The following is a 46,268-nucleotide window of genomic DNA, read 5'->3' as shown; positions in this document are numbered from 1 at the left end:
CTCAGCACGCGCCGGTCATCGACCCTCGGCTTACCATGGCTCTTGGGGAAGAACGGCTTCAGCCGCTCCATCTGTTCGTCCGTCAGCCAGAAAAGATTACTCATGATGCCCCCACCTGTTTGGGAGCGTGAATCACGCCGACAGGACGGCATCAAGAAAATTAATGGGTCCTGACCCTAGGCAGGACGTGTTCGATTACATCGAGATGTTCTACAAACCGAAACGCAAACATGCGAGGAATGGGATGTTGTCGCCCGCCGAGCTCGAGCGGCAGCAGAAGATCAGACGTGAAGGCGTCTAAGAAACTCGGGGCTATTCAGATAGCGGCACGGGGACACACCGCTTTTTCGGGCGTTTTTGCCGCATTGCGGTGCTTGCGGGGCCGAATTGCATCCCTATATACACCCCCGAAGCCGTCCGGAGGTTCCGGGCGAATTTTCGAGCATGGGATCGGGCTGCGGGGGCCATAACGGACCCGGAGCCCCCGAAATCGCCGCAAGAAAGGTTAGACGAAACATGTCCAAAGTCATCGGCATCGACCTCGGCACCACCAACAGCTGCGTTGCGATCATGGATGGCAGCCAGCCCAAGGTCATCGAGAACAGCGAAGGCGCACGCACCACGCCCTCGATCGTGGGCTTCGCGGAAGGCGAGCGCCTTGTCGGCCAGCCCGCCAAACGCCAGGCGGTCACCAACCCCACCAACACCGTCTTCGCGGTCAAGCGCTTGATCGGCCGTCGCATCGGCGACGAAGCCGTCGAGAAGGACAAGAAGCTGGTTCCCTATTCCATCGTCGACGGTGGCAATGGCGACGCATGGGTTTCGGTCCGCGACGAGAAGTACTCGCCCGCGCAGGTCAGCGCCATGATCCTTCAGAAGATGAAGGAGACCGCCGAATCCTATCTGGGCGAGGAAGTGACGCAGGCCGTCATCACCGTTCCCGCCTATTTCAACGACGCTCAGCGTCAGGCGACCAAGGATGCGGGCAAGATCGCGGGCCTCGAAGTCCTGCGCATCATCAACGAGCCGACCGCGGCAGCCCTGGCCTACGGCCTGGACAAGAAGGACACCAAGACGATCGCGGTCTATGACCTCGGCGGCGGTACCTTCGACATCACGATCCTGGAAATCGACGACGGCCTGTTCGAAGTGAAATCGACCAACGGGGACACGTTCCTCGGCGGCGAGGACTTCGACATGCGCATCGTCAACTATCTCGCCGAAGAGTTCAAAAAGGAACACGGCGTCGACCTGACCGGTGACAAGATGGCGCTCCAGCGCCTGAAGGAAGCCGCCGAGAAGGCCAAGATCGAGCTGTCCAGCAGCAGCCAGACCGAGATCAACCAGCCCTTCATCAGCATGGGCTCGAACGGTCAGCCGCTGCACATGGTCATGAAGCTGACCCGCGCCAAGCTGGAAAGCATCGTGGCCGACCTGATCAAGCGCACCATGAAGCCCGTCCAGGACGCGCTGAAGGATGCAGGCTGCTCCAAGGGCGACATCGACGAGGTCGTCCTGGTCGGCGGCATGACCCGCATGCCCAAGGTCGTGTCCGAGGTGACCGAGTTCTTCGGCAAGGAGCCGCACAAGGGCGTGAACCCCGACGAGGTCGTCGCACTGGGCGCCGCGATCCAGGCGGGCGTGCTTCAGGGCGACGTCAAGGACGTGGTCCTTCTGGACGTGACGCCGCTGTCGCTCGGCATCGAGACCCTGGGCGGCGTCTTCACCCGCCTGATCGACCGCAACACGACGATCCCGACCAAGAAGTCGCAGATCTTCTCGACCGCGGAAGACAACCAGAACGCCGTCACCATCCGGGTCTTCCAGGGTGAGCGCGAGATGGCCGCGGACAACAAGATGCTGGGCCAGTTCAACCTGGAGAACATCCCGCCCGCACCGCGCGGCATGCCCCAGATCGAGGTGACCTTCGACATCGACGCCAACGGTATCGTGTCGGTTTCCGCCAAGGACAAGGGCACCGGCAAGGAGCAGAAGATCACGATCCAGGCGTCGGGCGGTCTGACCGACGAGGAGATCGATCGCATGGTCAAGGACGCCGAGGCGAATGCCGAGGCCGACAAGGGCCGCCGCGACCTGGTCGAGGCCACCAACCAGGCCGAGAGCCTTGTCCACAGCACCCGCAAGTCGCTGGAAGAGCATGGCGACAAGGTCGACAGCTCGACCATCGAGGCGATCGAGCTGGCCGTCGGCGCGCTGGAGGAATCGCTCAAGTCCGAGGATGCGGGCAAGATCCGCTCGGGCATCCAGAACGTCATGGACGCGTCCATGAAGCTGGGCGAGGCGATCTACAAGTCGCAGCAGTCCGAAGGTGGCGACGCCGCCGGTGACGATGTCGACGAGGGTCAGCGTTCGGCCGATGACGATATCGTCGATGCCGATTTCGAGGATCTCGGCGAAGACGACAAGAAGCGCGGCTGATAGCGGCCGCCACCCGAAACGGGCCGGTCCGCGCAGCCAGCCGGGCCGGCCCACTTCTTTGGGTCAACCAGTACAGGACGACACATGGGCAAGCGTTGCTATTACGAGGTGCTCGGGGTCAGCCGCGGGGCCTCGGCCGACGAAATCAAGAAGGCCTATCGTGGCAAGGCCAAGGAACTGCACCCGGATCGCAACAAGGACGATGCGACGGCCGAGGCGAAGTTCAAGGAAGCCAACGAGGCCTATGAATGCCTCAAGGACGAACAGAAGAAGGCGGCCTATGACCGCTTCGGCCATGCCGCGTTCGAAAACGGCGGCGGCGGCTTCGGCGGCGGTCGCGCGGGCGGTCATCCGGGCGATTTCGGCGCGGCCTTCTCGGATGTGTTCGAGGATCTGTTCGGCGACATGATGGGCCGCCGCGGTGGCGGTGGCGGTCGGTCGCGCGCACAGCGCGGGCAGGATCTGCGTTATAACCTGCGCGTTTCCCTGGAAGAAGCGTTCGAGGGGCTGCAGAAGACCATCACGGTCCGCTCCTCGGTGGCCTGCGACGAATGCGACGGCACCGGTGCCGAAGGCTCGACCGAGCCTGCAAGCTGCCCGACCTGCGCAGGCATGGGCAAGGTCCGCGCCCAGCAGGGCTTCTTCACCATCGAGCGCACCTGCCCCACCTGCGGCGGCCAGGGCCAGATCGTCAAGAACCCCTGCAAGGCCTGCCACGGCGCGGGCCGGGTCGAACGCGACCGCACCCTGTCGGTGAACATCCCCGCCGGCGTCGAGACCGGCACCCGGATCCGCCTTGCGGGCGAGGGCGAGGCCGGGCTGCGCGGCGGTCCGGGCGGCGATCTGTACATCTTCATCGAGGTGGCCGAGCACGAGATCTTCATCCGCGACGGCCGGATGCTGGCCTGCCAGGTTCCCGTCAGCATGGCGACCGCCGCCCTTGGCGGAGAGGTCGAGGTGCCGACCATCGACGGCGGGCGTGCCCGCGTGAAGGTTCCGGCAGGCAGCCAGACCGGTCGCCAGATGCGCCTGCGCGGCAAGGGCATGCCGCCCCTGCGCCACGGCCCCGGCGCCTCGGGCGATTTCGGCGACATGCTGATCGAGCTGTCGGTCGAGACCCCGGTCAACCTGACCCCGCGCCAGCGCGAGCTGCTGCGCGAGTTCGAGGCTGAGAAGGCGGATAACAGCCCGCAATCCGACAGCTTCTTCGACAAGGTGAAGACCTTCTGGGAGGGGATGACCCGCTGAGCGGGTTAACCCTTCCTTAAGCACGACGGGTCCATGTTCGACGCATGGACCCGAATCGTGCCTTTGGCGAAATGCCCATGCCGCTGTTCAGCCCCGCCGCCGACGACGTGGCGGTGGCGGCGCCCACCGCGAAGCCCGCGAAGGGCACACCCAGCTACCTTGCCGATCACCGCGCGCGGCTGCGCGACCGCTTCATGCAGGGCGGCGCGCAAGCCATGCCCGATTACGAGCTGCTGGAGCTGGTCCTGTTCCGGGCGATTCCCCGACAGGACGTGAAGCCCCTCGCCCGCCGCCTGATCGAGACCTTCGGCGATTTCAACCGCGTTCTCTCGGCGCCGCCCGCGCGGCTGGTGGCGATCGACGGCGTGGGCCCCGCGGTCGTGACCGAGCTGAAGATCGTCGAGGCCGCGGCGCAGCGTCTTGCGCGGGCCAAGGTCATCAACCGGCCCGTGCTGTCCAGTTGGGAGACGCTGCTGGATTACTGCCACACCGCCATGGCCCACCGAGAGATCGAGCAGTTCCGCGTCCTCTATCTCGACCGCAAGAACGTCCTGATCGCCGACGAGGAACAGGCCCGCGGCACCGTCGATCACGTCCCCGTCTATCCACGAGAGATCATCCGCCGCGCGCTGGAGCTGAACGCCTCGGCGCTGATCCTGGTGCACAACCACCCCTCGGGGGACCCCACGCCCTCGGACCAGGACATCACGATGACCGCGCGGATCGCGCAGGCGGCGGACAGCATGGGCATCACCATCCACGACCACCTGATCATCGGGAAATCGCGCGAACTCAGCTTCCGGTCCGAGGGGCTTCTCTGACGATATGGCACGGCTGCCGCATCTGCTGCGGCAACACGGGCTTATCATCTGGACTGACAAGGATTTGATCGGTAGAAAAGCCTGCGCGAAGGCTGCGCGATCCGCGGCCCGGAACGTCGTATGGCCGGCATTCCGGCCCGAATTGGAGAATAACCCGTGTCCCACGCAGATGATCACGTAGGCACCCGGAGGGACTTCCTCTATTACGCCACTGCCGGTGCAGGCACCGTGGCGGCCGGTGCCGCCGCCTGGACCCTCGTGAACCAGATGAACCCTTCGGCCGACGTGCAGGCGCTGGCCTCGATCCAGGTGGATGTCAGCGGCGTGTCCGCAGGCTCGCAGATCACTGTGCTGTTCCTCGGCAAGCCGGTCTTCATCCGCCGCCGCACCCCCGAGGAAATCGAGGCGGGCCGCGCGGTCGAGCTGAACCAGCTTGTCGACCAGAACTCGCAGAACCCCAACATCCCGTCGGGCGAGGCCGCGACCGACCAGAACCGCACGCTGGACGAAGCCGGCGAATGGCTGGTCCAGATCGGCGTCTGCACCCACCTGGGCTGCGTGCCCATCGGCGACGGCGCGGGCGATTTCGGCGGCTGGTTCTGCCCCTGCCACGGCAGCCACTATGACACGGCGGGCCGCATCCGCCGGGGTCCCGCACCCCAGAACATGCATATTCCCGTGGCGTCGTTCATCAACGACACCACCATCCAGCTGGGCTGAGGAGGGTTCTCATGGCCGGAATTCCGCACGACCATTACGAGCCCAAATCGGGCTTCGAGCGCTGGCTGCACCGCCGTCTTCCGGTGGCGGGCATCCTGTACGACACCCTGATGATCCCCACGCCCAAGAACCTGAACTGGATGTGGATCTGGGGCATCGTCCTGACCTTCTGCCTGGCGCTGCAGATCATCACCGGCATCGTCCTGGTGATGCACTACACCCCACATGTCGACCTGGCCTTCGCCAGCGTCGAACACATCATGCGCAACGTGAACGGCGGCTACATGCTGCGGTACCTGCACGCGAACGGCGCATCGCTGTTCTTCGTCGCGGTCTATCTGCACATCTTCCGCAACCTCTACTACGGCAGCTACAAGGCCCCGCGAGAGGTCACCTGGATCATCGGCATGCTGATCTACCTGCTGATGATGGCCACGGCCTTCATGGGCTACGTGCTGCCCTGGGGCCAGATGTCCTTCTGGGGCGCCACGGTGATCACCGGCCTCTTCGGCGCGATCCCCGGCGTGGGCGAGACGATCCAGACCTGGCTTCTGGGCGGACCGGCCGTCGGCAACGCGACGCTGAACCGCTTCTTCTCGCTGCACTACCTGCTGCCCTTCATCATCGCGGGCCTGGTGATCGTCCATATCTGGGCCTTCCACCACACCGGCAACAACAACCCGACCGGGATCGAGGTGCGCCGCGGCAGCAAGGCCGAGGCCGAAAAGGACACCCTGCCCTTCTGGCCCTATTTCGTGATCAAGGACCTGTTCGCGCTGGCCGTCGTGCTGCTGATCTTCTTCGCGGTCGTGGGCTTCATGCCGAACTACCTGGGCCACCCGGACAACTATATCGAGGCGAACGCCCTGCAGACGCCTGCGCATATCGTCCCGGAATGGTACTTCCTGCCCTTCTACGCGATCCTGCGCGCCTTCGACGGCGACGTGTGGCTGGTGCAGCTGGTCAGCTTCCTGTCCTTCGGCATCGTCGACGCCAAGTTCTTCGGCGTGCTGGCGATGTTCGGCGCGATCCTCGTGATGGCGCTGGCGCCGTGGCTCGATACCTCGCGCGTGCGCTCGGGCCGCTACCGCCCGCAGTTCAAGTGGTGGTTCTGGATGCTGGCCGCCGATTTCATGATCCTGATGTGGGCGGGCGCCATGCCGGCCGAGGGGATCTATCCCTATATCGCGCTGGCGGGTGCCGCCTACTGGTTCGCCTATTTCCTCGTGATCCTGCCGCTTCTGGGCGTGATCGAGAAGCCGGTCCCCATGCCGGACACGATCGAGGAAGACTTCAACGCACATTACGGCGCCAAGGCGACACCGGCCGAGTGAGGAGAGCCAGAATGACCATGAGAACCAAGACCCTCACGGCCGCTCTGGCCCTGATGATCCATGCCGGTGGCATGGCATGGGCACAGGACGCCGAGGCCACGACCGACGCGCCCGCGAACGAGGCCGTCGAGGCGACCGGGGCAAGCACCTCGGACGCCGCCCCGGCCCCGGCCGAGGAGGCCCCCACGGCCCCCGAGGCCGGAGAGGTCGCCGAGGACGAGGCCCCCGCCGAGGAAGCCGCGCCCGCCGCGGAACCCGAAGCTGAGGCCGAGGCAGGCGCATCCGCGAACGAGGAAGCCGCCGCCGAGGCACCGGAAGGTGCCGAAGCCCCGGCAGCCGAGGGAGAGCCCGCAGCCGAAGCCGCCAGCGACGAGGTCGCAGCAGACCCCGCCGAGACCGAGGCGACCGAGGACACCGCCGAAGCCGCGTCCCATGACGAGGTCGAGGGCGACGAGGCCGCCCATGCGGACGATCATGCCGAGGACCACGGCGGTGACCACGGTGACGATCACGCCGAAGGGCATGGCGACGACCACGCTGACGACCATGGCGACAGCCATGGCGCGGCCCATATCGAGGATATCTCGTACAGCTTCGAAGGCCCGTTCGGCAGCTTCGACCAGTTCCAGCTGCAGCGCGGTCTCCAGATCTATACCGAGGTCTGCTCGGCCTGCCACGGCCTGAAGTTCGTCCCGATCCGCACCCTGTCCGACGATGGCGGCCCCGGCCTGCCCGAGGACCAGGTCCGCGCCTATGCGCAGAACCTGCTGCCGATCTTCGACGAGGACACGCAGGAGGAACGCGACCGCCTGCCGACCGACCACTTCCCCGCCGTGACCGGCATGGGCATGGGGCCGGACCTGTCGCTGATGGCCAAGGCGCGCTCGGGCTTCCACGGTCCCTATGGCACCGGCCTGAACCAGCTGTTCCGCGGCATCGGTGGACCGGAATACATCCACGCGCTGCTGACCGGCTATAACGGCGAACAGCAGGAACAGGCGGGCACGCTGCTTTACGGCAACGACGCCTTCGCGGGTGGCTGGATCAGCATGGCCCCGCCGCTGTCCGACGACCGCGTGACCTACGAGGACGGCACCCCGGCGACGGTCGACCAGATGGCGACCGACGTTGCGGCCTTCCTGATGTGGACGGCAGAGCCGAAGATGATGGACCGCAAGATGGTGGGCCTTGTCGGCGTGCTGTTCCTGATCGTGCTGGCGGGTCTGCTGTACATGACCAACAAGCGCATCTGGGCACCGCACAAGGACAAGCTGAAGGGCTGATTCCGCCCCTTGCCTGAACGACATGACGCGCCCCGGCCTCCGGGGCGCGTTTTTTCATGGCTGGACAGGCCCGCCCGTCATCCGCCAAACCGATACCGACAAGCGGAGGATCACATGGCCATCTGGAATCTGGGGTCGATCAACATCGACCATGTCTACAGGCTGGACAGCCTGCCCAACCCCGGCGAGACGCTGGCCTCGCGCAGCTATTCCGAGGGGTTGGGCGGCAAGGGCGCGAACCAGTCGGTCGCCGCCGCGCGGGCGGGGTCCGCGACGCATCACCTGGGCGCGATGGGCACGGGCGGCGAATGGGCGCTGGACCGGCTGCGCGATGCCGGGGTCGATGTCGCGGGCGTCGCGCATCTGCCGGACCAGGCCACGGGCCACGCGATCATCCTGCTGGATGCAATGGCCGAGAACGCCATCGTCATCCATCCCGGCGCGAACTGGGCCATCCCCGAAGATGGGGTCGCATCCGCGCTGGACGCGATGGGCCACAGCGACACGCTTCTGCTGCAGAACGAGACGAACGCGCAGGTGGCGGCCGCCTGCAAGGCCCGCGAGAACGGCGCGCGCGTGATCTATTCCGCGGCCCCCTTCGATATCGACGCGGTGCGCGCGATCCTGCCCCATGCCGACATTCTTGCGATGAACGAACACGAGGCCGCGCAGCTGTTCGCGGCCGAACCCGGCGATCTGCCGGTCGCGGGGCTGCTGATCACCAAGGGCGCGGCGGGTGCGGAATATCGCGACCTGAGGTCCGGGCAGACCCATGCGCAGCCTTCTTTCCCCGTCACGCCGGTGGACACGACGGGGGCGGGCGACACCTTCGCGGGCTTCTTCGCGGCGGCGCTGGATCAGGGCGACGACATTCCGGCGGCCCTGCGGCTGGCCGCAGCCGCAGCCGCGCTGCAGGTCACGCGGCAGGGCGCGGGCGATGCGATCCCCACCCGCGCCGAGGTCGATGCCTTCCTGAACCGCTAGCCGATGGTGCCGCGCCGACCGCCCGTCTGCGCGCGGTCCAGCAGCAGGTGGTCGAGGATGACGCAGGCCGCCATCGCCTCGGCCACCGGCACGGCACGGATGCCCACGCAGGGGTCGTGACGGCCCTTGGTGATCAGGTCGATCTCTTCGCCGCGCGAGTTGATCGAGCGGCGCGGCGTCGTGATCGAGCTGGTCGGCTTGATCGAGAACCGCACTACGATATCCTGCCCGGTCGAGATCCCCCCAAGGATGCCCCCCGCGTGGTTCGACAGGAATTCGGGGCCGTCATCGGTCATGCGGATCTCGTCGGCATTGTCGGTGCCGCGCAGGGCGGCGGCGGCCATCCCCTCGCCGATCTCGACGCCCTTCACGGCGTTGATCGACATCATCGCGGCGGCCAGATCGGTGTCCAGCTTGGCATAGACGGGCGCGCCCAGCCCCGGCGGGCAGCCCTGCACCATCACCTCGATCGCGGCGCCGACGCTGTCCTGCGCCTTGCGGATCCCGTCCAGGTAATCCGACCAGGCCAGTGCGCCTTCCGCATCAGGCAGGAAGAACGGGTTGCCGCCGATCGCATCCGCGTCGAAACGCGCGGGATCGAGGCGCATCTCGCCCATCTGGACCATGTAGCCGACGATCTTCAGGTCCGGCAGCAGGTGACGCAGGACGGCCTGCGCGACCGCGCCCGCCGCGACCCGCGCCGCCGTTTCCCGCGCGCTGGAGCGACCCCCGCCGCGATAATCGCGATGCCCGTATTTCAGGTGATAGGTGATGTCCGCGTGACCGGGCCGGAAGCTGGTCGCGATATCGCCGTAATCCTTGGACCGCTGGTCGGTATTCTCGATCATCAGCTGGATGGGCGTGCCGGTGGTCAGCCCCTCGAAGACGCCCGACAGGATGCGGACCTGGTCGGCCTCGCGGCGCTGCGTGGTGTGCTTGCTGGTGCCGGGGCGGCGGCGGTCCAGGAAGGTCTGGATGAAGCCCTCGTCCAAGGGGACGCCCGGCGGCACGCCGTCCACGGTCGCGCCCAGTGCGGGCCCGTGGCTTTCGCCCCAGGTGGTGAAGCGGAATTCACGGCCGAAGGTATTGATGCTCACGGGGCGGTCTCCTCGGTCAGGGCCTTGAGTTCGTAGATCAGGTCCAGCGCCTCGCGCGGGGACAGGCTGTCGGGATGCACCTTCTTCAGGCGTCCGTCCAGTGCCGAGACGCGCGGCGCGGGGGGTGGCGGGGGCGCGGCGCGGAACAGCGGCAGCTCGTCGATCAGGGCGGCGGGACGCGCGCCGCCTTCGCGGGCGCCGGTCTCGAGCGTGTCCAGAACGTGGCGCGCGCGTTCGACGACGCTGGCGGGCAGCCCGGCCAGCCGCGCGACCTGCACGCCATAGCTGCGATCGGCGGCCCCCTTGCGGACCTCGTGCAGGAAGATCACCTCTCCCTCCCATTCGCGGACGGTGACGGTGGCGTTCTCGACCCCGTCCAGCTTGGCGCTGAGGGCCGTCATCTCGTGGTAATGGGTCGCGAACAGCGCGCGGCAGCGGTTGGCGGCGTGCAGATGCTCCATCACGGCCCAGGCGATGGACAGCCCGTCCCAGGTCGCGGTGCCGCGACCGATCTCGTCCAGGATCACCAGCGCGCGGTCGTCGGCCTGGTTCAGGATGGCCGCCGTTTCGACCATCTCGACCATGAAGGTGGACCGGCCCCGCGCCAGGTCGTCGGCGGCGCCCACGCGGCTGAACAGCTGGCTGACCATGCCGATATGGGCGGACCGCGCGGGCACGAAGGCACCCGCCTGCGCAAGGACCGCGATCAGGGCGTTCTGGCGCAGGAAGGTCGATTTGCCCGCCATGTTAGGGCCGGTCAGCAGCCAGATCGCGGGCGTCCCGCCTGTGGTCAGGTCGCAATCGTTGGCGACGAAGCTTTCGGACTTGCGCTTGAGCGCGCGTTCCACGACCGGGTGGCGGCCCCCTTCGATGACGAAGGCGCGGCTTTCGTCCACGCGCGGGCGGACCCAGCCCTCGCCCGTGGCGATGTCGGCAAAGGCTGCGGCCAGGTCGATCTCGGCCAGGGCGCGGGCGGCCTGCCCGATCCGGGGGGCGGCATCCAGCACGGCCCCGCGCAGCATGTCGAAGATGCCGCGCTCGATCTCCAGCGCGCGGTCGCGGGCGTTCAGGATGCGGGTCTCCAGTTCCGACAGCTCGACCGTGGTGAAGCGGATCTGGTTCGCGGTCGTCTGGCGGTGGATGAAGGTTTCCGACAGGGGCGGCGTGCGCATCCGGTCGGCATGGGTGGTCGTGGTCTCGATGAAATATCCCAGCACGTTGTTGTGCTTGATCTTCAGGCTGCCGATGCCCGCCAGCGCGGCGTAATCGGCCTGCATTCCCGCGATGACGCCGCGCCCCTCGTCGCGCAGGCGGCGGGTCTCGTCCAGGTCGGCATCGTGGCCGGTGGCGACAAAGCCCCCGTCGCGCGCCAGAAGCGGCGGCTCGGCCACCAGCGCCTGGTCCAGCAGGTCGATCAGGTCGTCATGGCCGCGCAGGTCGGTGGCGGCCTCCAGCAGCAGCGGCGGCGCATCGTCCGGCAGACGGTCCGCGATGGCCGCGGCCTGCGTCAGGCCCGCGCGGATCGCGGCCAGGTCGCGCGGCCCGCCGCGTTCCAGCGACAGCCGCGACAGGGCGCGGTCCATGTCGGGCGCACGCGACAAGGCGCTGCGCAGATCCGCCGTCAGCCGCGCGTCGTTCGCCAGCGATTCGACCGCATCGTGGCGCGCATGGATCACCGCCAGATCGCGCGAGGGGGCGCTGACGCGGCGTTCCAGCAGGCGCGCGCCGCCCGCCGTCACGGTGCGGTCGATGGCCGCCAGCAGCGACCCCTCGCGCCCGCCGGACAGGGCCTGCGTCAGCTCCAGGTTGCGCCGCGTCGATGCGTCGATCTGCACCGCGCCGCCTGCGCGTTCGCGCATGGGCGGGCGCATCAGCGGCAGGCGGCCCTTCTGCGTCAGCTCCAGGTATTCGACGATGGCGCCCATCGCTGCCAGCTCGGACCGCGAGAAGCTGCCGAACCCGTCCAGCGTCTCGACCCCATAGAGCGCGGCCAGCCGGCGCGACCCCGCGGCGCTGTCGAAGCAGGATGCGGGCAGGTCGGTCAGCGCCGCGCCCGCATCCTCGATCAACTCGTCCAGCCCCGCGCCTTCGGCGGCCAGCACCTCGCGCGGGGACAGGCGTGCCAGTTCGGGCGCAAGGCGGGGCAGCGGGCATTCCATGACCTGGAACGACCCGGTCGAGATATCGACCCAGGCCAGCGCCCCTTCGTCGCGGACCTGGGCAAAGGCTGCAAGGAAGTTGTGGCGCCGGGCCTCCAGCAGCGTCTCCTCGGTCAGGGTGCCGGGCGTGACCAGCCGGACGACATCGCGGGCGACCACGGACTTGCTGCCGCGCTTCTTGGCCTCGGCGGGGTCCTCCATCTGTTCGGCGATGGCCACGCGGAACCCCTTGCGGATCAGCGTCAGCAGATAGCTTTCGGCCGCATGGACCGGCACGCCGCACATCGGGATCGGTTCGCCCAGATGCGTGCCGCGTTTCGTCAGCGCGATGTCCAGCGCGGCGGCGGCGGCGACGGCGTCCTCGAAGAACATCTCGTAGAAATCGCCCATGCGATAGAACAGCAGCGCACCCGGATTCGCCTCGCGGATTGCCAGGTACTGGGCCATCATCGGGGTGGGCTGATCGCTCATGTCGGGTCCTTGCGCCGTGTCGCGCCCGTTTCTAGCCGCTTGCGCAGCCCTGCGAAACCACTACATTCGGTCCGACCTCGGGGTGCCCTTCGGATGGGCTGAGACGCGCGACGCGGACCCGCAGAACCTGATCCGGTTCAGACCGGCGGAGGGAAGGTGCCGCACCTCTTTCCTTTCGTGACATTGCCAAGGAGGAGAGCGATGAGAACCCCCCTGATCCTGAGTGCGCTGCTGGCCGCGGGACCCGCCATGGCGCAGGACAAGCCCGTCCTGACCGTCTATGCCGGCGACTATATCGCCAGCGAATGGGGCCCCGGCCCCAAGATCGAGGAAGGCTTCGAGGCCTTCTGCGACTGTGACCTGCAATTCGTCACCGGCGACATCCTGCCCCGCATCATGCTGGAGGGCGAGGGAACCGAGGCCGACATCGTCTTCGGCCTGAACACCGACGTGACCGCGCGCGCGCGCGCATCGGGCCTGTTCGCGCCGCATGGCCAGGACACGTCCGACCTGTCGCTGCCCGTCGAATGGACCGACGAGGTGTTCCTGCCCTACAACTGGGGCGAAACCGCCTTCGTCTATGACGAGACGCGGCTGGAAAACCCGCCCGCCAGCTTCGAGGAACTTCTGGACGCGCCGGACGATCTGAAGATCGCGATCCAGGATCCGCGCAGCTCGATCTCGGGGCTGGCGCTGCTGTTGTGGGTGAAATCCGTCTATGGCGAGAACGCCCCCGAGGCGTGGGAGAAGCTGGCCCCCAAGGTGCTGACCGTCACGCGCGGCTGGTCCGAGAGCTATGGTCTGTTTACCGAGGGAGAGGTGGACATGGTCCTGTCCTACACCACCTCGCCCGCCTATCACATCGAGGCCGAGGACGACCCGGCCAAGAAGGCCGCGATCTTTCCCGAAGGCCATTACCTGATGGCCGAACTGGCGGCGCAGGTCGCATCGACCGATCAGCCGGAACTGGCGCAGGACTTCATGGACTGGATCCTGACCCCCGACTTCCAGGCGACGATCCCGCTGGCCAACTGGTCCCTGCCCGCCAAGCTGCCGCAGGACGACTGGCCGCAGGTCATGCGCGACCTGCCGCGCCCCGACAAGACCTTCTTCCAGCCCGAGGACAAGGCCGAGGAGATGCGCGAACCCGCGCTGGACGAATGGCTGCGCGCCTTTTCCGGCTAGGCGCGGGCCCCGCCATCGCGGCGGGGCTGGCCCTGCTGATCCTGGGCACCCTGGCCGCCGTCGCATGGCAGGCCGAGGGGCTGTCGGGCCTGTCGTCCTGGGACTGGCGGGCGGTACGCTTCACCATCTGGCAGGCGGCGCTGTCGGCCACGATTTCCGCCCTGCTGGCGGTGCCGGTGGCGCGCGCGCTGGCGCGGCGGCGGTTCTGGGGGCGCGGGCTGCTGGTCACGCTGCTGGGCGCGCCCTTCATCCTGCCGGTGATCGTGGCGATCATGGGCCTTGTCGCGGTCTTCGGGCGTCAGGGCGCGATCAACGACGCCCTGCGCGCGCTGTCCCTGCCCGAGATCAGCGTCTATGGCTGGCAGGGCGTGATCCTTGCGCATGTGTTCTTCAACCTGCCCCTGTCCGTGCGGCTGGTCCTGCAGGGCTGGCAGGCCATCCCGTCCGAGCGTTTCCGCCTGGCAGACAGCCTGGGCTTCGCGCCGCGCGACATCTCGCGCCACCTGGAGCGCCCCATGCTGCAGGCGGTGCTGCCCGGCGCGTGGCTGGCGGTGTTCCTTGTGTGCCTGACCAGCTTCACGGTCGCGCTGGCCCTTGGCGGTGGACCGCGCGCCACCACGGTCGAGCTGGCGATCTACCAGGCGTTCCGCTTCGATTTCGACCTGTCCAAGGCCGCGCTGCTGGGGCTGGTGCAGATCGCGATCTGCGTGGCCGCGCTGCTGGCCACGCGCTGGATTGCCGTGCCCGCCAGCTTCGGCGCGGGGCGCGACGACCGCGTCACCTGGCGCGGCCCGGCGGGCTGGCGGCAGGGCACCGACGCGCTGGCCATCGCGCTGGCCGCGGCCTTTCTGCTGTGGCCCATCGGGGCGGTCACCCTGCGCGGCCTGCCCTCCATCCCCGACCTGCCCCCCGAGGTCTGGACCGCCGCGATCCGGTCGGTGGTGATGGCCGTCATCTCGGCCCTGCTGACGCTGGCGGTCGCGCTGGTCATGGCGCTGCACCTTGCGCGCCGCCCCTCGGGGTGGGTCGAGGGGGCGGGCATGCTGCCGCTGGTCGCCTCGCCGCTGGTGCTGGGCACGGGGCTGTTCATCCTGCTGCGCGACGTGGCGGGCGCGCAGGCGCTGGCCCTGCCGGTCACGGTGGGGGTGAACGCGATGATGGCCCTGCCCTTCGCGCTGCGGGCGCTGATCCCCGCCGCGCGGACCATGCAGCAGGATTACGGGCGGCTGGCCGCATCGCTGGACATGACCGGCATCGCGCGGCTGCGCCTGCTGGTGCTGCCGCGACTGGCGCGGCCCGTCGGCTTCGCGGGCGGCCTTGCGGCGGCCTTGGCGATGGGCGACCTGGGGGTGATCGCGCTGTTTTCCACCGATCAGCCGACGCTGCCGCTGAAGCTCTATCAGCTGATGACCAGCTACCGGATGGCGGATGCCAGCGCCGCCGCCGTGCTGCTGATGGCAATCAGCTTCGCGCTGTTCTGGATCTTCGACCGAGGAGGCCGCCTTGCTTGAATGCCGCGACATCGTCCTGCACCGCGAGGGGTGGGAATTCGCAGCCGACCTGGACCTGCGACCCGGCGGGCGCATCGCCGTGATCGGACCATCGGGGGCGGGCAAGACGACGCTTCTGTCGCTGATCGCGGGGTTCCTGACGCCGGACCGGGGCCGCATCGCATGGGAGGGGCGGGACCTGACCGCCATCCCGCCGGGCAAGCGCCCGCTGTCGGTGCTGTTCCAGGACCAGAACCTGTTCCCGCATCTGGATGTCGCAAGCAATGTCGGGCTGGGCCTGCGCCCCGATCTGCGCCTGTCGCGCGATCAGCGCGACCGCGTGGCCCGCGCCATCGCGGATGTCGGGCTGGAGGGGTTCGACAAGCGCCTGCCCGCCAGCCTGTCGGGCGGCCAGCAGAGCCGCGTCGCGCTGGCCCGCGTGCTGCTGCGGGCGCGACCCATCCTGCTGCTGGACGAGCCCTTCGCCGCCCTCGGGCCCGCCCTGAAATCCGAGATGCTGGACCTGCTGGACCGCATCGGGTCCGAGACCGGCGCGCTGATGCTGATGGTCACGCACGATCCGCAGGACGCGCTGGACTTCGCGCATGATACCATCGTCGTGCAGGACGGGCGCTGTCACGCGCCGCAGCCGACGCGGGACCTGCTGCGCGATCCGCCGCCCGCGCTGCGGGACTATCTGGGGCGGGCCTTCGGCTGAGCGGCCCGCGGCTCAGACCAGGAAGATGTCGTCCGCGACATCCGCGACGGTCAGGTCCGCACCCTCCAGCACCAGCAGGTCGCCGCCGCCGAAATCGATGCGGACCCCGCTGCCGGTATCGGTGATGCGATCCGCGACGAAGCCCGCCACGTCATCGCCGATCAGGTCGGCATCGACGAACAGCCGGTCGGCCCCGTTGCCGAAATCGGTGATGCGGTCGCGCCCGTCGCCCTGCTTGATGACGAAAACGTCGGCGCCCGCGCCGCCCGACATCACATCCGCCTCGGAGCCGCCGGCCAGCGTGTCCTGACCCGCCCCGCCAAAGAGCCGGTCGAAGCCCTGCCCGCCGTTCAGAACGTCGTTGCCGTTGCCGCCATGCAGCGTGTCGGCATTCAGCCCGCCATCCAGCCGGTCGTGCCAGTTGCCGCCGAACAGCTTGTCGTGGCCCGCATTGCCGCGCAGGTGATCCGCCCCGCGATTGCCCGCAAGCCAGTCGGCACCGTCACCGCCCGCCAGCCGGTCGTGGCCGTCGCCCCCCATCAGCGAATCGAAGCCCGCACCGCCCGCAAGGCGGTCGTTGCCCGCCCCGCCCGACAGGGTGTCATGGCCCGCGAATCCCGCGATCCAGTCGTTGCCGCCCATCCCGGCGACCTGGTTGTCGCCGCCGTTCAGGCGCAGGTCGTCGGCACCCTGGGACACGCCGCCCGTCGCATCGGGGTTCTGATCCTCCCAGGAACCGCGATCGACGCCCGCGACGAACATGCCGGGCGCGTCGGCCTCGGCGATGGTGACGCCCTGCCCAAGGTCCAGCACGACCTCTCCATCGGTGCGGGCGAAGTTCTGCGTGGCCATCAGCACGCGATGACCGTCATATTCGCCCACCTGCAGCCCGATGCCGACCAGGGTCAGGTCGGGGTCCAGAATGTTGGCGCGATGGCCGTCGCTGTTCATCAGGTTGCGGTGCAGGGTCGCGATCTCGTCCGCCAGCGAACCGTCGCCGTCGATGCTGACGAAGGCCAGGTTCTCGGCCGTCATCCACGCGCCCGACAGATCGAACCCCGCGTCGCGCATCCGGTCGGTCGCCGAACTGCCCCCCGCCCCCGTATGCGAGAAGACGTCCTGCGCCAGCATCCAGTCGCTATGGGCGTCCGCCGATGCGTTCAGATGCGTCTCGAGCGTCAGCGCGTCCAGCCCCGCATCGGCCCGCGCCCCGTTCACAAGGTCCAGCATCAGTCGTTCGGCATCGGTCGCGACGGTCATGGCATTCCTTTCAGGGTTGTGTCTTGGGATGTGGTTCAACTGCTCCATGATTTCCAGAGTCGAGGGCCTTCGGGCTTTCCGTTGGGCGAAATATCGCTACCCTGCGCGCAGTATCATTGGGAGGATACCGACATGATCAAACGCATCGCAGCGACCCTTCCGGCCGCGGCCCTGTCGCTGATGGCCAGCGCGCCGCTGGCGCAATCGCAGGAATTCATCAACGTGCTGACCGGCGGCACCTCGGGGGTCTACTATCCGATGGGCGTTGCCCTGTCCGAGATCTATGCGGACACGATCGAGGGCGCGCGCACGCAGGTGCAATCGACCAAGGCCTCGGTCGAGAACCTGAACCTGCTGGCGCAGGGCCGGGGCGAGCTGGGCTTTGCCCTGGGCGATTCCGTGCAGATGGCATGGGAGGGCAACGAGGAAGCGGGCTTCCCGCGCCCCCTGAAGGAACTGCGCGCGCTTGCCGCCATCTATCCGAACTATATCCAGATCGTCGCGGACGCCTCGACCGGCGCCGAGACGCTCGAGGATCTGAAGGGCAAGACCCTGTCCGTCGGCGCACCCGCATCGGGGACCGAGCTGAACGCGCGCGCGATCTTCGCGGCGGGCGGCATGTCCTATGACGACCTGGGCAAGGTGGAATACCTGCCCTTCGCGGAATCGGCCGAGCTGATCAAGAACCGCCAGCTGGAGGCCACGCTGCAATCCTCGGGGCTGGGCGTCGCCTTCATCAAGGACCTGTCGGCCACCCACGACATCAACCTGGTCGCCATCCCCGAAGAGGTCGTGACCAGCATCGGCGCGCCCTATGCGCCCGCGGTGATCCCGGCCGGCACCTATAACGGGCAGGATGCCGACGTGCCGACCGCTGCCGTGGGCAACATGCTGATCACCCACGAGGGCGTCAGCGAGGAAACCGCCTACCAGATGACCAAGCAGCTGTTCGAGAACCTGGACCGCATGCGTTCGGCCCATGCCGCCGCCGAGGGGATCACCCCCGAGGGCGCCGTCGAGGGCGTCTCGATCCCGCTGCATCCGGGCGCCGAGCGCTACTATCGCGAAATCGGCATCATCGAGTGATGCCCCAGGGCCCCGCGCCGCGACGCGCGGGGCCATCTTTCCTGGAGACCCCCATGTCCGCACCCCTGACCGACGAGGCGACTCGTCTGGATCCCCATGCCGAGGCCGAAGTCTCGGAAGGTCTGCCGCCGGGCTTCGGCGAGGGCCTGATGGGCCGCGTGGCCTTCTGGCTGGCCGTGGCCTTTTCCCTCTTTCAACTCTGGGCGGCGGGTTACGGCACCCTGCCCAGCCAGGTCGTCCGCGCCATGCATGTGGGCTTCCTGCTGCTTCTGGGCTTCGGCCTGATCGGCAACCTTCTGGCCAGGACCCGCACGACGCAGGCGCTGTTCTGGGCCCTGGGGCTGCTGGGCTTCTCGACCGGGGTCTACAACTGGGTCGAATACAACGACCTGATCCGCCGCACCGGGTTCCTGACGCAGATGGACCTGGTGATGGGCACGATCCTGGTCGTGCTGGTCTTCGAGGGCGCGCGCCGCCTGATGGGCTGGCCGCTGGCGGTGATCGCGGCGATCTTCCTGGCCTATTGCTTCTTCGGCCAGCACCTGCCGCCGCCCTTCATCCATCGCGGCTACGGCTATGACCAGATCGTGGAGCATTTCGCCTTCGGGACCGAGGGCATCTATGGCAGCCCGATCTATGTCAGCAGCGCCTACATCTTCATCTTCGTGGTCTTCGCGGCCTTCCTCGAACGGGCGGGGATGCTGAACCTGTTCAACGATTTCGCGCTTGGCCTGGTGGGCGGCGTGCGGGGCGGACCCGCGCAGGTCGCCACGCTGTCCTCGGCGCTGATGGGCACCATCTCGGGGTCGGGGGTCGCCAACGTGGTCGCCTCGGGGCAGTTCACCATCCCGATGATGAAGAAATCGGGCTTCAAGGCCGCCTTCGCGGGCGGGGTCGAGGCGACGGCATCCATGGGCGGGCAGATCATGCCGCCGGTCATGGGCGCCGTGGCCTTCATCATGGCCGAGACGCTGAACGTCCCCTATGCCTCGGTCGTCAAGGCGGCCATCGTCCCGGCTGTGCTGTATTTCGGCGTCGTCTTCTGGATGGTCTGGCTGCAGGCCGGGCGCGACAACCTGCGCGGCCTGCCTAAGGACAGCCTGCCGAACCCCTGGCACGCCGTCCGGTCGCAATGGCCGCTGGTGCTGCCGCTGGCGGCGCTGGTCTACCTGCTGTTCGCGGGCTACACGCCGATCTTCGCGGGCACGATGGGGCTGGCGCTGGTGACCGTGCTGATCCTGGGCACGCCCCTGGCCGCCATGATCGGGCCGCAGGCCTTCCGCATGGTCTTCTGGGTCGCACTGGGCCTTGCCTGCGCGGCCTTCCTCAAGTTCGGGATCAACCTGCTGGTCATCGTCATCGCGACGCTGATCCTGGCCTGTGCGCTGTTCCAGGGCACGCGCCCGACCATCGGCATCGTGCGCGACGCGCTGGCGCAGGGCGCGCGCAACGCCCTGCCGGTCGGCATGGCCTGTGCAATCGTCGGCGTCGTCATCGGCACGCTGACCCTGACGGGCATCGCGTCCACCTTCATCGGCGCGATCATCGCCATCGGCGAGAACAACCTGTTCCTGTCGCTGTTCCTGACCATGCTGACCTGCCTGGTGCTGGGGATGGGGATCCCGACGATCCCCAACTACATCATCACCTCGTCGCTGGCGGGACCGGCGCTGCTGGAACTGGGCGTGCCGCTGCTGGTCAGCCACATGTTCGTCTTCTATTTCGGGATCATGGCCGACCTGACGCCGCCGGTGGCGCTGGCCTGCTTCGCGGCGGGGCCGATCGCCAAGGCGCCGGGGCTGAAGATCTCGTTGCAGGCGATCCGGCTGGCGGCTGCGGGCTTCATCATCCCGTTCATGGCCGTCTACACGCCCTCGCTGATGCTGCAGGACGGGGGCGCCATCGCCCAAGCCTGGGGCTATCCGGTCGAGGTGGCCTATGTGCTGCTCAAGACCGTGCTGGGGATCGGGCTGTGGGGGATCGCCGTCGTGGGCTTCTTCCTGGACCGCACGACCATTCCCGAGCGGCTGCTGGCGATGGCGGGCGGCGTGTCGCTGATCCTGGCGATGCCGCTGAGCGACCAGATCGGCTTCGGGCTGGCCGCGGCCTTCCTCGCGACGCATGTCCTGCACACGCGCAAGGCGCGGTGATCTGCGTTGCCGCGGGGGCGGCGGTCCTGACGCTGGCCGCCCCCGGATTCACGCTGGAATGGACCCATTCGGTGGAACGGACCCGCTGGTGGGAACGCTGGCAGGCGACCGAGGCCGGGCTTGCCCCGGTCGAGGCCCGCATCACCGGATCGGGCGCCGGGATGGAGCCCGCCCCCGATGCCGTCCTGCGCGACGGCGCGTGGTGGTGGGAACCCGATACCCCGCCCGTGGCGCAGGTGCTGCTGGGCGCGTCGGGGGCCACGGGCGGCGGCTGGCGTCTGTGCGCGGCGGGCGAATGCCACGACCTGCCGGAGGGCGAGCGACCGATAAGGCTGTGGCAGGCGCAGGACTGCACGGCACCTTGACGAAAAGGGGGCGCGGTCACCCGCGCCCCCTTCGCATTCCGGCAAGGTCCGGCCTCAGCCGACCAGTGCGTTGTCGTCGCGCTTGACCACCACGATCGCCGAACGCGGCAGGCTGCCCTCGCCGTCCGGGAAGGGCGCGGCGGGGTGCTGGATGCCCACGAACATCGTGCGCTTGTCGGACGACCAGGTCAGGCCGGTGACCTCGGACCCCTTCGGCCCGGTCAGGAAGCGGCGGATCTCTCCGGTCTCGGGGTCGCCCGCCAGCATCTGGTTGTTGCCCATGCCCGCGAACTCGCCCTCGTTCGAATCGTCGCCATCGGTCTGGATCCAGATGAGGCCGGTCGAGTCGATCTGCATCCCGTCGGGCGAGTTGAACAGGTTGCCCGCGTTGATGTTGTCGGTGCCCGCATAGGGGCCGTCCTTGTGAACGGTCGGGTTGCCCGCCATCACGTACAGATCCCATTCGAACCCGTCCGCGGCGTGATCCTGGTCCACCGGGCGCCAGCGCACGATCTGGCCGTATTCGTTCGTCTCGCGCGGGTTGGGGGCGTTCGTGCTCATGTCGTCGCCGCCAGCATTGGTCGCATCCGCGCCACGCTTGCTATTGTTCGTCAGGCAGCAATAGGCCTCGGGGGCGGTCGGGTTCACGGCGATCCACTCGGGGCGGTCCATCGTGGTGGCACCGGCGGCCGAGGCGGCCATGCGGGTGAAGATCGCGATCTCGGCGGCCTCCATGCCGGTGGTCTCGGGCGTCAGGGCCAGCCATTCGCCGGTCATGTCGTCGTTGAACTTCGCGGCGAACAGCGTGCCCTCGGACAGCAGCGAGGACGTGTCGCCACCTTCCTCGTAGGTGTCGCGGCTGACCCACTTGTACATGAATTCGCCACGCTCGTCGTCGCCCATGTAGACGACGACCTTGCCGTCCTTGGCCACGACCGCGGCGGCGTTCTCGTGCTTGAAGCGGCCAAGCGCGGTGTGCTTGACGGGGGTCGATTCCGGGGCTGCCGGATCGATCTCGACGATATAGCCCGCGCGATGCGGCTCGTTGGGGTTCGCCGTGACGTCGAAGCGGGCGTCGTACTTGTGGTACTCGTAGCCCGAACCCTCGGCGCTGATGCCATAGCGGTCATAACCCGCGGCCGTCTTCTCGTCGGTGGGCATCTCGCCCGAGGCGCCGAAATACCCGTTGAAGTTCTCTTCGCAGGTCAGGTACGTGCCCCAGGGCGTGCGACCCGAACCGCAATTGTTGAACGTGCCCAGGGGCGCCATGCCGGTCTGGTCGGCCTCGGTGCGCAGCAGCTCGTGACCGGCGGCGGGGCCGTCCATCGTCATCTGCGTCAGATGCGTGATGCGACGGTTGTAGGGGCTGTCGACCACGACGGCCCAGCCGTCATCACCCTCGGCCACTTCCATGACGGTGACGCCCTGGAAGTTCTGCAGGCGCAGAACGTCATCGGCGGATGCAGCCAGCCCGTCGGCATTCTCGGGCAGGTTGATGTCGGTGTTCACGTATTCGCTGTTGACCGCCAGAAGCTGACGGCCCTCGACCTCGAAGGCCTCCATGCCGTCGGTATTCTCGCCGAAGACGCGGTCCGAACCTTCGGTCGGGATGCCCTTGGCCGCGTCGAATTCCGGCGCGTCCGAGAACAGCGGATCGCCCCAACGCACCAGGGTCTTCCAGCTGTAGCCTTCGGGGACGTGGATGGTCGCGTCGGTCTGCGCGGCGATCTGTTCGAAGGGGAAGCGCGCGGCCTGCTGCGCCAACGCGGGGCTGGCCTTCAGGAACGCGCTGCCCATGACGGCCGCGCCCGAGCCGAAGGCCAGCGCACCGCCCAGGAAGCCGCGACGCGAGATCGCGCGCTCGACCACGCGGTCGAATTCCTGCACCTCGGGACGGGGGAAGTTCAGCTCGTCCCAGTCATCTGCCGAAAGGCGTGTCTGCTGGCGGTCGGTCATGGCTCGCTCCATTCTCTGAGTCGCCCGTCGCGCGGGCTTCCGGGCAGGCTTTAGCGCCGCCTTGTGACGCTTGGGTGAAGGCGCTCGTTGCAGAAATGTCGCAGGCCGTGCCCGAGGGCGCTGAAATCGCCTGAAGAATCGGGCCATGTCCTTTAATACAACCCTGAGGCGCGCGACATTCCGCTTGTCCTCGGCTAGGATCGGGCCATACCCGCGATCACACCTACAATTCCGTCTGGCGGCCATCAGGCGCAGCGTTCCAGGAGAGATGACGATGACCTCGAAGTTCAAGCCGGGCGCAGCAGCCCTTGCGATCACCCTTGCAGCAGCCGCCACGGCCCAAGCAGGCGGCGCCGTCGCCCCGGTGTTGGAGACCGCGCCCGTGATCGTCGCCCCCGAGCCCGTCGCATCCGCCTGGACCGGCGCCTATGTCGGCGGCTCGCTCGGCTATGTCGGCGGCACCGATGACGAGATCGGCCTGCGCGCTTATCGAGATGATACGCTGCTGCGCGAGGAAAGTGGGCTGGGCGATGTCGGCGTCAGCGGCGTGACTGGCGGCATCCATGCAGGTTATCGTTGGCAGCGCGGCAACTGGATCTTTGGCCCCGAGCTGAGCGCTCAATTCGGTTCTGTCGATAAGAGCCGCGACATCCTGTTGTTCGATGCCGAGGTCGAGGCCGAGAACGATATGAAAAACGTCATCGCCCTTGTCGCGAAGACCGGCTATCTCCTGAATTCGCAAACGTTAATCTATGGCACTTTTGGTATTGCGCGCGGCGATTTCGAGTACAGCTTCTCTTCGGATGACGGCTCGATCTCGGAGGATTACAGCTCAACCGGCATTGCGGCCGGTCTGGGTGTGGAACGCCTAATGAACGATCGTCTATCGGTCTTTGCCGAATATCAGTATCGAGATTTTGGCAACGAAACTGTCGATTTCGCTTTGGATGATTTTACCTTCGACACCCGCGCCAGCGTCTCGCACAGCACCGTCAAGGTCGGGGCCAACTGGCGCTTCTGACCGGTCCTGACGGGATCATGGCGGGGGCCGGTGCGCGTGATGCGCCCGGCCCCTTTCTCATGCGCGGCGGCGGGTCCGGTGGCCCACCGGAACGGGCAGCGCGCGTGAGCCGCAGGCGATGGCGATGCCCTTGGGGACCAGCGCCCGCAGGGCCGGATCCTCGACCGGCAGGCCCCCGGTATAGGCACCGAAGGCGGGCAGGATCAGGTGCGTATCGCCCAGCAGGAAGCAGCGCCTGCGCGTGCCGCCCAGCCGGATGCAGGGGTGGTAATGCCCGCTGATGTCGGGGCCGTTCGCGGCCTCGTGGCGCAGGGCGGGGACGGCGTCGATCTGGGCGACCGCGGCGCCCGGAAGGCGCGGGCAGATGGGGCCCGGATCGTGGTTGCCCTGCACCCAGATCCAGTCGCGCCCCTGTGCCATGGCCTGCAACCGCGCGCAGATGTCGTCGGGCAGCGCCCGCCCCGCCGCGTCGTCGTCGAACCCGTCGCCAAGGCTGACGATGGCCGCGGGATCGGTCGCCTCGATTTCCGATGCGGCGCGGTCCAGCGTTTCCTGCGTCTCGTAGGGGGGCAGCAGCGCGCCGCCGCGACGGGCCATGCGCTCGGACTTGCCCAGATGCAGGTCCGACAGGATCAGCCAGCGCCGGGCGGGCCAGAAGAGCGCCCCCGATGCCCGCGCCTGGAACCGCTGGCCCGCGAAGTGCAGATCGTGATGGATCACGCCAGCCCCGCCTCGGCCATGAGGGCGGCGGCCTCTTCCTCGGCCAGGCGTTCGCGGCCCTTGCCGGCGATGGGCACCCGGCCCTTTTCCAGCAGCAGGGGCGCCGCCAGCGGCGACACGCGGTCCAGCATGCGGTGGTCGATCTGTCGGTTGCGGTCCAGCATGTCCTCGATCCGGTCGAAATCGACCAGCCCGTGACGGGCCTCCTGCGCGGTGATGCGCAGAAGCAGATGATCCGGGTCGTAGCGTCGCAGCGTATCATAGAGGATGTCGCTGGAAAACGTGGCCTGACGCCCCGTCTTGCGCGTGCCGGGCAGGTTGCGCTGGATCAGCCCCGCGATGACGGCCACGTTGCGGAAGGTCCGCTTCATCACCGCGTTCCCCGCCAGCCAGTCGCCCAGGCCCTCGCGCAGGCCGTCGCGGTCCAGCAGTGGCGCGGGATCGCGCACGGGGTCGATGGACCAGACCAGCAGCGCGTAATCGGTGGACAGGAACCCCAGGGGGCCGAGGCCCGCATCCTCCATCATGCGCGTCATCAGCAGGCCCAGGGTCTGCAGCGCGTTCCGCCCCGCAAAGCCATACAGCGCGAAGTGCCAGCGGCCCTGGTGGGCAAAGCTCTCGCTGGTCAGGACGCCGTCCTGCGGCAGGGCGCCGACCTGCGATTGCAGCGCCAGCCAGTCGCGCGTGTCGCGCGGAAGGGACGCGTGATGGGCCGGATCCCCGATCAGCGCCTGCACCCGGTGCGACAGCTGGGTCGAGGTCGCAAGCTTGACCCCCGAGAAGACGGCGATGCGCGGTTCCTTCGTGGGTTGCTTGACGACCTCGACCACCATGTCGCGCAGCCCCTCGTAGCGCACCGTCTGGCCGCCGATCAGGAAGGTGTCGCCCGGCAGCAGGGTCGCGGCAAAGGATTCCTCGACCTCGCCCAAGGGCGCGCCGCCCCTGCCCCGCATGCGGACGCGCAGCATCTCGGATTCGACGATGGTGCCGATATTCATGCGGATGTCGCGCGCGGCGCGCGGATCGCGCAGCCGCCACGACCCGTCGCGCTGCATCAGCCGCTGCCAGCGGTCATAGGCCCGCAGGGCATAGCCGCCCGTCGCCGCGAAGTTCAGGCAATCGTCGAAATCGGCGCGGGTCAGGTCGCGATAGGGGCCGGCGCGGCGAACCTCGGCAAACAGCGCGTCGGCGTCGAACGGCCCCGCGCAGGCGGTCAGCAGCATGTGCTGACACAACACGTCCAGCGGCCCCGGCCCGCGCGGGTCGCCATCCAGATCGCGTTCGCGGACGGCCTGCAACGCGGCGACGCATTCGATCACCTCGAAGCGGTTGGCGGGCACGATCCGCGCCCGCGACGGCGCGTTGTAGCGGTGGTTCGCCCGCCCGATCCGCTGGACCAGCCGCTTGACGTTCTTGGGCGCGCCGACCTGCAGCACCAGATCGACGGCGCCCCAGTCGATGCCCAGGTCCAGGCTGCCCGTCGCCACGACCGCGCGCAATTCGCCCGCAGCCATCGCGGCCTCGACCCTCTGGCGGGATTCGCGCGACAGGCTGCCGTGATGCAACCCGATCGGCAGGTTGTCGTCGTTGACGGCCCAGAGCGCCTGGAAGAACAGCTCGGCCTGGGCGCGGGTGTTGATGAAGATGATCGTCGTCTGCGCCTGCCGGACCTGATCCAGCACGTCGCGGACGGCGTAATGCCCCCCGCCACCGGCCCAGGGCGGGGGCTTGGCGGTGGGCAGCATCGCGATGTCGGGTTCGGGGCCGGGATCGGCATGGATCACCTGCCCGCCGCCCATGAAGGCCAGCAGGCCCTGCGGATCCTCGACCGTGGCGGACAGGCCCGTCACCTGCAGATCGGGCGCAAGGCTGCGCAGCCGCGCCAGGGCCAGCATCAGCTGATCGCCGCGCTTGTTCTCGGCCAGGGCGTGCAGTTCGTCCAGCACCACGCGGCGCAGCCCGCCGAAGATGCGCGGCGCCTGTTCATAGGACAGCATCAGCGCCAGCGATTCCGGCGTGGTCAGCAACACATGCGGCGGATCGACCCGCTGGCGGGCACGCTGACCCGCGCGGGTGTCGCCGGTCCGGTCCTCGATCCGGATGTCCAGCCCCAGATCCGCCACGGGCCGCGACAGGTTGCGCGCGATATCCGCCGTCAGCGCCTTGAGCGGCGAGACATAGAGCGTGTGCATCCCCCGATGCGGCTCGGTCAGTTCCACAAGCGATGGCAGGAAGCCCGCCAGCGTCTTGCCCCCGCCCGTGGGCGCGATCAGCAGGCTGTCCCGCGTCGCCTCCAGCAGTTGCAGCTGGTGGGGATGGGGTTCCCAGCCCTGCGCGGCGAACCAGTCGCGGAAACGGTCGGGCAGCGTCATGGCAGCATGGCCCGCAGGGTTTCCAGCAGGTCGGCCTCGGATGCGGGCTTGTCCCACCGGATGCGGCTGATGCGCGGAAACCGCATGGCGAGGCCCGACTTGTGGCGCGCGGATTCGTTCAGCCCCTCGAACGCGACCTCCAGCACCAGCCTGGGGACGACGGACCGGACCGGGCCGAAACGCTCGGTCGTGTTGTTGCGCACGAAGCGGTCCAGCTCTCGCAGTTCCTCGTCGGTGAAGCCGAAATAGGCCTTGCCCACCGGCACCAGCTGATCGCCGTCCCACAACCCGAAGGTGAAATCGCTGTAGAAGCCCGACCGCTTGCCATGCCCCCGTTGGGCATAGAGCATGACCGCATCGACGATCATCGGATCGCGCTTCCACTTGAACCACGGCCCGCGCGGACGTCCGCCGACATAGGCGCTGTCGCTGCGCTTCAGCATCACGCCCTCGATCACGGGGCTGGGCGGGTCGGCGCGCAGCGCGGCCAGGTCGTCCCATGTCGCATAGGCCAGCAGCGGCGAGACGTCGATCCGGTCGCTGCCGAAATCGACCGCCTGCAGCACGGCGCGGCGTTCGGAATGGGGCAGCGGGCGCATGTCGCGGCCCTGCCAGACCAGCAGGTCGTAGACGCGCAGGCCGGCGGGATGGCTCTCCAGCATCGCCTTCGTCACCGTCTTGCGGTTCAGGCGCTGCTGCAGATCGCCGAAGGGCGCGATATCGTCGCCCCGGCGCACCAGCAGTTCGCCATCGACCGCACCGTCGAAATTCAGCGCCTCGATCACGTCGGGAAAGGCGCCCGACACATCCTCGCCCGTGCGGGAATAGAGCTTGCGGACACCGCCATCGTTCACCGCCTGCACCCGGATGCCGTCCCATTTCCATTCGGCCACGTAATCGGCGGGATCGAAGCCCTGCAGCTGGTCAAGATCGACCGGCGTGGACAGCATGACGGGCCGGAAGGGCGCAAGTGCTGCCTGCGCGGGCCGCTCGCCGCCCTCGATCCAGTCGAACAGGGGGGCATAGGGCGGGGTCAGGCCGTGCCAGATCTCCTCGATATCGGCGACATCGGGGGTGCCCATCTCGGCCAGGGCGATGCGGGCCATGCGGGCGGACAGCCCCACGCGCATGTTGCCGGTCGCAAGCTTGAGGAAGGCCAGGCGCTCGGACGGGCCAAGCCGGTCCAGCATCGCGGCGATGGCGGCAGGCAGCCCCGCGCGGCCCGTATCCTGCAACAGCGCCACGGCATCCGACAGGGGCACGTCGTCGCCGCCGTCGCCCTGCCACAGCAGCGCGATGGTCTCGGCCAGATCGCCCACGAAATCGTAGGACAGCGCGAAAAGCTGCTCGTCGATCCGCTCGGCCATCAGCCCGCGCAGCAGGCGTGGCGTCACGGCCCGCAGCTTCAGATCGCCCGTCAGCGCGGCCAGCGCCCAGCCGCGATCGGGGTCCGGCGTCGATTGCAGGTAATGCCGCAGCAGCCGCAGCTTGGCATTGCGCGCGCCCGTGAAGGCCAGCCGTTCCAGAAGATGCGCGAATGCCTTCATTCGGATTCATCCTCGTATCCGACAAGGCGCAGCGGGCGGGCGGGGATGCCCTCCAGCTCGCACCAGCGCATCAGGCCGTCCTCGTTTCCATGGGTGATCCACAGCTCGGACGGGGCAAGTTCGCGGACGGTCCGCGTGACCTGCGGCCAGTCGACATGGTCGCTGACGATCAGCGGCAGTTCCACCCCGCGCTGGCGGGCGCGGGCGCGGACCGACATCCAGCCCGAGGCGAAGCCGATCACCGGGTCGCGGAACCGCTGGACCCACGGGCTGGCAAAGGCCGAGGGCGGCGCGATCACCAGCTGCGCGGGCACGTCGGCGGCGGTGGCGGGGATCAGCTCGCCCAGCTCGATCCCCTGTTCGACATGGTAATCGCAGAGCCGCTGCAGCGCGCCGTGGATCGCGATGGGGCCGTCGATGCCCGCCTGCCGGGCAAGCGATATGACGCGCTGCGCCTTGCCCAGGGCATAGGCGCCGATCAGGTGCGGACGCTCGGGGAACTCGGCCATGCTGGCGGTCAGGCGGGCCATCTCGGACAGGGGGTCGGGATGGCGGAAGACCGGCAGGCCGAAGGTGGCCTCGGTCACGAAGACGTCGCAGGGAACGGGTTCATAGGGCGCGCAGACGGGATTGGGTGCGCGGCAGTAATCGCCCGACACCACGATGGTCGGCCCCTTGTCGGGGCGCACGCGGATCTGCGCCGATCCGAGGATATGCCCTGCCGGGTGGAAGCTGACGGTGACATCGCCCACGCGGATCTGTCCCTCGGCCACCTGTCGGGTGCGGGTGAAATCCTCGCCATAGCGGATGGCCATGATCTCGAGCGTCTGGCGGGTCGCAAGGACGGATCCGTGGCCCGACCGCGCGTGATCGCCATGCCCATGCGTGATCAGCGCACGCGGAACCGGGCGGACGGGGTCGATGAAGAAATCGCCGGGCGGACAATAGAGCCCGGCCTCGGTCGGGTGCAGGATCTGGTCGGCGCGCATGGGCCCCGTGCTGGCAGGTGTTGCGTGGAACTCAGCGCGGCAACCGCAGCGGCCGCGCCTCGAAGATGGTCTCCATCGAGAAAACGCCCGTGACGCGTTCCAGATCCATGTCGCGTGTCAGCGCCTTGTAGCACTGGTCGTAGCCCGCCATCGAGGTCGTCACCAGCTTGGCCATGTAATCCCATTCGCCGCCGATGCGGTGCAGCTCGGTGATCTCGGGGATGGATTCGACGCGGGCGCGGAACCGCCGCGACCAGGCGTCGTCGTGATGGCGGGTGCGGATCATCACGAAGACCGTCAGGTGCAGCCCTGCGGCGCCTGCGTCGATCACCGCGCGGCTGCCCTTCAGCACCCCGGCCTGCTGAAGGCGCTGCAACCTGCGCCAGCAGGCGTTCTGCGACATCCCGACGCGTTCGGCCAGGTCGCGCTGCGACACGCTGCCATCCTGCTGCAGGACGGACAGGATGCGGTGGTCGATTTCGTCAAATCCGGGCGTCTTGTCGTTCATGCGACCCGATATACCCGCATCCTGCATCGAAAACGAAATCAATTCTGCGGCCGGACCGGGTCATGCTTCGGGACGAGACATGGAAGGAAGGCCCCGATGGACATCTTCGACAGGCTGCACGCGATCGCCGGACCCGCCGACAGGCTGCATGAACAGGTCATCGGCCACGACCTGACGATCGAGGGGCCGTTCGGGCCGAAGCGCATGATCTATGCCGATCACGTCGCTTCGGGCCGCGCGCTGATGCCGATCGAGAAGCTGGTCATGACCGAGATCCTGCCCCGCTATGCCAACAGCCATACCGAGGCCAGCCTTTGCGGCTCCGCCATGACCGCCATGCGCCGCGCCGCCCGCGCGCAGATCCTGCGCTGCACGAACGGCACGGCGGATCACGCGGCGATCTTCTGCGGATCGGGGGCCACGGCGGGGATCAACCGGCTGGTGCAGCTGCTGGGCGCGGGACCAGGCAGCCGCGTGATCATCGGCCCCTATGAACACCACTCGAACATCCTGCCCTGGCGCGAAAGCGGCGCCGAGGTGATCGAGCTGCCCGAGGGTGCCGCGGGCGGCCCCGACAGGGTCGCGCTGGCACAGGCGCTGGACACGGGGATGCGCTGCATCGTCTCGATGTCGGCGGCGTCGAACGTGACGGGCGCGATCGCCGACGTGGCGGGCATCACGCGCATGGTCAAGGCGGCGGGGGCGGCGATGGTCTGGGACTATGCCGGGGGTGCGCCCTATCTGCCCATCGACATGGGGCTGGGGATGGATGCGGTCGTGACCTCGCCGCACAAGTTCCTGGGCGGGCCGGGCGCATCGGGCGTGATGATCCTGCGCCGCGACGCGGTGCGGATCGCGCGGCCCAGCCTGCCGGGTGGCGGCACCGTGCGCTTCGTTAACGCCGCGGGCCACGACTATGCCGCCAATGTCGAGGCGCGCGAGGAAGGCGGCACGCCCAACGTGCTGGGCGACATCCGCGCGGGGCTGGTCTTCGCGCTGAAGGATCGCGTGGGCCAGCGCTTCATCGACGACCGGAACGCGCGATGGCTGGAAAAGGCGCGCGACCTGGACGCCGTGCCGGGGTTGGCGATGCTGGGCCGCCGGGACGTTCCGCGCCTGCCGATCCTGGCCTTCCGCGTGGCGGGCGCGCATCAGCAATTCGTCACGCGGCTGCTGTCGGACCTGCGCGGCATCCAGGCGCGGGGCGGCTGCGCCTGCGCGGGCCCCTATGTCCACCGGCTGCTGGGGATCGACGATGCGCAATCGGAACGGCTGCGGCAGGCGATCCTGTCGGGCGCCGAGATCGAGAAGCCGGGCTTCACGCGCCTGAACCTGTGCTGGGCCGCCCCCGAGCCCGAAATCGACGCCATCCTGAACGCGCTTCGGCAGCTGCCGCAGGACGCGCTGCGGCACCGCGACGCCTATCGCCCCGATCCGACGACGGCGATCTTCCGTCCCGCGGCCTAGGCCGGGGGCGGACGCTTGCGCACGGGGGCGGGCTGGCGCGACAGCTGGACCGCAAGGATGCCCACCATGATGATCGCGACGCCCAGAAGGTCGCCCGCGCCAAGGGATTCGCCCAGCAGCAGCGCGGCGATGGTCACGCCGAAGAACGGGCTGAGGAAGTGGAACGTCGCGGCCCTGACCGCGCCGATCCGCCCCACCAGCAGGAACCAGATCCACGTGGCCAGCAGCCCCGGCACGATCACGGTATAGGCGAAGGCCCCGACAAGGCGCGGCGTGATCGCCACGTCCCAGGTCTCGGCAAAGGGCGCGATCATGGCCAGTGCCGCCGCGCCCACCAGCATCTGCAGGCCCACCACCATCATGACGTTGCCCCCGCCGCTGGCGCCGCGCACCGTCAGCGTCGCGACCGCCAGGGCCAGCGCCGCGACGAAGCCCATCGCGATCCCCATCGGGTCGCTGCCGCCCGTAAGACGCGCCCCCATGATGATGCCGACCCCCAGAAGGCCCAGAACCAGCCCCCCGATGCCCAGGGGACGCAGGCGCTCGCCCAGCCAGATCCAGCCCAGCAGCGCCACCATCAGCGGCATGCTGGCCGCGATGATCGAGGCCAGCCCGGCCTCGATCCACTGCATCGCCATCCAGTTCAGCCCCAGGTACAGCGCGTTCTGGCACAGCCCCAGCACCACCACCGCGCGCCATTGCGCCGGGCTGAGCGCGCGCCAGCTTTCGCCCATCGCGCGCGCGATCGCCACGCCCACCGCGCCCGACAGCGCGAAACGCAGCGCCAATGCAGTCAGGGGCGGGGCCTCGGTCACGATCATGCGCGTCGAACTGAAGGCCGAGGCCCACATGATCGCGAAAGCGACACCCATCAGGATTGCGCGGAAATCCATGCCCTGCCCCGTATCTTGCACATGCTGCACGAACGGCTAGCAGAGCGTCCCCTGCAAACAAAGCGCAAAAAAGGGGCCGTGCCAGCGGCACGACCCCCGAAAGACAAGGCCGTAAGGCCCCGCGGGATCAGCTGTTGACGCTGTCCTTCAGCGCCTTGGCGATGGTCACCTTGACCGACTTGTCGGCCGGCTTGGTGATCATTTCCTGGGTCTGCGGGTTGCGGACCTGGCGCTCGGGGCGTGCGCGGCAAGCGATCTTGCCGATGCCCGGCAGGGTCACGGCACCACCGGCAGCGACTTCGCGGGTCACGATGGTGACCAGCGCGTCCAGCGCGGCACCTGCCGATTTCTTGTCCGAACCCATTTCTTCGGCCAGCGTAGCGACGAGCTGCGTCTTGGTCATCGGTTTGGCAGAAGCCGTAGCCATGTTCTGTCTCCTCTTGCCCTGTTGCTCCGGGCCACAAAATTACCGCCTTTTTAAGGCATATCGCCTGCTACACACGGTTTTCACGGGTAGATCAAGCCTTTTTCGCCGGACGCGCGAATTCCCGCGTTTGCTGGCGAATTGACGCCCGCCTACAGGAACGCCGTCTCGCTGAAGGAGCGAAGCTTACGCGAATGGATGCGTTCCAGCGGCATGACGCGCAGCTTCTCCATCGCGCGGATCCCGATCAGCAGGTGATTGGCGACCTGCGTGCGATAGAAGTCCGTGGCCATGCCCGGCAGCTTCAGTTCGCCGTGCAGCGGCTTGTCGGAAACGCACAGAAGCGTCCCGTAGGGCACGCGGAACCGGAAGCCGTTGGCGGCGATCGTCGCGCTCTCCATGTCCAGCGCCACGGCACGCGACAGCGACAGGCGGTGGACCGGCCCCGACTGGTCGCGCAGTTCCCAGTTGCGGTTGTCGATCGTGGCCACGGTGCCCGTGCGCATGATGCGCTTCAGCTCGTAGCCTTCCAGGCGCGTGACCTCGGCCACGGCCTCCTGCAGGGCGACCTGCACCTCGGCCAGGGCGGGGATCGGCACCCAGACGGGCAGATCGTCGTCCAGGACGTGATCCTCGCGCAGATAGGCGTGGGCCAGGACGAAATCGCCCAGGGACTGGCTGTTGCGCAGCCCCGCGCAATGGCCGACCATCAGCCAGGCATGAGGGCGCAGCACGGCGATATGGTCGGTCGCGGTCTTGGCGTTGGACGGCCCCACCCCGATATTGACCAGCGTGATCCCCTGCCCGTCGGCGCGTTTCAGGTGATAGGTGGGCATCTGCGGCATCTTGGGCAGCGCGCTCAGCGCGTCGTCGGGGCCGGTGATCTCCTGGTTGCCGGGGGCCACGAAGGCGGTATAGCCGCTGTCGGGATCGGCCAGCACCTTGCGGGCATAGGCCTCGAACTCGTCGACATAGAACTGGTAGTTCGTGAACAGGACGAAGTTCTGGAAATGCTCGGCCGCGGTCGCGGTGTAATGCGACAGGCGCGCCAGCGAGTAATCGATGCGCTGCGCCGTGAAAGGCGCAAGATACTGGCTGCCATCGGGCATCGGGCCGGCCATGCCGTTCACGATGTCGTCGTTCATCGTGTTCAGGTCGGGCACGTCGAACACGTCGCGAAGCGAGAATGCAAGCACCCCTTCCTGCGGCACGGCAAGATCGCTCTGGGCGGCGGCGACGGCGAAATGCACGGGCATCGGCGTGTCCGAGGGCTGCACCGTGATCACCACGCCGTGGTTCTTCATCAGCAGCCCGATCTGTTCGGTCAGATAGTTCTGGAACAGGTCGGGACGGGTGATCGTGGTCGCGAAGCTGCCGGGCGCCACGACATGGCCGAAGGACAGGCGGCTGTCGATCTTGCCATGGGTCGGCACGACCATGCGCAGCTCGGGATAGAAGGCGCGATACCGCGCCTCTGGGGTCTCGCCGCCCAGGATGCGCGTGAAATGCGCCAGCAGGAACTCGGTCGCCTGGTCATAGAGCGCGCGCAGATGCGCCACGGCCTGCACCGGGTCGCTGAAATCGCGGGGGGCTTCGGTCGGGGGCGTCTCGATGGGCAGGAAGCGGGAATCCGTGGTCATTTCATCGTCCTTCTGATTGCCCCGACCCTGCCGGAAGCGCCTGCGGCAGGCAAGCGTCTGGCGCCGCTTCGCGCGGCCCGTTACGTTGGCGTCATGGAAATGCTCGTCTTCGGTCACGGCTATTCTGCCGGCTATCTGACGCCCCTGCTGACGGCACGGGGCTGGAACGTCACAGGCACCACGCGCGAACACCCCGAAAGGGTGGCGGCGGCGGGCGCGCGTCCGCTGGTCTGGCCGGGGGACGAGGATGGCGTCCGGCAGGCCATCGCGCGGGCCGACGCGATCCTGGTGTCGGCGGGGCCGGGGCCGGACGGCGATCCGGTGCTGGCGCGGTTCCGGGTCGACCTGGCGCAGGCGCGGCCGCGCTGGCTGGGATACCTGTCCACCACCGGCGTCTATGGCGACCGGCAGGGCGGCTGGGTCGACGAGGACAGCGTGCTGGACGGGTCCGGCCCGCGCGGCCAGGCCCGCATCCGCGCCGAGGCCGACTGGCAGGACCTTTCGCGCGAAAACGGCCTGCCGCTGCACATCTTCCGGCTGGCCGGGATCTATGGCCCCGGTCGCGGCCCCTTTGCCAAGCTGCGTCGCGGCAGCGCCAAGCGCACGGTCAAGCCGGGGCAGGTCTTCTCGCGCATCCATGTCGAGGATATCGCCCAGGTGCTGCTGGCCTCGATCGACGCGCCCGACCCGATCGGGATCTACAACCTGTGCGACGACCAGCCCGCCCCGCCGCAGGACGTGATCGCCCATGCCGCGATGCTGCTGGGCATGGACCCGCCGCCGGAAATCCCCTTCGAGGAGGCCGCCCGCGACATGTCGCCCATGGCGCGGTCCTTCTATGCCGACAGCAAGCGGGTCTCGAACGCGCGGATCAAGGAACGGCTGGGCGTCGCGCTGAAATATCCGGGCTATGACAGCGGCCTTCGCGCGATCCTGCGCGCCGAGGGCTGAGCCGTTGCGCCGCATTGCCTTTGCCCCCCGCCCGTGACTAGATCGCGGCCATGAAACGCTTTGACATCCTGATCGCCGGGGGCGGGCTGAACGGCCCCACGCTGGCCATTGCCCTGGCGGGTGCCGGGCTGTCCGTGGCCGTGGTCGATCCGCGCCCCGCGACGGCGCGGGCCGATGCCGCGTTCGATGGTCGGGCCTATGCGCTGTCCATCGCCTCGACCCGGCTGCTGGGGGCGTTGGGGCTGTGGACGGATCTTGCGCCCAAGGCGCAGCCCATGCGCCAGATCAAGGCGTCCCAGGGTCAGCCCGGATCGGGCGCGGCCCCCTGCTTCCTGCATTTCGACAGCGCCGAGATCGAGGAAGGCCCCGTCGGACACATGCTGGAGGATCGCTTCCTCTATGCCGCGCTGCTGGCGGGGATGGACGGGCGCGTGACGCATCTGGACGGGCTGGCCGTCACGGAACAGGCGGCGGATGCGACCGGCGTGACCGCGACCCTGTCGGACGGGCAGCAGATCCGCGCGGGCCTGCTGATCGGCGCGGACGGGCGCGGGTCGGGCGTGGCCGCGCGTGCGGGCATCGCGCGGCGCGGCTGGGGATACGGGCAGACCGCGCTGGTCGCGGCCATCGACCACGACCTGCCCCATGAGGGCATCGCGCATCAGTATTTCATGGCGACCGGCCCGCTGGCGATCCTGCCCCTGCCGGGCAATCGCAGCAGCGTCGTCTGGTCCGAAACCGACGCCAATGCCCGCGCCATCGCCGCCCTGCCCGATGACGAATTCATGGCCGTGCTGCGCCCGCGCTTCGGCGACTTCCTCGGGCCGATCGGCCTTGCGGGGGCGCGCTTCAGCTATCCCCTCAGCCTGTCGCTGGCCGAAAGCTATGTCGCGGAACGGGTCGCGCTGGTGGGGGATGCGGCGCATGGCGTGCATCCCATCGCGGGCCAGGGTCTGAACCTGGGGCTGCGCGATGTCGCGGCCCTGGCCGAGGTGCTGGTCGAGGCCCTGCGCCGGGGCGAGGATATCGGCAGCATCCTCGTCCTCGAACGATACCAGGGATGGCGGCGCTTCGATGCGACCGCGCTGGCGCTTGGCATGGACGGGGTGAACCGGCTGTTCGCGACCGACAACCCGCTGATCGCGGGGCTGCGCGGGGCGGGCATGGGCATCGTCGGCGGCATTCCGGGCCTGCGCCGCCGCTTCATGCGGCAGGCGGCGGGGCTGGCGGTCGATCCGATGCCGCGCCTTCTGACGGGCAGACCGCTTTAGGCGGTTCACAGGCCCGACCCTTTCGGGCAGAAGCGCGCCTGAACGCGATGCGAAGGGGGCGGCATGGCCGAGGATCTGCAGGAATTCCTGACCGGACTGGACGCGGAGATCCGCGCGATGGGCGATTGGGGCGCGGTCGCGGACTATATCCCCGAGCTGGGCCGCGTGGCCCCCGACCAGTTCGGCATCGCCGTGGCCCTGCCCGACGGGCGCGTGCTGACGGCGGGAAAGGCCGCGCAGCCCTTCTCGATCCAGTCGGTCAGCAAGGTCTTTGCACTGGCCTGCGTGCTGGGCCGCATCGGCGAGCAGCTGTGGCTGCGCGTCGGGCGCGAGCCATCGGGCGACCGGTTCGACAGCATCCTGCTGCTGGAACAGGAAAAGGGCCGCCCCCGGAACCCCTTCATCAACGCCGGTGCGCTGGTCGTCACCGACGAGCTGCTGACGGGGCGCACGCCCCGCCAGGCCCTGTCCGAGGTCCTGAGCTTCGTTCGCGCCGCCGCCGAGGATGACGACATCCACATCGACAAGGCCGTCGCCCGATCCGAGGCCGAGAACGGCCACCGCAACACCGCGCTTGCGCATTACCTGCGCAGCTTCGGCAACCTCAACAACCCGCCCGAGCACACGACCGGCACCTATTTCCACCAATGCGCCATCGAGATGAGCTGCATCCAGCTGGCCCGCGCGGGCCGGTCCATCGCGGGGCTGCCGAACGCGCCGCAGATGCTGTCGCCGCGCAAGGCCCGCCGGATCAACGCGCTGATGCTGACCTGCGGTCAGTATGACGGGTCGGGGAACTTCGCCTTCCGCGTGGGTCTGCCCGCAAAATCGGGCGTGGGCGGCGGGCTGCTGATCATCGCGCCGGGACGCGCCAGTATCGCGATCTGGTCGCCGGGGCTGGACGGCTGGGGCAATTCCAAGATGGGCACGCTGGCAGCCGAGAAGCTGGCCGAGTTCACCGGCTGGTCCGTCTTCGGCTGAGAGGTCCTCGGCTTGGGATCAGGCCGCCAGCATCTGTCGTGCGGTCTGCAGATCCGCCAGCAGTTCGGCGCGCGCGACAGGCGCGCGGTCGGGCGGCAGGCGCAGGATCAGGCTGGGATGCCAGCTGACCAGCACCGGCCCGCCATCCAATGCGCGCTCCACCCCGCCCCGTCGCGGCGTCAGCGCCGAGCTGTCGCCCGTCAGCGCCCGCGCGGCCGTCGCGCCCAGCGCAAGGGTCAGGCGCGGCTGCACGAAGCGGCGTTCCAGGTCCAGCCACCAGCGGCAATGCTCGATATGGCCCCCATCGGGGTTCTGGTGCAGGCGCCGCTTGCCCCGCGGCTGGAAGCGGAAATGCTTGACCGCGTTGGTCAGCCAGGCGCGGTCGGGATCGATCCCCGCCTGCCCCATCGTGTCGCGCAGCAACTGGCCCGCGGGGCCGACGAAGGGCTTGCCCTGCAGGTCCTCGTGATCGCCCGGAGCCTCGCCCACGATCATCAGCCCCGCTTGCGGATCGCCCTGCCCCCAGACGGTCTGAGTCGCGGCATGGCACAATTCGCAGCGCGTGCAACGTGTGGCCTGTTCGCCCGCCTGTCCCAGCGACTGCGGCACCGCATCGTCGGGCGCCTGCCTGATCCGCGCCGTCACCCGCGCGGCCCGCGTGGGCGCGATGGATGCCCCCGCATCGGCCATGGCCTTCACCCGGCGCGGGGCGTCGTTCAGCATCTCGGGGATCAGCCGCGTCTCGGGCAGGTTCTTCCAGTATTTCACCGGCATCTCGGACCGCATGGCATTGGTCTTGATGCGGGCCGGGTTGAAGATGTTGGCGAAATAGGTCTGCCACAGCCCGTGGCTGGCATCGTCGGGCAGGTCGGGCCGCGCGGCGGGCGGATCGAAGGACACCGGCCCGCCCATGAAGCGCGCGATCCCTTCGGGGGTGGCGATCAGCCAGTCCATGTCGGCAAAGCGCTTGGCGAAAAAGGGCGTCCCGGCCTCGAGGATGGGGTGTTCGGGTTCGAACCACGCCCCGAAGCTGCGGCGCGGACCGTCCGAGGGCAGTTCGTGGAACCGCACGAAGGCATGCATCTTGTGGATGTCGCGGCGCACGGATTTGGCCATGCGGGACAGGCGGTCCTGCAGCGGGTCGGCGGGGTTCGACAGGAACCCGCGATCGTTCTGCAGCCGCATCAGCGCGGAATAAAGCAGGGCGAAGCGTTCGGGATCGGAATGGCTGGCCACCTGCCGCGCAAGATCCAGGAAATCGCGCGACGCGGTGACGGGGGCATCGCCGGGTGCGGGCATGGGATCGGCGCCGAACAGGTCCGCCGGCGCATCGGGATCGCCCCAGGTCACGTCGCCGGGCGCAATGCGCGCGCTGGCGAGGATGCGCGCCGCGTCGCGCCATGCCTCGAACCGACCGAAGCGCGGCAGGCTGGCGCGGATCATCAGAACAGGCTCAGCTGTTCGGGGGCGGGGGCGAAGCGCGCGCGCAGCCCGTCGCTGTCGGTCAGCGCGCCGGGATGCCAGTCGGGCAGCGTCACGAAGGGCCGCGCCTTGGACATGATCGCCCCCATGCGCAGCAGGTCGCCGTACCGCACCGCTCCGTTCCGGCGCGCGGCAAGGATGCGTTGCACCGTCTTGGTCCCGAAGCCCGGAACGCGCAGCAGCATCTCGCGCGGGGCGCGGGTCACGTTCACGGGGAAATGCGCGCGATTGGCCAGCGCCCAGGCCAGCTTGGGGTCGATGGCCAGATCCAGGTTGCCCGAGGGATGCGCGGCGCCGATCTCCTCGGCGTCGAAGCCGTAGAAGCGCATCAGCCAGTCGGCCTGGTACAGGCGATGTTCCCGCATCAGGGGCGGCTTGATCAGCGGCAGCACCTTGGACGCGTCGGGAATGGGCGAAAAGGCCGAGTAGTAGACCCGCTTCAGCCGATACCCCGTATAGAGATTGGCCGAGGTCCGCAGGATGTCGCGGTCCGAGGCCTGATCGGCCCCCACGATCATCTGCGTGGACTGCCCGGCGGGCGCGAAGCGTGGGGGGCGCTTGCCGGTGAAAGACTTCTCCTTCGCGGCCTCGCGCGACAGGCGCAGGTCGGCCATCGTGGCGCGGATCGTCTCGGGGCGCTTCTCGGGGGCCAGCCTGCGGATCGAATCGTCCTGCGGCAGCTCGATATTGACCGACAGCCGGTCGGCATAGAGCCCCGCCTCGGCCACCAGTTCGGGCGAGGCGTCGGGGATCGTCTTGAGGTGGATATATCCCTTGAAGCCGTGATCCACGCGCAGCATCTTCGCGATCCGCACGATGTCGCCCATCGTCTGGTCGGGGCTTCGGATGATCCCCGAGGACAGGAACAGCCCCTCGATCATGTTGCGGCGATAGAATTCCAGCGTCAGGGTCACCACCTCCTCGGGCGAGAACCGCGCGCGTTCCACGTTGCTGCTGACCCGGTTGATGCAATAGGCGCAGTCGTAGATGCAGAAATTCGTCATCAGGATCTTCAGCAGGCTGATGCAGCGCCCGTCGGGCGTATAGGCATGACAGATCCCGCTGCCGCCCGCCGACCCGATCCCGCCCGAGCGCGAATCGCGCCGCGTCGTGCCGCTGCTGGCGCAGGAGGCATCGTATTTCGCGGCATCCGACAGGATCGCCAGCTTGTCCTGAAGCGTTTTCGTGACCATGCCCGCAAGATACGTTCCCTTTACGTTCCCTTCAACTGCGACGAAAGGCTGCATCCGGTGGGAACCCTCACATCCGCGCGAGTGTTGCGGGCTGCGGCCTTCCTGCAGACGTGATGTGCAGACCGCACAGGAAAGGATAAGATCAGCGTCATGAACATTCGCTCACTCGCTCTTGCGCCCGCCCTTCTTGTCGGTCTTGCCGTGCAGGCAATGGCCGCGCCGATCTCCTTGTCCGAGATTTCCCGCTATCTCAACGGGCTGACGACCGTGACCTCGGACTTCACCCAGGTGAATCCCGACGGCACCGTGTCCACCGGCACCGTCTATATCCAGCGGCCGGGCCGCGTGCGGTTCGAATACGACAACGACAACACGCTGGTGCTGGCATCGGGCGGGAACGTGGCGGTGTTCGATTCGAAATCGAATGGCGGGCCGCAGCAATACCCGCTGTCGCAGACCCCGCTGTCGATCATCCTGGACAGCAACGTCAACCTGGGCCGTCCGGGCGTCGTGACCGGCCATACCGAACAGAACAACGGCACCATCGTCGTGGCGCAGGATCCCCAGCATCCCGATCACGGCAACATCCAGATGGTCTTCACCCAGCCGACCGAGCTGCGCCAGTGGGTCGTCACCGATGACAGCGGCCAGAAGACCACCGTCATCCTGGGCGAGATGCGCAAGGGCGGGTCGATCCCGTCGTCGCGCTTCTCGATCCAGAACGAGATGGGCCGCCGCTGATATTGCAGCCATACAATCGCGCGATTGACCCCGCCTGACGCAACAGCAAACCTGTGGCCCTGATCCTGGGGGCCACAGCCATGATGACCAAATCCTCGCTGCTTACGCCGGTGCTGATCGGCGGTTCGCTGATTCTGCTGATCAACTTCGCCATGCGCGCAAGCTTCGGCGTCTTCCAGATCCCCGTCGCCGCCGATTTCGGCTGGCCTCGCGCCGAGTTCAGCCTGGCCATCGCCATCCAGAACCTTGCCTGGGGGATCGGTCAGCCGATCTTCGGGGCGCTGGCCGAACGATGGGGCGACAGGTGGGCGATCATCCTGGGCGCGATCCTCTACAGTGCGGGTCTGGTGCTGACGGCCTTCGCGACCACCCCCCTGGGCATCCAGGCGCTGGAAGTGATGGTCGGCTTCGGCATCGCAGGCACGGGATTCGGTGTCATCCTGGCCGTGGTGGGCCGCGCCGCCAGCGACGAGAACCGCAGCCTTGCGCTTGGGATCGCGACGGCGGCGGGGTCGGCGGGCCAGGTCTTCGGCGCCCCCGTGGCCGAGGTCCTGCTGGGCTTCTATGCATGGCAGACGGTGTTCATCATCTTCGGCGTGGTGGTACTGTCCACGATGGCCTTCCTGCCGATGCTGGGCGGGGGCCGCCCGGCAAGCCCCTCGGCTCTGGAGGAGAGCATGGGCAGCGTGCTGCGCCGCGCCTTCCGCGATCCGTCCTATCTGATGATCTTCGTGGGGTTCTTTTCCTGCGGGTACCAGCTGGGCTTCATCACCGCGCATTTCCCCGCGATGATCACCGAGATGTGCGGCCCGATCTCTCCCTCGGGGATGCTGGCGGACCTGGGGATCACGACGACCTCGGCGCTTGGGGCGATCGCGATCTCGTTGATCGGGCTGGCCAATATCGGCGGCTCGATCATGGCGGGGTGGCTGGGCAAGCGATACACCAAGAAATACCTGCTGGCGGGCATCTATGCGATGCGGACCATCGCCGCGGCGGCCTTCATCCTGTCGCCCATCACGCCGGGCAGCGTCATCGTCTTCTCGTTGGTGATGGGGGGGCTGTGGCTGGCCACGGTGCCGCTGACCTCGGGGCTGGTAGCCTATATCTACGGGCTGCGCTACATGGGCACGCTCTATGGGTTCGTGTTCCTGTCGCACCAGATCGGGTCCTTCCTGGGCGTCTGGCTGGGCGGCACGCTGTATGACGCGACGGGCGACTACCAGCTGGTCTGGTGGATCGGCGTGGGCGTCGGCGCGTTCAGTGCACTGATCCACCTTCCCGTGCGCGAGGCGCCCATGCGCATGGCCGCCCCCGCCTAAGACCCGAAAGGCCGCAGATGACCGTCCACACGCCCCACGACCACCGCATCGCCGTCCGCTACCAGCAATCCTCGGCCGAGGTGCGCGCCCTGCAGCGGCAATGCTATGCGCTGGCCACGCTGCGCCTGCGCGACGCGGTGGACCGGGCGGGCGGCGGCAAGGGGCTGGCCATCGTCAGCGACATCGACGAGACGATCCTGGACAACAGCGCCGTCATGGCGCTGTCGATGGAACATCACGACCGCATGGACCACGTGGACATGTGGAAGTCCTGGGAACGCGACGGCGACCCCCACCTGATCCCGGGCGCCGCCGATTTCCTGCACCTGGCCGACAGCCTGGGGGTCGCGATCTTCTACCTCTCGGACCGGTTCGAGGAGAACAAGCTGGCGACCATCGCCACGCTGTCGCGCCTGGGCCTGCCGCAGGTCTCGGATGCGCAGGTGCTGCTGTTCGGCCCGCCCAAGGCCGACCGCCGCGCAAGGATCGAGCGGGATCACCGAATCGTCCTGCAGCTAGGCGACACGCTGCACGATTTCGACGGCATGTTCGCGGGGGCCACGCTGGACGACCAGCACCGGCTGGCACACGATCACGCGGATCGCTTCGGGCAGGACTGGATCGTCTTCCCGAACGCCGCCCACGGCACCTGGGTCGAGGCCGAGCTGCGCCCCTGGCGCCGCCCTTAAGCGCCGTTGCCCGCGGCATGGCCGCCCTGCTATAGGGGCGGCACGCAGCCGGTATCGGCTTCACCGCCCCAACCGACCGACGCATGACCCAGCACCCCCCTTCCCGCGACCGCATCGCAGCCCTTGTCGTCACCCATCAGCGGCTGGCCAAGCTGCAGCCCACGGTGACGCGCCTTCTGGCCGAGGACCTGGACGCGATCGTCGTCTTCGACAACGCGTCCGACGACGGCACGGTCGAATGGCTGCGCGGGCTGGACGACCCACGCCTGCATGTCATCGCGCATGACCGCAATACCGGCGGTGCGGGCGGCTTCGACATGGGCCTGCGCGACATCGTGGAACGGCTGGATCCCGACTGGGTGCTGATCTCGGACGATGACGGGCGCCCGATGCCCGGCGCGGTGGCGGCCTTCCGCGACATGGATCGCGACGGCTGGGACGCGGTGGGCGCCGCGGTGCTGACCCCCGAGGGCCAAGTCTGCGAGATGAACCGCCCCTATCGCAACCCGTTCTGGCGCCTGCCGGAATTCCTGCGCACGCTGCGCGCGGGTCGGCGCGGGTTCCACCTGGACGACGCGGCCTATGACAGCGACGCGGGAACCATCGCGGTGGACATGGCCTCGTTCGTGGGGCTGTTCCTGTCGCGCCGCGCGATCCGGCAGGGCGGCTATCCCGACCGGCGGCTGTTCATCTATGGCGACGATCAGCTCTATACGCTGCGGCTGCGCAGGCGCGGGCTGCGGATCGGGTTCGCGCCGGCGATCCGTTACGAACACGACACGACCTCGATCGCGGCGGGCACGCTGCGCCTGACGCCGATCTGGAAGGTCTATTACATGTATCGCAACGCGCTGCTGGCATACCGCGTGGCGGCGGGGCCGTGGTTCTGGCCCCTGCTGCCGCTGCTGGCGGTCAAGTGGCGCAGGATCGCGCCGCGATACGGCGACGAATCCGCAACATTCCGCCGCCTGCTGGGCATCGCCATGCGCGACGGGCTGCGCGGACGGTTGGACAGGACCCACCCCGAGGTTATAGCGATCGCATCGGGCACAAGCCCACGCGAAGCGGAGTCAGGACGAAGCGGATGAAGATACTTCTTGTAGGGGCGGGCCTTTCGGGTGCCGTGATCGGGCGCGAGCTGGCCGAGGCCGGGCACGAATGCCGCATCATCGACGCCCGCGACCATATCGCCGGCAACTGCTACAGCGAGCGTGACGAGGATACCGGCGTCATGGTCCATACCTACGGGCCGCACATCTTCCATACCGACGACGAGGGCGTGTGGGATTACGTCAACCGCTTCGCCAGCTTCATGCCCTATCAGAACCGGGTCAAGTCGACGACGCAGGGCGCGGTCTATTCGCTGCCGGTGAACCTGCTGACGATCAACCAGTTCTTCGGCCGCACCATGCGCCCCGAAGAGGCCCGCGCCTTCATCGAATCCAAGGCCGATACCAGCATCGACGATCCCCAGACCTTCGAGGAGCAGGCCCTGCGCTTCGTCGGCCCCGAACTGTACCAGGCCTTCTTCAAGGGCTATACCGAGAAGCAATGGGGCTGTTCGCCGACGGAACTGCCCGCCTCGATCCTGAAGCGCCTGCCGGTGCGCTTCAACTATGACGACAACTACTTCTTCCACCGTTTCCAGGGGATGCCGGAACACGGCTATACCGCGATGGTGGAGGCGATCCTGGATCACCCGAACATCACGGTCGAGCTGGGCACCACCTACGACCCTGCCATGGCCGAGGATGCCGACCACGTCTTCTGGTCCGGCCCGCTGGACGGGTATTTCGACTACAAGCTGGGGCGCCTGGGCTATCGCACGCTGGACTTCGAACGGTTCACCCACCAGGGCGACTACCAGGGTTGCGCGGTGATGAACTATGGCGATGCGGACGTGCCCTATACCCGCATCACCGAGCACAAGCATTTCAGCCCCTGGGAAAGCCACGAGGGCAGCGTCTGCTATCGCGAATATTCCCGCGCGGCCGAGCCGGGCGACACGCCCTACTATCCCATCCGCCTGGTCGACGAGAAGGCGATGCTGGCGCAATATGTGGCACTGGCCGAGGAGACCCCGAAGGTCACCTTCGTCGGGCGTCTGGGCACCTACCGCTATCTGGACATGGACGTCACCATCCGCGAAGCGCTGGACACCGCGACCGCCTTCCGCAACGCCGAAGGCGCGCTATCGTCCTTCCTCGTATCGCCGATTTAAGTGTTCAGTCCGGGCATTGGGTGGGTCGGATCGATGATGAGTCCTTCGGGCTCTGATTTCCAGGTTTTTGTAGGTGCATGCGTAGCTGATCATGGCTGTCGTAGTGGAAGCGTTTGACAGTCTGACCTGCCACTGAACTTTCATCCAGCCGCGACCGAAGCCCGTTGGTCATTTACGCCCTTCGGCGTGTGTTGAGCGTTCACCCAGCGCGCGGAGCTTTCATGTTGCGCAGCGGGGCGGGTGATTGCGGTTGCTAGGTGCAGAGCGAAATCTGCTGGGGTCTGGTATCCGAGCGCCGAGTGCTGCCGTTCGGTGTTGTAGTCGATGACCCATTCCGCGATCAGAATGCGCGCGTGGGCGATGTTGCGAAACAGCGTCTCTTTCAGGAACTCGTCCCGCATTCGACCGTTGAATCTTTCCACGCAGCCGTTCTGTATTGGCTTTCCCGGCGCGATGTAATGCCATTCGTCTTCTGCGCGGCGCACCATCTCAGGATCGCATTCGAGGTCAGTTCGGCCCCGTTGTCCGAGACAATCATGCCGGGCCTACCGCGGCGCTCGATCAGGGCTGTCAGTTGGTGCGCCACGCGGCCGCCCGAGATCGAGGTGTCAGTCCTCTCGCTGGGCCGGACTCTAGTTGCAGTTGGAGAAGAAATCCCGTGGCAGGTCAGTTCGTCTCCTTGATGGTGCGGTTCATCCGCTCGACCTGGCGGTCCTTCGGGGAAGCGATCCCATGGATCGTTTCCTCATCCTCGGAACTTCAGGGATGCCGGGACTGAACAAGCCGGTGCTCAATCCCGCTCGGCCACTGTCGTCGGACCATGTATGGATGGCCCCTTGGCAAGAGCTTTGTTTGATCTGGCATCTGGTCGGTCGCGGCCATGTATACGGCGTCTAAGATGCAGCGAGTTTACAGCTGCGCGCCCTGATGAAGTCAGCCGGCGGTCGGGTCCCTATCAATGGCGCGCGCTCGGAGGCGCTCCGGTCCGAACTGGGTGTCCAATTCCGCTGTGTTACCGTCGCTTTGCCATCACCTCACGACTCGCGCCTCACCATCTCAAAGCCTTGCCG

The 46,268-nt window shown here is 67.9% G+C and carries 36 protein-coding genes, 4 pseudogenes and 1 riboswitch; of the genes and pseudogenes, 24 read left to right on the top strand and 16 right to left on the bottom strand.

Features of this window, described 5'->3' with window-relative positions; all coding sequences use genetic code 11:
* Positions 1-104 (bottom strand): annotated as a pseudogene (locus F804_RS17425) (IS5/IS1182 family transposase); the annotation flags it as partial.
* Between the two features lie 68 nt (positions 105-172).
* On the opposite strand from F804_RS17425, the pseudogene F804_RS17420 reads away from it, so the two are divergent.
* The 8 genes and pseudogenes from F804_RS17420 to F804_RS0114390 all read left to right on the top strand — a co-directional run.
* Positions 173-301, top strand: a pseudogene (locus F804_RS17420) (IS3 family transposase); the annotation flags it as partial.
* A 215-nt stretch (positions 302-516) separates the two neighbouring features.
* The gene (dnaK, locus tag F804_RS0114420) at positions 517-2,439 is read left to right on the top strand and encodes a molecular chaperone DnaK (protein ID WP_022708458.1); all 1,923 of its coding nucleotides are present in this window, start codon (positions 517-519) and stop codon (positions 2,437-2,439) included.
* A gap of 84 nt (positions 2,440-2,523) precedes the next feature.
* On the top strand, positions 2,524-3,687 hold the full coding sequence (dnaJ, locus tag F804_RS0114415) for a molecular chaperone DnaJ (RefSeq protein ID WP_022708457.1): 1,164 nt from the start codon (positions 2,524-2,526) through the stop codon (positions 3,685-3,687).
* Between the two features lie 44 nt (positions 3,688-3,731).
* Positions 3,732-4,508 (top strand): RadC family protein, encoded by a 777-nt coding sequence (gene radC / locus F804_RS0114410; protein ID WP_022708456.1) that lies wholly within the window; start codon positions 3,732-3,734, stop codon positions 4,506-4,508.
* A gap of 156 nt (positions 4,509-4,664) precedes the next feature.
* Positions 4,665-5,228: a ubiquinol-cytochrome c reductase iron-sulfur subunit gene (gene petA / locus F804_RS0114405; protein WP_022708455.1), complete on the top strand. Its 564-nt coding sequence runs from the start codon at positions 4,665-4,667 to the stop codon at positions 5,226-5,228.
* A gap of 11 nt (positions 5,229-5,239) precedes the next feature.
* Entirely contained in the window at positions 5,240-6,562 is a 1,323-nt protein-coding gene (petB, locus tag F804_RS0114400) for a cytochrome b (RefSeq protein WP_022708454.1), read from the top strand.
* Positions 6,563-7,122: 560 nt separating this feature from the next.
* Positions 7,123-7,845, top strand: a pseudogene (locus F804_RS17720) (cytochrome c1); the annotation flags it as partial.
* Between the two features lie 114 nt (positions 7,846-7,959).
* Positions 7,960-8,829: a ribokinase gene (locus F804_RS0114390; protein ID WP_022708452.1), complete on the top strand. Its 870-nt coding sequence runs from the start codon at positions 7,960-7,962 to the stop codon at positions 8,827-8,829.
* On the opposite strand, the gene aroC is transcribed toward F804_RS0114390, so the two are convergent.
* A complete protein-coding gene (gene aroC, locus F804_RS0114385; RefSeq protein ID WP_022708451.1) occupies positions 8,826-9,926 on the bottom strand; it encodes a chorismate synthase in 1,101 nt (366 codons plus the stop codon). The two genes, F804_RS0114390 and aroC, sit on opposite strands and share 4 nt — an antisense overlap.
* The gene (mutS, locus tag F804_RS0114380; protein ID WP_022708450.1) at positions 9,923-12,556 is read right to left on the bottom strand and encodes a DNA mismatch repair protein MutS; all 2,634 of its coding nucleotides are present in this window, start codon (positions 12,554-12,556) and stop codon (positions 9,923-9,925) included. The genes aroC and mutS overlap by 4 nt, the downstream gene beginning before the upstream one ends.
* A 68-nt stretch (positions 12,557-12,624) precedes the next feature.
* Positions 12,625-12,727: riboswitch (TPP riboswitch) on the top strand.
* A 30-nt stretch (positions 12,728-12,757) separates the two neighbouring features.
* On the opposite strand from mutS, the gene F804_RS0114375 reads away from it, so the two are divergent.
* From F804_RS0114375 to F804_RS0114365, 3 genes are read left to right on the top strand one after another with little or no spacing between them, the layout of a single operon-like run.
* Positions 12,758-13,741 (top strand): thiamine ABC transporter substrate-binding protein, encoded by a 984-nt coding sequence (locus tag F804_RS0114375; RefSeq protein WP_022708449.1) that lies wholly within the window; start codon positions 12,758-12,760, stop codon positions 13,739-13,741.
* The gene (locus F804_RS0114370) at positions 13,717-15,252 is read left to right on the top strand and encodes a thiamine/thiamine pyrophosphate ABC transporter permease ThiP (RefSeq protein ID WP_022708448.1); all 1,536 of its coding nucleotides are present in this window, start codon (positions 13,717-13,719) and stop codon (positions 15,250-15,252) included. Before F804_RS0114375 ends, F804_RS0114370 begins: the two co-directional genes overlap by 25 nt.
* Positions 15,245-15,949: a thiamine ABC transporter ATP-binding protein gene (locus tag F804_RS0114365; protein ID WP_022708447.1), complete on the top strand. Its 705-nt coding sequence runs from the start codon at positions 15,245-15,247 to the stop codon at positions 15,947-15,949. Before F804_RS0114370 ends, F804_RS0114365 begins: the two co-directional genes overlap by 8 nt.
* A gap of 12 nt (positions 15,950-15,961) precedes the next feature.
* Here the strand turns inward: F804_RS0114365 and F804_RS17040 are convergent, their stop codons facing one another.
* The gene (locus F804_RS17040) at positions 15,962-17,209 is read right to left on the bottom strand and encodes a CAP domain-containing protein (RefSeq protein ID WP_022708446.1); all 1,248 of its coding nucleotides are present in this window, start codon (positions 17,207-17,209) and stop codon (positions 15,962-15,964) included.
* Between the two features lie 132 nt (positions 17,210-17,341).
* Between F804_RS17040 and F804_RS0114355 the strand changes: the two genes are divergently transcribed.
* From F804_RS0114355 to F804_RS0114345, 3 genes are read left to right on the top strand one after another with little or no spacing between them, the layout of a single operon-like run.
* Positions 17,342-18,295, top strand: coding sequence for a TAXI family TRAP transporter solute-binding subunit (locus F804_RS0114355; RefSeq protein ID WP_022708445.1), 954 nt, complete (start codon positions 17,342-17,344; stop codon positions 18,293-18,295).
* A 41-nt stretch (positions 18,296-18,336) separates the two neighbouring features.
* Positions 18,337-20,445 (top strand): TRAP transporter permease, encoded by a 2,109-nt coding sequence (locus F804_RS0114350; RefSeq protein ID WP_425413881.1) that lies wholly within the window; start codon positions 18,337-18,339, stop codon positions 20,443-20,445.
* On the top strand, positions 20,442-20,810 hold the full coding sequence (locus F804_RS0114345; protein WP_022708443.1) for a DUF1850 domain-containing protein: 369 nt from the start codon (positions 20,442-20,444) through the stop codon (positions 20,808-20,810). The genes F804_RS0114350 and F804_RS0114345 overlap by 4 nt, the downstream gene beginning before the upstream one ends.
* 54 nt (positions 20,811-20,864) lie before the next feature.
* Here the strand turns inward: F804_RS0114345 and F804_RS0114340 are convergent, their stop codons facing one another.
* Positions 20,865-22,766 carry a PhoX family protein gene (locus F804_RS0114340; protein ID WP_022708442.1) on the bottom strand — a complete coding sequence of 634 codons (1,902 nt, stop codon included), beginning with the start codon at positions 22,764-22,766 and terminating at the stop codon, positions 20,865-20,867.
* A 274-nt stretch (positions 22,767-23,040) separates the two neighbouring features.
* Between F804_RS0114340 and F804_RS0114335 the strand changes: the two genes are divergently transcribed.
* Entirely contained in the window at positions 23,041-23,787 is a 747-nt protein-coding gene (locus F804_RS0114335) for an outer membrane protein (protein ID WP_169447699.1), read from the top strand.
* A gap of 57 nt (positions 23,788-23,844) precedes the next feature.
* Here F804_RS0114335 and pdeM read toward each other — a convergent pair whose 3' ends face one another.
* The 5 genes from pdeM to F804_RS0114310 are packed head-to-tail and all read right to left on the bottom strand — an operon-like array spanning position 23,845 to position 29,923.
* Positions 23,845-24,507 carry a ligase-associated DNA damage response endonuclease PdeM gene (gene pdeM, locus F804_RS0114330; protein WP_022708440.1) on the bottom strand — a complete coding sequence of 221 codons (663 nt, stop codon included), beginning with the start codon at positions 24,505-24,507 and terminating at the stop codon, positions 23,845-23,847.
* Complete coding sequence (locus F804_RS0114325; protein ID WP_022708439.1) at positions 24,504-26,879, bottom strand: ligase-associated DNA damage response DEXH box helicase; 2,376 nt, start codon at positions 26,877-26,879, stop codon at positions 24,504-24,506. The genes pdeM and F804_RS0114325 overlap by 4 nt, the downstream gene beginning before the upstream one ends.
* Positions 26,876-28,426 (bottom strand): cisplatin damage response ATP-dependent DNA ligase, encoded by a 1,551-nt coding sequence (locus F804_RS0114320; protein ID WP_022708438.1) that lies wholly within the window; start codon positions 28,424-28,426, stop codon positions 26,876-26,878. The genes F804_RS0114325 and F804_RS0114320 overlap by 4 nt, the downstream gene beginning before the upstream one ends.
* The gene (locus tag F804_RS0114315; protein WP_022708437.1) at positions 28,423-29,415 is read right to left on the bottom strand and encodes a ligase-associated DNA damage response exonuclease; all 993 of its coding nucleotides are present in this window, start codon (positions 29,413-29,415) and stop codon (positions 28,423-28,425) included. The genes F804_RS0114320 and F804_RS0114315 overlap by 4 nt, the downstream gene beginning before the upstream one ends.
* A 31-nt stretch (positions 29,416-29,446) precedes the next feature.
* On the bottom strand, positions 29,447-29,923 hold the full coding sequence (locus tag F804_RS0114310) for an Lrp/AsnC family transcriptional regulator (RefSeq protein WP_022708436.1): 477 nt from the start codon (positions 29,921-29,923) through the stop codon (positions 29,447-29,449).
* Positions 29,924-30,019: 96 nt separating this feature from the next.
* On the opposite strand from F804_RS0114310, the gene F804_RS16615 reads away from it, so the two are divergent.
* Entirely contained in the window at positions 30,020-31,390 is a 1,371-nt protein-coding gene (locus F804_RS16615; RefSeq protein WP_022708435.1) for an aminotransferase class V-fold PLP-dependent enzyme, read from the top strand.
* On the opposite strand, the gene F804_RS0114300 is transcribed toward F804_RS16615, so the two are convergent.
* The 3 genes from F804_RS0114300 to F804_RS0114290 all read right to left on the bottom strand — a co-directional run bounded on the left by F804_RS0114300 (position 31,387) and on the right by F804_RS0114290 (position 34,347).
* A complete protein-coding gene (locus F804_RS0114300; protein WP_022708434.1) occupies positions 31,387-32,283 on the bottom strand; it encodes a DMT family transporter in 897 nt (298 codons plus the stop codon). The genes F804_RS16615 and F804_RS0114300 overlap by 4 nt on opposite strands.
* Positions 32,284-32,410: 127 nt before the next feature.
* Positions 32,411-32,710 carry an HU family DNA-binding protein gene (locus tag F804_RS0114295; RefSeq protein WP_028726023.1) on the bottom strand — a complete coding sequence of 100 codons (300 nt, stop codon included), beginning with the start codon at positions 32,708-32,710 and terminating at the stop codon, positions 32,411-32,413.
* A gap of 149 nt (positions 32,711-32,859) precedes the next feature.
* Positions 32,860-34,347 carry an AMP nucleosidase gene (locus F804_RS0114290; protein WP_022708432.1) on the bottom strand — a complete coding sequence of 496 codons (1,488 nt, stop codon included), beginning with the start codon at positions 34,345-34,347 and terminating at the stop codon, positions 32,860-32,862.
* Positions 34,348-34,440: 93 nt separating this feature from the next.
* Here F804_RS0114290 and F804_RS0114285 point away from each other — a divergent pair, with 93 nt between their 5' ends.
* The 3 genes from F804_RS0114285 to F804_RS0114275 all read left to right on the top strand — a co-directional run bounded on the left by F804_RS0114285 (position 34,441) and on the right by F804_RS0114275 (position 37,550).
* The gene (locus tag F804_RS0114285) at positions 34,441-35,298 is read left to right on the top strand and encodes an SDR family oxidoreductase (protein ID WP_028726021.1); all 858 of its coding nucleotides are present in this window, start codon (positions 34,441-34,443) and stop codon (positions 35,296-35,298) included.
* 50 nt (positions 35,299-35,348) lie between these two features.
* The gene (locus F804_RS0114280) at positions 35,349-36,569 is read left to right on the top strand and encodes a UbiH/UbiF/VisC/COQ6 family ubiquinone biosynthesis hydroxylase (RefSeq protein WP_022708430.1); all 1,221 of its coding nucleotides are present in this window, start codon (positions 35,349-35,351) and stop codon (positions 36,567-36,569) included.
* Positions 36,570-36,632: 63 nt separating this feature from the next.
* The gene (locus tag F804_RS0114275; protein ID WP_022708429.1) at positions 36,633-37,550 is read left to right on the top strand and encodes a glutaminase; all 918 of its coding nucleotides are present in this window, start codon (positions 36,633-36,635) and stop codon (positions 37,548-37,550) included.
* Between the two features lie 18 nt (positions 37,551-37,568).
* Here the strand turns inward: F804_RS0114275 and F804_RS0114270 are convergent, their stop codons facing one another.
* The gene (locus tag F804_RS0114270) at positions 37,569-38,993 is read right to left on the bottom strand and encodes a UdgX family uracil-DNA binding protein (protein ID WP_022708428.1); all 1,425 of its coding nucleotides are present in this window, start codon (positions 38,991-38,993) and stop codon (positions 37,569-37,571) included.
* On the bottom strand, positions 38,993-40,225 hold the full coding sequence (locus F804_RS0114265) for a putative DNA modification/repair radical SAM protein (RefSeq protein WP_022708427.1): 1,233 nt from the start codon (positions 40,223-40,225) through the stop codon (positions 38,993-38,995). Before F804_RS0114265 ends, F804_RS0114270 begins: the two co-directional genes overlap by 1 nt.
* Positions 40,226-40,375: 150 nt before the next feature.
* Here F804_RS0114265 and F804_RS0114260 point away from each other — a divergent pair, with 150 nt between their 5' ends.
* From F804_RS0114260 to glf, 5 genes are all read left to right on the top strand, one after another.
* Positions 40,376-40,966, top strand: coding sequence for a LolA family protein (locus tag F804_RS0114260; protein WP_022708426.1), 591 nt, complete (start codon positions 40,376-40,378; stop codon positions 40,964-40,966).
* An 83-nt stretch (positions 40,967-41,049) separates the two neighbouring features.
* Complete coding sequence (locus F804_RS0114255; RefSeq protein ID WP_028726019.1) at positions 41,050-42,288, top strand: MFS transporter; 1,239 nt, start codon at positions 41,050-41,052, stop codon at positions 42,286-42,288.
* 17 nt (positions 42,289-42,305) lie between these two features.
* Positions 42,306-42,977, top strand: coding sequence for a 5'-nucleotidase, lipoprotein e(P4) family (locus tag F804_RS16610; protein WP_022708424.1), 672 nt, complete (start codon positions 42,306-42,308; stop codon positions 42,975-42,977).
* An 83-nt stretch (positions 42,978-43,060) separates the two neighbouring features.
* Positions 43,061-44,065, top strand: coding sequence for a glycosyltransferase (locus tag F804_RS0114245; protein ID WP_022708423.1), 1,005 nt, complete (start codon positions 43,061-43,063; stop codon positions 44,063-44,065).
* Entirely contained in the window at positions 44,062-45,198 is a 1,137-nt protein-coding gene (gene glf / locus F804_RS0114240) for a UDP-galactopyranose mutase (protein WP_022708422.1), read from the top strand. The genes F804_RS0114245 and glf overlap by 4 nt, the downstream gene beginning before the upstream one ends.
* Before the next feature lie 140 nt (positions 45,199-45,338).
* Here glf and F804_RS0114235 read toward each other — a convergent pair.
* Positions 45,339-45,808: pseudogene (locus F804_RS0114235) on the bottom strand (integrase core domain-containing protein); the annotation flags it as partial.
* Positions 45,809-46,268 lie beyond the last annotated feature (460 nt).

Origin of the sequence: Paracoccus zeaxanthinifaciens ATCC 21588, from assembly GCF_000420145.1 — a bacterium.
Taxonomy (GTDB): domain Bacteria; phylum Pseudomonadota; class Alphaproteobacteria; order Rhodobacterales; family Rhodobacteraceae; genus Paracoccus; species Paracoccus zeaxanthinifaciens.
Note: the sequence above shows the minus strand (reverse complement) of the source record. Positions and strands in the feature narration are given on the sequence as shown.

Coding starts and splice junctions, on each gene's coding strand:
- dnaK (WP_022708458.1), top strand. CDS start 517: ATGTCCAAAGTCATCGGCATCGACCTCGGCACCACCAACAGCTGCGTT.
- dnaJ (WP_022708457.1), top strand. CDS start 2,524: ATGGGCAAGCGTTGCTATTACGAGGTGCTCGGGGTCAGCCGCGGGGCC.
- radC (WP_022708456.1), top strand. CDS start 3,732: ATGGACCCGAATCGTGCCTTTGGCGAAATGCCCATGCCGCTGTTCAGC.
- petB (WP_022708454.1), top strand. CDS start 5,240: ATGGCCGGAATTCCGCACGACCATTACGAGCCCAAATCGGGCTTCGAG.
- F804_RS0114390 (WP_022708452.1), top strand. CDS start 7,960: ATGGCCATCTGGAATCTGGGGTCGATCAACATCGACCATGTCTACAGG.
- mutS (WP_022708450.1), bottom strand. CDS start 12,556: ATGAGCGATCAGCCCACCCCGATGATGGCCCAGTACCTGGCAATCCGC.
- F804_RS0114375 (WP_022708449.1), top strand. CDS start 12,758: ATGAGAACCCCCCTGATCCTGAGTGCGCTGCTGGCCGCGGGACCCGCC.
- F804_RS0114370 (WP_022708448.1), top strand. CDS start 13,717: ATGGCTGCGCGCCTTTTCCGGCTAGGCGCGGGCCCCGCCATCGCGGCG.
- F804_RS17040 (WP_022708446.1), bottom strand. CDS start 17,209: ATGACCGTCGCGACCGATGCCGAACGACTGATGCTGGACCTTGTGAAC.
- F804_RS0114355 (WP_022708445.1), top strand. CDS start 17,342: ATGATCAAACGCATCGCAGCGACCCTTCCGGCCGCGGCCCTGTCGCTG.
- F804_RS0114340 (WP_022708442.1), bottom strand. CDS start 22,766: ATGACCGACCGCCAGCAGACACGCCTTTCGGCAGATGACTGGGACGAG.
- F804_RS0114335 (WP_169447699.1), top strand. CDS start 23,041: ATGACCTCGAAGTTCAAGCCGGGCGCAGCAGCCCTTGCGATCACCCTT.
- F804_RS0114325 (WP_022708439.1), bottom strand. CDS start 26,879: ATGACGCTGCCCGACCGTTTCCGCGACTGGTTCGCCGCGCAGGGCTGG.
- F804_RS0114320 (WP_022708438.1), bottom strand. CDS start 28,426: ATGAAGGCATTCGCGCATCTTCTGGAACGGCTGGCCTTCACGGGCGCG.
- F804_RS0114315 (WP_022708437.1), bottom strand. CDS start 29,415: ATGCGCGCCGACCAGATCCTGCACCCGACCGAGGCCGGGCTCTATTGT.
- F804_RS0114310 (WP_022708436.1), bottom strand. CDS start 29,923: ATGAACGACAAGACGCCCGGATTTGACGAAATCGACCACCGCATCCTG.
- F804_RS16615 (WP_022708435.1), top strand. CDS start 30,020: ATGGACATCTTCGACAGGCTGCACGCGATCGCCGGACCCGCCGACAGG.
- F804_RS0114300 (WP_022708434.1), bottom strand. CDS start 32,283: ATGGATTTCCGCGCAATCCTGATGGGTGTCGCTTTCGCGATCATGTGG.
- F804_RS0114295 (WP_028726023.1), bottom strand. CDS start 32,710: ATGGCTACGGCTTCTGCCAAACCGATGACCAAGACGCAGCTCGTCGCT.
- F804_RS0114290 (WP_022708432.1), bottom strand. CDS start 34,347: ATGACCACGGATTCCCGCTTCCTGCCCATCGAGACGCCCCCGACCGAA.
- F804_RS0114285 (WP_028726021.1), top strand. CDS start 34,441: ATGGAAATGCTCGTCTTCGGTCACGGCTATTCTGCCGGCTATCTGACG.
- F804_RS0114280 (WP_022708430.1), top strand. CDS start 35,349: ATGAAACGCTTTGACATCCTGATCGCCGGGGGCGGGCTGAACGGCCCC.
- F804_RS0114275 (WP_022708429.1), top strand. CDS start 36,633: ATGGCCGAGGATCTGCAGGAATTCCTGACCGGACTGGACGCGGAGATC.
- F804_RS0114270 (WP_022708428.1), bottom strand. CDS start 38,993: ATGATCCGCGCCAGCCTGCCGCGCTTCGGTCGGTTCGAGGCATGGCGC.
- F804_RS0114265 (WP_022708427.1), bottom strand. CDS start 40,225: ATGGTCACGAAAACGCTTCAGGACAAGCTGGCGATCCTGTCGGATGCC.
- F804_RS0114260 (WP_022708426.1), top strand. CDS start 40,376: ATGAACATTCGCTCACTCGCTCTTGCGCCCGCCCTTCTTGTCGGTCTT.
- F804_RS0114255 (WP_028726019.1), top strand. CDS start 41,050: ATGACCAAATCCTCGCTGCTTACGCCGGTGCTGATCGGCGGTTCGCTG.
- F804_RS16610 (WP_022708424.1), top strand. CDS start 42,306: ATGACCGTCCACACGCCCCACGACCACCGCATCGCCGTCCGCTACCAG.
- F804_RS0114245 (WP_022708423.1), top strand. CDS start 43,061: ATGACCCAGCACCCCCCTTCCCGCGACCGCATCGCAGCCCTTGTCGTC.
- glf (WP_022708422.1), top strand. CDS start 44,062: ATGAAGATACTTCTTGTAGGGGCGGGCCTTTCGGGTGCCGTGATCGGG.